The 54,048-nt window shown below is 69.2% G+C and carries 53 protein-coding genes (2 of these 53 only partly in view); 22 read left to right on the forward strand and 31 right to left on the reverse strand.

Annotated features, from left to right (window positions below; translation table 11 throughout):
• On the forward strand, window positions 1-323 hold the 3' portion of the coding sequence (locus AC07PF_RS06970; protein ID WP_494611312.1) for a nucleoside/nucleotide kinase family protein. It extends 319 nt beyond the left edge of the window; only the last 323 of its 642 coding nucleotides appear in the window; the start codon falls outside the window, past its left edge; the stop codon is at window positions 321-323.
• A gap of 127 nt (window positions 324-450) precedes the next feature.
• Here AC07PF_RS06970 and AC07PF_RS06975 read toward each other — a convergent pair whose 3' ends face one another.
• Entirely contained in the window at window positions 451-1,371 is a 921-nt protein-coding gene (locus AC07PF_RS06975; protein ID WP_494611313.1) for a LysR substrate-binding domain-containing protein, read from the reverse strand.
• A 140-nt stretch (window positions 1,372-1,511) separates the two neighbouring features.
• Here AC07PF_RS06975 and AC07PF_RS06980 point away from each other — a divergent pair, with 140 nt between their 5' ends.
• Both AC07PF_RS06980 and AC07PF_RS06985 read left to right on the forward strand, forming a co-directional pair.
• A complete protein-coding gene (locus tag AC07PF_RS06980) occupies window positions 1,512-1,919 on the forward strand; it encodes a tautomerase family protein (protein WP_007856728.1) in 408 nt (135 codons plus the stop codon).
• A 15-nt stretch (window positions 1,920-1,934) separates the two neighbouring features.
• Window positions 1,935-2,372: a hypothetical protein gene (locus AC07PF_RS06985; RefSeq protein ID WP_494603402.1), complete on the forward strand. Its 438-nt coding sequence runs from the start codon at window positions 1,935-1,937 to the stop codon at window positions 2,370-2,372.
• Window positions 2,373-2,403: 31 nt separating this feature from the next.
• On the opposite strand, the gene AC07PF_RS06990 is transcribed toward AC07PF_RS06985, so the two are convergent.
• A complete protein-coding gene (locus AC07PF_RS06990) occupies window positions 2,404-2,997 on the reverse strand; it encodes a DUF4124 domain-containing protein (protein WP_494603400.1) in 594 nt (197 codons plus the stop codon).
• A gap of 107 nt (window positions 2,998-3,104) precedes the next feature.
• Window positions 3,105-3,944, reverse strand: a complete 840-nt coding sequence (locus tag AC07PF_RS06995) for an AraC family transcriptional regulator (RefSeq protein WP_494611314.1) — start codon at window positions 3,942-3,944, stop codon at window positions 3,105-3,107.
• A gap of 100 nt (window positions 3,945-4,044) precedes the next feature.
• Between AC07PF_RS06995 and AC07PF_RS07000 the strand changes: the two genes are divergently transcribed.
• Entirely contained in the window at window positions 4,045-5,295 is a 1,251-nt protein-coding gene (locus AC07PF_RS07000) for an MFS transporter (protein WP_494611315.1), read from the forward strand.
• 34 nt (window positions 5,296-5,329) lie between these two features.
• On the opposite strand, the gene AC07PF_RS07005 is transcribed toward AC07PF_RS07000, so the two are convergent.
• The 5 genes from AC07PF_RS07005 to AC07PF_RS07025 form a co-directional block, all read right to left on the reverse strand.
• On the reverse strand, window positions 5,330-6,208 hold the full coding sequence (locus AC07PF_RS07005) for a sugar phosphate isomerase/epimerase family protein (protein WP_494611316.1): 879 nt from the start codon (window positions 6,206-6,208) through the stop codon (window positions 5,330-5,332).
• 5 nt (window positions 6,209-6,213) lie between these two features.
• A complete protein-coding gene (locus AC07PF_RS07010) occupies window positions 6,214-7,425 on the reverse strand; it encodes a dihydrodipicolinate synthase family protein (RefSeq protein ID WP_494611317.1) in 1,212 nt (403 codons plus the stop codon).
• Between the two features lie 31 nt (window positions 7,426-7,456).
• On the reverse strand, window positions 7,457-8,620 hold the full coding sequence (locus AC07PF_RS07015; RefSeq protein WP_494611318.1) for a Gfo/Idh/MocA family protein: 1,164 nt from the start codon (window positions 8,618-8,620) through the stop codon (window positions 7,457-7,459).
• A gap of 104 nt (window positions 8,621-8,724) precedes the next feature.
• The gene (locus AC07PF_RS07020; protein WP_145694214.1) at window positions 8,725-9,717 is read right to left on the reverse strand and encodes a tripartite tricarboxylate transporter substrate binding protein; all 993 of its coding nucleotides are present in this window, start codon (window positions 9,715-9,717) and stop codon (window positions 8,725-8,727) included.
• A gap of 320 nt (window positions 9,718-10,037) precedes the next feature.
• Window positions 10,038-10,685 (reverse strand): TetR/AcrR family transcriptional regulator, encoded by a 648-nt coding sequence (locus AC07PF_RS07025; RefSeq protein WP_494603386.1) that lies wholly within the window; start codon window positions 10,683-10,685, stop codon window positions 10,038-10,040.
• 327 nt (window positions 10,686-11,012) lie between these two features.
• Here AC07PF_RS07025 and AC07PF_RS07030 point away from each other — a divergent pair, with 327 nt between their 5' ends.
• The gene (locus AC07PF_RS07030; protein ID WP_494611406.1) at window positions 11,013-12,386 is read left to right on the forward strand and encodes a hypothetical protein; all 1,374 of its coding nucleotides are present in this window, start codon (window positions 11,013-11,015) and stop codon (window positions 12,384-12,386) included.
• 243 nt (window positions 12,387-12,629) lie between these two features.
• On the opposite strand, the gene AC07PF_RS07035 is transcribed toward AC07PF_RS07030, so the two are convergent.
• From AC07PF_RS07035 to AC07PF_RS07060, 6 genes are all read right to left on the reverse strand, one after another.
• On the reverse strand, window positions 12,630-14,864 hold the full coding sequence (locus AC07PF_RS07035; protein WP_494611319.1) for an NADP-dependent isocitrate dehydrogenase: 2,235 nt from the start codon (window positions 14,862-14,864) through the stop codon (window positions 12,630-12,632).
• Between the two features lie 295 nt (window positions 14,865-15,159).
• The gene (locus tag AC07PF_RS07040) at window positions 15,160-15,711 is read right to left on the reverse strand and encodes a tetratricopeptide repeat protein (protein ID WP_494603382.1); all 552 of its coding nucleotides are present in this window, start codon (window positions 15,709-15,711) and stop codon (window positions 15,160-15,162) included.
• Window positions 15,712-15,741: 30 nt separating this feature from the next.
• The gene (pdeM, locus tag AC07PF_RS07045; RefSeq protein ID WP_494611320.1) at window positions 15,742-16,449 is read right to left on the reverse strand and encodes a ligase-associated DNA damage response endonuclease PdeM; all 708 of its coding nucleotides are present in this window, start codon (window positions 16,447-16,449) and stop codon (window positions 15,742-15,744) included.
• A gap of 17 nt (window positions 16,450-16,466) precedes the next feature.
• Window positions 16,467-19,181 (reverse strand): ligase-associated DNA damage response DEXH box helicase, encoded by a 2,715-nt coding sequence (locus AC07PF_RS07050; protein ID WP_494611321.1) that lies wholly within the window; start codon window positions 19,179-19,181, stop codon window positions 16,467-16,469.
• Complete coding sequence (locus AC07PF_RS07055; protein ID WP_494611322.1) at window positions 19,178-20,887, reverse strand: ATP-dependent DNA ligase; 1,710 nt, start codon at window positions 20,885-20,887, stop codon at window positions 19,178-19,180. The genes AC07PF_RS07050 and AC07PF_RS07055 overlap by 4 nt, the downstream gene beginning before the upstream one ends.
• On the reverse strand, window positions 20,884-21,945 hold the full coding sequence (locus AC07PF_RS07060) for a ligase-associated DNA damage response exonuclease (protein WP_494611323.1): 1,062 nt from the start codon (window positions 21,943-21,945) through the stop codon (window positions 20,884-20,886). The genes AC07PF_RS07055 and AC07PF_RS07060 overlap by 4 nt, the downstream gene beginning before the upstream one ends.
• Before the next feature lie 164 nt (window positions 21,946-22,109).
• Between AC07PF_RS07060 and AC07PF_RS07065 the strand changes: the two genes are divergently transcribed.
• Together AC07PF_RS07065 and AC07PF_RS07070 are read left to right on the forward strand one after the other, a co-directional pair.
• Window positions 22,110-22,619 carry a BON domain-containing protein gene (locus AC07PF_RS07065; RefSeq protein WP_494611324.1) on the forward strand — a complete coding sequence of 170 codons (510 nt, stop codon included), beginning with the start codon at window positions 22,110-22,112 and terminating at the stop codon, window positions 22,617-22,619.
• A 158-nt stretch (window positions 22,620-22,777) separates the two neighbouring features.
• A complete protein-coding gene (locus tag AC07PF_RS07070; protein WP_007853976.1) occupies window positions 22,778-24,364 on the forward strand; it encodes an ABC transporter substrate-binding protein in 1,587 nt (528 codons plus the stop codon).
• A gap of 94 nt (window positions 24,365-24,458) precedes the next feature.
• Here the strand turns inward: AC07PF_RS07070 and AC07PF_RS07075 are convergent, their stop codons facing one another.
• The 7 genes from AC07PF_RS07075 to AC07PF_RS07105 form a co-directional block, all read right to left on the reverse strand.
• The gene (locus AC07PF_RS07075; protein ID WP_494611325.1) at window positions 24,459-25,922 is read right to left on the reverse strand and encodes a M81 family metallopeptidase; all 1,464 of its coding nucleotides are present in this window, start codon (window positions 25,920-25,922) and stop codon (window positions 24,459-24,461) included.
• Window positions 25,919-27,178 (reverse strand): Zn-dependent hydrolase, encoded by a 1,260-nt coding sequence (locus AC07PF_RS07080; RefSeq protein WP_494611326.1) that lies wholly within the window; start codon window positions 27,176-27,178, stop codon window positions 25,919-25,921. Before AC07PF_RS07080 ends, AC07PF_RS07075 begins: the two co-directional genes overlap by 4 nt.
• Window positions 27,179-27,203: 25 nt before the next feature.
• On the reverse strand, window positions 27,204-27,908 hold the full coding sequence (locus tag AC07PF_RS07085) for an ABC transporter ATP-binding protein (RefSeq protein WP_007853979.1): 705 nt from the start codon (window positions 27,906-27,908) through the stop codon (window positions 27,204-27,206).
• A complete protein-coding gene (locus AC07PF_RS07090; protein WP_494611327.1) occupies window positions 27,905-28,690 on the reverse strand; it encodes an ABC transporter ATP-binding protein in 786 nt (261 codons plus the stop codon). Before AC07PF_RS07090 ends, AC07PF_RS07085 begins: the two co-directional genes overlap by 4 nt.
• On the reverse strand, window positions 28,687-29,685 hold the full coding sequence (locus tag AC07PF_RS07095; RefSeq protein WP_494611407.1) for a branched-chain amino acid ABC transporter permease: 999 nt from the start codon (window positions 29,683-29,685) through the stop codon (window positions 28,687-28,689). Before AC07PF_RS07095 ends, AC07PF_RS07090 begins: the two co-directional genes overlap by 4 nt.
• A gap of 11 nt (window positions 29,686-29,696) precedes the next feature.
• The gene (locus tag AC07PF_RS07100) at window positions 29,697-30,557 is read right to left on the reverse strand and encodes a branched-chain amino acid ABC transporter permease (protein ID WP_494611328.1); all 861 of its coding nucleotides are present in this window, start codon (window positions 30,555-30,557) and stop codon (window positions 29,697-29,699) included.
• 90 nt (window positions 30,558-30,647) lie between these two features.
• Entirely contained in the window at window positions 30,648-31,853 is a 1,206-nt protein-coding gene (locus tag AC07PF_RS07105; protein ID WP_494603365.1) for an ABC transporter substrate-binding protein, read from the reverse strand.
• A gap of 249 nt (window positions 31,854-32,102) precedes the next feature.
• On the opposite strand from AC07PF_RS07105, the gene AC07PF_RS07110 reads away from it, so the two are divergent.
• The gene (locus AC07PF_RS07110; RefSeq protein ID WP_494611329.1) at window positions 32,103-32,948 is read left to right on the forward strand and encodes a FadR/GntR family transcriptional regulator; all 846 of its coding nucleotides are present in this window, start codon (window positions 32,103-32,105) and stop codon (window positions 32,946-32,948) included.
• Window positions 32,949-32,952: 4 nt separating this feature from the next.
• Here the strand turns inward: AC07PF_RS07110 and AC07PF_RS07115 are convergent, their stop codons facing one another.
• On the reverse strand, window positions 32,953-33,276 hold the full coding sequence (locus AC07PF_RS07115; protein ID WP_494611331.1) for a YnfA family protein: 324 nt from the start codon (window positions 33,274-33,276) through the stop codon (window positions 32,953-32,955).
• A 121-nt stretch (window positions 33,277-33,397) separates the two neighbouring features.
• Between AC07PF_RS07115 and AC07PF_RS07120 the strand changes: the two genes are divergently transcribed.
• Together AC07PF_RS07120 and AC07PF_RS07125 are read left to right on the forward strand one after the other, a co-directional pair.
• A complete protein-coding gene (locus AC07PF_RS07120) occupies window positions 33,398-33,742 on the forward strand; it encodes an NIPSNAP family protein (RefSeq protein ID WP_494611332.1) in 345 nt (114 codons plus the stop codon).
• Entirely contained in the window at window positions 33,739-34,083 is a 345-nt protein-coding gene (locus AC07PF_RS07125) for an antibiotic biosynthesis monooxygenase family protein (protein ID WP_494611333.1), read from the forward strand. The genes AC07PF_RS07120 and AC07PF_RS07125 overlap by 4 nt, the downstream gene beginning before the upstream one ends.
• Before the next feature lie 168 nt (window positions 34,084-34,251).
• Here AC07PF_RS07125 and AC07PF_RS07130 read toward each other — a convergent pair whose 3' ends face one another.
• From AC07PF_RS07130 to AC07PF_RS07140, 3 genes are all read right to left on the reverse strand, one after another.
• Entirely contained in the window at window positions 34,252-34,992 is a 741-nt protein-coding gene (locus tag AC07PF_RS07130) for a metallophosphoesterase family protein (RefSeq protein ID WP_494611334.1), read from the reverse strand.
• A 26-nt stretch (window positions 34,993-35,018) separates the two neighbouring features.
• Window positions 35,019-35,768 carry a hypothetical protein gene (locus tag AC07PF_RS07135; protein WP_494611335.1) on the reverse strand — a complete coding sequence of 250 codons (750 nt, stop codon included), beginning with the start codon at window positions 35,766-35,768 and terminating at the stop codon, window positions 35,019-35,021.
• Between the two features lie 135 nt (window positions 35,769-35,903).
• Window positions 35,904-37,328: an FAD-binding oxidoreductase gene (locus AC07PF_RS07140; RefSeq protein WP_007856636.1), complete on the reverse strand. Its 1,425-nt coding sequence runs from the start codon at window positions 37,326-37,328 to the stop codon at window positions 35,904-35,906.
• A 197-nt stretch (window positions 37,329-37,525) separates the two neighbouring features.
• Between AC07PF_RS07140 and AC07PF_RS07145 the strand changes: the two genes are divergently transcribed.
• The 5 genes from AC07PF_RS07145 (at window position 37,526) to AC07PF_RS07165 (ending at window position 41,329) form a co-directional block, all read left to right on the forward strand.
• Window positions 37,526-38,326 carry a GntR family transcriptional regulator gene (locus AC07PF_RS07145; protein WP_007856635.1) on the forward strand — a complete coding sequence of 267 codons (801 nt, stop codon included), beginning with the start codon at window positions 37,526-37,528 and terminating at the stop codon, window positions 38,324-38,326.
• Window positions 38,323-39,135, forward strand: coding sequence for a transporter substrate-binding domain-containing protein (locus AC07PF_RS07150; RefSeq protein WP_494611336.1), 813 nt, complete (start codon window positions 38,323-38,325; stop codon window positions 39,133-39,135). The genes AC07PF_RS07145 and AC07PF_RS07150 overlap by 4 nt, the downstream gene beginning before the upstream one ends.
• 84 nt (window positions 39,136-39,219) lie before the next feature.
• Window positions 39,220-39,894, forward strand: a complete 675-nt coding sequence (locus AC07PF_RS07155) for an amino acid ABC transporter permease (protein ID WP_007856630.1) — start codon at window positions 39,220-39,222, stop codon at window positions 39,892-39,894.
• A gap of 6 nt (window positions 39,895-39,900) precedes the next feature.
• Window positions 39,901-40,554 carry an amino acid ABC transporter permease gene (locus AC07PF_RS07160; RefSeq protein ID WP_145694238.1) on the forward strand — a complete coding sequence of 218 codons (654 nt, stop codon included), beginning with the start codon at window positions 39,901-39,903 and terminating at the stop codon, window positions 40,552-40,554.
• On the forward strand, window positions 40,538-41,329 hold the full coding sequence (locus AC07PF_RS07165) for an amino acid ABC transporter ATP-binding protein (protein WP_494611337.1): 792 nt from the start codon (window positions 40,538-40,540) through the stop codon (window positions 41,327-41,329). The genes AC07PF_RS07160 and AC07PF_RS07165 overlap by 17 nt, the downstream gene beginning before the upstream one ends.
• Window positions 41,330-41,395: 66 nt before the next feature.
• Here the strand turns inward: AC07PF_RS07165 and AC07PF_RS07170 are convergent, their stop codons facing one another.
• On the reverse strand, window positions 41,396-41,857 hold the full coding sequence (locus tag AC07PF_RS07170) for a hypothetical protein (protein WP_007856627.1): 462 nt from the start codon (window positions 41,855-41,857) through the stop codon (window positions 41,396-41,398).
• Window positions 41,858-42,128: 271 nt separating this feature from the next.
• Here AC07PF_RS07170 and AC07PF_RS07175 point away from each other — a divergent pair, with 271 nt between their 5' ends.
• Complete coding sequence (locus tag AC07PF_RS07175; protein WP_007856625.1) at window positions 42,129-42,575, forward strand: hypothetical protein; 447 nt, start codon at window positions 42,129-42,131, stop codon at window positions 42,573-42,575.
• 345 nt (window positions 42,576-42,920) lie between these two features.
• The gene (locus tag AC07PF_RS07180; RefSeq protein ID WP_494603344.1) at window positions 42,921-43,493 is read left to right on the forward strand and encodes a cob(I)yrinic acid a,c-diamide adenosyltransferase; all 573 of its coding nucleotides are present in this window, start codon (window positions 42,921-42,923) and stop codon (window positions 43,491-43,493) included.
• Between the two features lie 8 nt (window positions 43,494-43,501).
• On the opposite strand, the gene AC07PF_RS07185 is transcribed toward AC07PF_RS07180, so the two are convergent.
• The 4 genes from AC07PF_RS07185 to AC07PF_RS07200 form a co-directional block, all read right to left on the reverse strand.
• The gene (locus AC07PF_RS07185; RefSeq protein ID WP_145694241.1) at window positions 43,502-44,311 is read right to left on the reverse strand and encodes a GntR family transcriptional regulator; all 810 of its coding nucleotides are present in this window, start codon (window positions 44,309-44,311) and stop codon (window positions 43,502-43,504) included.
• A 73-nt stretch (window positions 44,312-44,384) separates the two neighbouring features.
• Window positions 44,385-45,608, reverse strand: a complete 1,224-nt coding sequence (locus tag AC07PF_RS07190; RefSeq protein ID WP_494611338.1) for an amidase — start codon at window positions 45,606-45,608, stop codon at window positions 44,385-44,387.
• A 10-nt stretch (window positions 45,609-45,618) separates the two neighbouring features.
• Window positions 45,619-46,533 carry a polysaccharide deacetylase family protein gene (locus tag AC07PF_RS07195; protein WP_494611339.1) on the reverse strand — a complete coding sequence of 305 codons (915 nt, stop codon included), beginning with the start codon at window positions 46,531-46,533 and terminating at the stop codon, window positions 45,619-45,621.
• Window positions 46,530-46,979 (reverse strand): nuclear transport factor 2 family protein, encoded by a 450-nt coding sequence (locus AC07PF_RS07200; protein WP_494611340.1) that lies wholly within the window; start codon window positions 46,977-46,979, stop codon window positions 46,530-46,532. The genes AC07PF_RS07195 and AC07PF_RS07200 overlap by 4 nt, the downstream gene beginning before the upstream one ends.
• A gap of 266 nt (window positions 46,980-47,245) precedes the next feature.
• On the opposite strand from AC07PF_RS07200, the gene AC07PF_RS07205 reads away from it, so the two are divergent.
• The 5 genes from AC07PF_RS07205 (at window position 47,246) to AC07PF_RS07225 (ending at window position 53,964) form a co-directional block, all read left to right on the forward strand.
• Window positions 47,246-48,430, forward strand: coding sequence for an ABC transporter substrate-binding protein (locus AC07PF_RS07205; RefSeq protein WP_007856619.1), 1,185 nt, complete (start codon window positions 47,246-47,248; stop codon window positions 48,428-48,430).
• Between the two features lie 78 nt (window positions 48,431-48,508).
• A complete protein-coding gene (locus tag AC07PF_RS07210) occupies window positions 48,509-49,387 on the forward strand; it encodes a branched-chain amino acid ABC transporter permease (protein ID WP_494611341.1) in 879 nt (292 codons plus the stop codon).
• A gap of 23 nt (window positions 49,388-49,410) precedes the next feature.
• Window positions 49,411-51,951, forward strand: coding sequence for a branched-chain amino acid ABC transporter ATP-binding protein/permease (locus AC07PF_RS07215; protein ID WP_494611342.1), 2,541 nt, complete (start codon window positions 49,411-49,413; stop codon window positions 51,949-51,951).
• A gap of 1 nt (window position 51,952) precedes the next feature.
• The gene (gene hpxZ / locus AC07PF_RS07220; RefSeq protein ID WP_494611343.1) at window positions 51,953-52,345 is read left to right on the forward strand and encodes an oxalurate catabolism protein HpxZ; all 393 of its coding nucleotides are present in this window, start codon (window positions 51,953-51,955) and stop codon (window positions 52,343-52,345) included.
• A gap of 29 nt (window positions 52,346-52,374) precedes the next feature.
• The gene (locus AC07PF_RS07225; protein ID WP_494611344.1) at window positions 52,375-53,964 is read left to right on the forward strand and encodes a gamma-glutamyltransferase family protein; all 1,590 of its coding nucleotides are present in this window, start codon (window positions 52,375-52,377) and stop codon (window positions 53,962-53,964) included.
• Between the two features lie 3 nt (window positions 53,965-53,967).
• Here AC07PF_RS07225 and AC07PF_RS07230 read toward each other — a convergent pair whose 3' ends face one another.
• Window positions 53,968-54,048: the end of a LysR family transcriptional regulator gene (locus tag AC07PF_RS07230; RefSeq protein ID WP_494611345.1), read on the reverse strand. Its footprint extends 822 nt past the window's final position; 81 of the gene's 903 nt are visible here — the last part of the coding sequence; its start codon lies off the right edge, out of view — the gene reads right to left on this strand; it ends in the stop codon at window positions 53,968-53,970.

Consider the following 54,048-nt stretch of genomic DNA (forward strand, 5'->3'; position numbering starts at 1 on the left):
CACCGGAGTTCCGGCGCGAGATCGAAGAGCCGGTAGCAGGCGCCATCGCCGTGGAGCCCCAGACCCGGCTCGTCATCACCGAAGGCAACTACCTGCTGCTCGACAGCGGCCATTGGGCGGGCGTGCCCGGGCTGCTGGACGAGGTCTGGTACGTCGATGTAGACGACGGCCTGCGTACCAGCCGCCTGACCCGGCGCCACGAAGAGTACGGCCGCAGCCGCGAGGATGCGCTGGCGTGGGTCAGCCGTACCGATGAGCCCAACGCGCGCCTGATCGAGACCACCAGGCCCCGCGCCCACAGGCTGTTCCGCTGGGATGACTGATACGGATTCGCCTTCAACCGTCTAACGTCGTTGGTTCGCCTTGCCGTGCTACAGCACTGTCTGCGGCTTCCCGCCTAGTTATACGGTCGAATGCAAATCCGTATGACGCCTGGACCCGGCGTCGCCCTCAAGCCTGCATGGTGAGGGGCGGGGCCATCGCGCGCGCCTGTGCCACCAGCCAGGCGCAGAACACATCGAGGCGCGGGTGCGCCGCCCCCGTGCGCCGCAGCGCCAGGTAGTCGTAGCCCGACGCGGCGAAGCCCAGCGGCGCCAGCAGCCGGCCGGCCTGCACGTCGTCCATCACCAGGTGCCAGGGGGCCACGGCGATGCCCAGGCCGCGCACCGCGGCCTCCAGCGTGAAGTAATAGTGCTCGTACACCGGGCCCGTGGCGGTGGCCGCGGCGGGCAGGCCTGTGCCTGCCGATGCGGCCCACATGGCCCAGGCATTGCGCCGCGTGCGCGTGTGCAGCAGGGGCTGGCCGGCCAGGTCGGCAGGCGTGCGCAGCATGCTGGCGCTGCGTGCGGCCAGCGCGGGGGCCAGCACCGGCCCCAGGCGCTCGGCGAACAGGGGCAGGGTGGTGGCGCCATCGCGGGGTGTGCCAGCGTCCTCGGCGGTGATCAGCAGGTCGCAGCCTTCGCGCGCGGCGTCGGTGCCCGTGTCGGTGGTGCGCAGCCGCACCTCGATGCCCGGGTGCTGCGCATGGAAGTCGAACAGCCGCGGGATCAGCCACTTGATCGTGAAGGTGCTGAAGCAGGCCACGTCCAGGGGGCCGTGGTGGGCATCGCCCAGAGCGCGCACCGTGTCCTCGATCTGCTGGAAGGCCGTGGTCAGCACCGGCTGCAGCGTGCGCGCCGCCGCCGTCAGGGTGGGGCGTGCCTTGCTGCCGTCGAACAGCGGCAGGCCCAGGTGGTCTTCGAGCTGGCGCACCTGGCGGCTGATGGCGCCGGGCGATACCGAGAGCTCGTCGGCCGCAGCCGTCATGCGGCCCAGGCGGGCAGCGGCTTCGAAGGCGCGCAGGGCAGCGAGCGGGGGCAGGCGGTGTTTCATGGCTATGTGATCAAAATGCACATAGGTCCGGAGCTTAAATCGCTTTTCCGCGAAGGCATCGGCCGCAAAAATTGGGGCTCTTCCGGCGCGGGACGCCATCGCGCGCCGGGTTCATCTTTGATTGTCAGGAACATACCAGCATGCCCTTCATCCACACCCATGTGCCCGAAGCCACCCCTGCCGCAACGCGCGAAGCCGTCGTGCAGGCCATCCACCAGGCCTTGGTCGAGGGCATTGGCATGCCCGAGGACGAGCTGTTCAACATGGTCACCGGCTATGCGCCAGGGCAGTTCGCCTTCAGCCGCAGCTTCAACGGCGTGGCGCGGTCGGACGCCGTGGTCGTCGTCGAGATCACCCTGCGCCGCGGGCGCAGCGATGCGATGAAGCGCGCGCTGTATGCTGCGATCGCGCACAAGCTGCAGGCCATGGCGCACGTGGCCCCGGCCGACGTGTTCATCTTCATGCACGAGAACGACTATTCGGACTGGTCCGTGGGCCACGGGCGCTTTGCCATGGCGCTGGTGCAGCAGGTGGGCGCGCCGGGGTGAACACAAAGGGATTTTTTGAACAAGACAAACTACCGCTGGCTGGTCGTCGCTTCCGTGGTGCTTCCCGTACTGGCCGAGGTTGCCGAGCGGTTCCTGCTGCCTGAACTGGTGCCGCGGGGCCTGAGAGATGCTTTCCAGAGCTACCTGGAGGAAGACCAGGAGCCGGCCATCACGCTGGCGCTGGTGTCGGGGATGGTGACGGCCGTGGTCGCCACGCTGGCCAGCATCTATGGCCTGCTGCGGTTTCGCCCCTGGGCGCCCGGCTTCGCGCTGTGGTCGGGCCTGGCGATGTGTGTCCTGCTGGTGTTCGGTGGGCCCACGGTGCTGTCGGGCCTGGCGAATGGATTCTTGGCGCTGGGGAGTGCCCTATGGGGCGCGGTGATCGCCGTGCCGTACTGTGCGCCGGACATCCGGGCGGCCTTCTGGCCCGGGGGACAGGCTGCCCAGCGATAGACAGGCCGTGGCGCTGGCCAGTGCGCCGAACTTACTTCTTGCTCAGCTCCCGGAGCTCTTTCTCCAGGGCGTCCACGTTGGCCTGCAGCTCGCGCGAACGCAGTTCGCAGGCCGCGGCTGCGGCCTGCATTTCGGACGCGATGGCCTGCTCGGACGTCGCCACGGCGGTGCCGGTGCGGGCCTGGGTGCGGCGGGCGGCCCGGTCGCGCTGATCGGCCGCGCAGCGCTGCTGGTGGGCCTGCAGCGCGCCGCGCGCTTCGCGGACCAGGCGCTGCTCCAGGTCGGTCTTGCGGCGCCAGGTCTCGCCAAAGGCGCCTTCCTTGCGGGCGGCTGGTGGCGTGGCGGCAGCCGGTGCGGCAGGGGTGGATGCGGCACCCGCTGCGGGCGCCGCGGCCGATGCACCCGAGGCCGGTGTGGCGGCAGCTGGCGCGGCCGCGGCAGGCGCCGCGGTACCGATGCCGCTGCTCGACAGCCGCACCTCGACCTTCTCGCCCTTGCCGCTGCCCGCGCAAGGCGCGTCCTGGAAGGACACCTTGCCGTCCGCACCCGTGCACTTGTTGATGGCCCACGCCGGGGCGGCCAGGGCCAGGCAGGCGGCCGTGCCAAGGAACCACTGTCGAATCATGCTTTCCCTCTCCCCTGAAACCTTGTGTTGCGGCTTCCCAGTATCGCTGCATCGCGCGGGCAGGAAACCCCCTGTCGTCCAGGCGGTTGCCGAAAGCGCACTGGCGGTCACGCGGAAGGCGGCCCATAGGCATCGTTCCTGCCGATGAACCAGCTCGGCGGCTGGCCCATGGCCGCCTTGAACATGGCCGAGAACGCGCTTTCGCTCGCGTAGCCGCTGGCGGTGGCCACCTGGCCTACCGATTCACCGCGTGCCAGGCGGGGCAGGGCATGGGCCAGCACCGCCTGCCTGCGCCATTGCGCAAAGCCCATGCCGAACTGTGCGTGGAACAGCCGGGCCAGGGTGCGTTCGCTGGCGCCGCTGTCGGTGGCCCAGTCCTGCAGCGTGGCATGGCGGCCGGGCGCGTCCAGCACGGCCTGGCACAGGGCGCGCAGGCGCTTGTCGCTGTCCGTACCGGGCAGCGGCACGCCCAGGGCCAGGCGTTCGGCCTGGCCGATCTCGTCGAGCACCAGCGCGGTCAGGGCGGCTTCGCGCGCGGGGCCGGGTGGCGTGCCGCCGACGGGGTCCAGCGCGGACACCAGCTCGCGCAGCAGTGGCGTCACGGCCATCACGCGGCAGACGGCGCCGTCTGCGGGCACCACGCCGGGGTCGATGTAGAGCGTGCGAAAGGCCGCCGCCTCCAGCACGGCGATGGCATGCAGCGCGCCGGGCGCGATCCACACCGCGCGCGAGGGCGGCACGATGTAGGCCGTGGGCGTGACCGGGGCCACCACGCTGACCTGGATCACGCCGCTGGCGCAGTAGGCCAGCTGCCCCCAGGCATGGCGGTGCGGCTCGAAGTGCGTGTCGGCCGGCATGTTGCGCGCGCGCACCCGCACCGGGTGTGCGGGGTTGGGGGCAAAGGGGTCCATGTCCCCGAGCGGGGCGACCTGGCTGGTGCGTGCCATGGGATGGGGGTGCCGTGTGGGTACGCTGTTGGCGCAAATTCGCCGAAGACTGTCTTTCCGTCGCATTCCAGAAATCCAGGCGCAATACTACGATGCCGCCATGACCTCTGCAAACCCCGCCGCCAGCCCCGCCGCTGCCGTGCCCCTGCGCGCCGACGCCGGGGTGATCGGCCTCGTGGGCATCGCCCACCTCATCAGCCACTACAGCCAGCTGCTGCTGGCGCCGCTGTTCCCGTGGCTCAAGGAAGCCTTCCAGGTCGGCTACACCGAGCTGGGCTTCCTCATGACCATCTTCTTCGTGGTCTCGTGCGCCGTGCAGGCGGGCTCGGGCTTCGTGGTCGACCGCTTCGGGCCGCGCCCCATCCTGTTCGGCGGCCTGGCGCTGCTGGGCCTGGCGGCGTTCGGCTTTGCGGCCAGCACCAGCTACGGCATGCTGGCGGCGTTCTCGGTGCTTGCGGGCATCGGCAACGGCGTGTTCCACCCCGTGGACTACACGCTGCTGAACCGGCGCGTGAGCGCGCCGCGCCTGGGCCATGCCTACAGCGTGCACGGCATCACCGGCAGCCTGGGCTGGGCGCTGGCGCCGGCCATGCTGGTGCCGCTGGCGATCGCGTTCTCGTGGCGCGTGGCGCTGGTGTGTGCCGGTGTGCTGGCGTTTGCGGTGCTGCTGCTGCTGCTGTTCAACCGCCGGGTGCTGGAACTGCCGCCCGTACCTGCTGCGGCCACGGCTAAGGGCAGTGCGGCCGGGCAGCAGGGCAACTTTGCCTTTTTGCGCATCCCGGCCGTGTGGATGTGCTTCGCGTTCTTCTTCTTCTATGCCGTGTCGCTCAACGTGGTGCAGGCCTTCGCCCCAGAGGCCGCGCGCCAGTTGCACGCCGTGCCCGTGGCGCTGGCGGCCATGTGCCTCACGGTCTACATGGTGGCCAGTGCGGGCGGCATGGTGCTGGGTGGCTTTCTTGCGGCCGACCCGAGCCGCTGCGAGCGCATCGTGGGCGTGGGCTTCGGCCTGGCGGCGTGCGTGGCGGTGGCCTTGGCCCTGGCGCACCCGCCCGGCGCCCTGGTGCCCGTGATGTTCGGCGTGATGGGCTTTTGCGCCGGCATCGCCGGCCCCTCGCGCGACCTGCTGGTCAAGCGCTCCACGCCCGAGGGCTCCACGGGCCGCGTCTACGGCATCGTCTACTCGGGCCTGGACATCGGCCAGGCGCTGTCGCCGCTGCTGTTCGGCGTACTGCTCGACCAGGGCCGCTTCACGGCCGTGCTGCTCGGCCTGGCCGTGGTGCAGGGCGTGCTCATCGCCAGTGCCTTCAATGTGCGCCGCGTGCGGCGCACGGTGGCGCCAGTCCCCGCCTGATTGACGCAGAACGTGCCGGGCAGCGCCCGGCACATCAGACCACGGCGCAATGCCGTGCGATGCAGGTATCGAGCGTCTCCTCGCCGGTGCGCTGCCACCAGTCCAGCGCCGAGAAGATCTCCACCTCGGCATAGCCGCCAAAGCCCGCGGCCTCGACCCACTGGCGGATCTTCTTCAGTTCGATCACGCCGTCGCCCATCATGCCGCGGTCGCTGAGCAGGTCGCGTGTGGGCAGGCGCCAGTCGCACACATGGTAGGCCAGCAGGCGCTCCTTGCCGGCACGGGCGATCTGTTGTTCCAGCTTGGGGTCCCACCACACGTGGTACACATCCAGCGCTACGCCGAGCGCACCGGTCTTGCGCGCATCGAGCGCGTCGCAGATGTCCAGCGCCTGCTCCAGCGTGTTGATGCAGGCGCGGTCGGCCGCCTGCATGGGGTGCAGCGGCTCGATGGCCAGCGGCATGCCCACCTGGCGCGCGTACTCCAGCGACGCGGCGATGCCGTCGAAGACTTCGCCGCGCGCGCGGGCAAGGTCGGTGTAGTGCGGCGTGCCCTCCAGCGCGCCGGGCAGGGCGCCCACCACCAGCACCAGGCAGGTGGCGTCGAGCGTCTTGGCCTCGTCGATGGCGCGGCGGTTGTCGTCGAGCGCGGCGCGCAGCCCGGCCGCATCGGCCGCCGGGAAAAAGCCGCCGCGGCAGTAGCCCGACAGTGCGATGCCGTGGGCGCGCAGCTGGCGCGCGGTGGCCGCAAGGCCGGCTGCGGCCACCTGGTCGCGCCAGGGGCTGATGGCGCGGATGCCGCGCTCGGCGCACTGGTCGATGATGCGCGCCAAGGGAACCTCGGCCCCCTGCTGCTTGCGCACGGTGGCGGTGTTGATCGACAGCCAGCGGTGGTCTTGCGAGAAATCACGCATGGCGGTCAGGCGCTCACGCCGTGCAAGGCCAGCAGGTGGCCCATGCGCTGCACGGCCAGTTCGGGCTGCTCCAGCAGGTCGGCCTGGTCGGCCAGACGGAACAGTTCGGCGAAGTGCACCAGCGAGCGCGTGCTCTGCTGCCCGCCCACCATGGTGAAGTGGCGTTGGTGCCCGTTGAGCCAGGCCATGAAGACCACGCCCGTCTTGTAAAAGCGCGTGGGCGTTGAAAAGATGTGGCGCGACAGCGGCACCGTGGGCCCCAGGATGGCGTGGAAGTGCGCCGTATCGCCCGTGGCCAGGGCCGCCAGTGCGGCACTCGCGGCCGGTGCAATGGCGTCGAAGATGCCCAGCAGCGCATCGCTCTGGCCCTGGCGCGGCGTGCCGCCGGCGCCGTCGCCCGCGATGAGCTCGGCGTAATTGAAGTCGTCGCCCGTGTACATGCGCACGCCCTGGCCGTCGGTGCCGCCCGTGGCGGGCAGGCGCCGGCGCATGGCGACCTCCTTGTCCTTGTCGAGCAGCGAGATCTTGATGCCGTCGACCTTGTCCGGGTGCGCGGCGATCACGGCCAGGGCCGTGTCCATGGCCGCATCCACGTCGCGCGAACCCCAGTAGCCCGCGAGCGCCGGGTCGAACATGTCGCCCAGCCAGTGCAGCACCACGGGCTGGCGCGCCTGCGAGAGGATGCGGTCGTACACGCGCTCGTAGTCGGCAGGGCTCTTGGCCACGCGGGCCAGCGCACGGCTGGCCATCACGATGAGCTTGCCGCCGAGCTTCTCGATGGCCTCCATCTGCTCTTCATAGCCGCGGATGACGTCGTCGACCGACTTCACCTCGTCCAGCACCAGGTGGTCCGTGCCGCAGCCCGAGGCCACGAGCGCGCCCGGGCCGAAGTCGCGCGCCGCGTCGAGCGAGCGGCGGATCAGCTCCAGCGAGGTCGGCCAGTCCAGCCCCATGCCGCGCTGCGCGGTGTCCATGGCTTCGGCCACACCCAGGCCCAGCGACCACAGGCGCTGGCGGTAGGCGATGGTCGCATCCCAGTCGACCGCGCACTGCAGCCACGGGTCGATGGCCGCCAGCGGGTCGGCCACCACGTGGGCGGCTGAGTAGGCGATGCGGTTGAACACTGCACCCTGCTGCGGCACCACCGGCGGGCGGCCTTGCAGGGTGTAGGGGCTGGTGCGGCCATCGGCCGTGGGCAGGGAGAGGCGAAGGGCCATGGTGAACTCGGGAAAAGTGGTGAGAAATGGATCAGGCTTTGAGGGGCGCTACGTCCACCCAGCGGCGTTCCTTCCAGCTTTCCAGGGCGGCTTCCACCAGCTGCACGCCCTTGGCGCCTTCGGGCAGGGTCCATTGGTACGGGGCGTCTTCCACCACGTGGCGGATGAAGTGCTCCCACTGGATCTTGAAGCCGTTGTCGTAGACCTGCGAATCGGGGATCTCCTGCCACTGGTCGAAGAAGTTCATGCTTTGCTTCTCATCGGGGTTCCACACCGGGCGCGGCGTGGCCACGCGGCTTTGCGCGCGGCAGCTCGACAGGCCGGCCACGGCCGAGCCGTCGGTGCCGTCCACGTGGAAGGTGACCAGGTCGTCGCGGCGCACGCGCGTGGCCCAGCTCATGTTGAGCTGCGCGATCACCGGCTCGCCGTTGTGGCCGGTGAGTTCGCAGGTGGCATAGGCGGCATCGTCGGCCGTGGCCTTGTACGGTTGGCCGGCCTCGTCCCAGCGCTGGGGGATGTGGGTGGCGCCGATGCACGAGACCGATTTGACCTCGCCGAACAGGTTGTCCAGCACGTAGCGCCAGTGGCACATCATGTCCAGAATCATGCCGCCGCCGTCTTCGCTGCGGTAGTTCCAGCTCGGGCGCTGGATGGGCTGCAGGTCGCCCTCGAAGACCCAGTAGCCGAACTCCAGGCGCACGCTCAGCATGCGGCCGAAGAAGCCCGCGCGGCGCAGCATGTCGAGCTTGCGCAGGCCGGGCAGGAACAGTTTGTCCTGCACCGCGCCGTGCTTGAGGCCCGAGCCCGAGGCCAGGCGCGCGATCTCCACCGCCTCGTTGAGGTTGGTGGCGATGGGCTTTTCGCAGTACACATGCTTGCCCGCGCGGATCGCCTTGGCGAGCAGGGTGGGGCGCATCTGTGTGGTGCCGGCGTCGAAGAACACCGTGTCCTCGGGGTTGGCCAGGGCGGCGTCGAGGTCCGTGCCCCAGCGCGCGATGCCATGGGCCTTGGCCAGCGCCTCCATCTTCTCGGCGTTGCGGCCGATCAGGATGGGGTCGGGCATCACGCGGTTGCCGTTCCCAAGCACCACGCCGCCCTGCGCGCGGATGGCGCAGATGGAGCGGATCAGATGCTGGTTCATGCCCATGCGGCCGGTGACGCCGTGCATGATGAGTCCGAGTCGTTGGGTGGCCATGGTGTCGGTCCGTTTCAGTTCTAAAGTTGCAAAAAGGATGGGGCAAAGGCGCGGCCTGGCCACCCCATCGCAGGGGCGGGCGTTGCGGTGCTGCGCGCAGGGAATTACTGGGTGGGCTGGAGACCGGCCGCCTTGACGAGTGCGGCGTTGTTCTTGATCTCGTCCTTGATGTAGGCGTCGAACTGCTCGGGCTTGAGCGTCCAGGCGTCGGCACCGAGCTTGAGGAAGCGCTCCTTCACCTCGGGCGTGGCCAGGGCCTTGACCACCTCGTCGTGCAGGCGGTTGACGATGTCGCGCGGCGTCTTGGCCGGCACCATCATCCCGATCCAGAAGTTGAACTCCGAGCCCGGCACGCCGGCCTCGGCCGTGGTGGGCACGTCGGGCAGGGCGGCCGCGCGCTTGGGCGAGCCCACGGCCAGCGCCAGCAACTGGCCGTCCTTGATCTGGCCGATGACGGGCGCGATGGGCGAGAAGTAGTAGTCCACGCGGCCCGACAGCACCTCGGTCACGGCCTCGGCCGAGCCCTTGAAAGGGATGTTGGTCGCATCGATCTTCGCGGCCAGCTTGAACTTCTCGGCGTTCAGGTGCGTGGCGCTGCCCTGGCCGGCCGAGGCGAAGTTCACCGTGCCGGGCTTGGCCTTGGCCGAAGCCACCAGGTCCTGCAGCGTCTTGATGCCCTTGGCGGGCGAGATCACCAGCGCATTGGGCAGCGAGGAGATCGGCGTCACGCCCGCGAAGTCGCCCGTGGTGTCGAAAGGCAGCTTGGCGAAGGTCAGCGGGCTCACCGTGTGCGAGGAGGAATGGATCATCACCGTGTAGCCGTCGGGCGCGGCCGTGGCCACCGCCTGCTGGCCGATGGTGCCGCTGGCGCCGCCGCGGTTGTCCACCACCAGCGACTGGCCCATGCTCTGGCCCATCTTGTCGGCGATGGCGCGCGCAATGATGTCGGTGGTGCTGCCCGCGGCGAAGGGCACGATCACGCGGATGGGCTTGGTGGGGTAGCCGCCCTGCGCGAGGGCACTGAACGACAGCGACGTGAGCGTGGCTGCCGCCAGGGCGGTGGCGGCAGCGCGGCGGGTGGTGCGGATGAAAGGCATGGATTTGTCTCCGTTGGCAGGCTTGGACTTGCTCTTTAATTCACTGATTGGTGAATAGAGCAGATTTTTAGGCATTGCTGCGCCTGCGTCAACGCGGTTCCGCAGGCCGGAATTAGGGGTTTACCCGGAAGGGTGGGCAGCGAGCGCTTCTGCATCGCCGCAGGCTGGTGCAACTGGCGCGGTCCAGACCAGCGCCCCCGTGCAAGGGCCGCCAAGCCGCGCAGGCGGCGCTTCGCTTGCGTGCACTGGGGGCCTCTCCCCCCCGGCTCGCGCAGCGAGTCGAGAGAGGGGTGAAGGCGCGAAGCGCCTCTGGGGGTGTCTTACTTCAGCACATAGCCCAGGATCACATCGCACATGTGGGTCAGCCGCTCGTTGCGGGCCTTGGGGGTCATCAGGTCGCGCCCGAAGATGGCCGACAGGGTGTGGTTGTTCGACAGGTAGAAGTACGACAGCCCGGCGATCGAGACATACAGCTGCAGCGGGTCCACCCCGCCGCGAAAGCTGCCCTCGCGCCGGCCGCGCTCCAGCACCTCGCCCAACATGGCGATCAGCGGCGAGTTCATCTCGCGCGCGCGCTGCGACTCCTGCAGGTGGCGCGCCCTGTGCAGGTTGGCGCTGTTGAGCAGGGTCAGGAACTGAGGGTTCTCCAGGTAATACACCCAGGTGAACTCCACCAGCCGGCGGATCGCGGTGGCGGGCTCCAGCTCCACCAGGTTGAGCTTGCGCTCCTCCTCTCGGATGTGCCGGTAGGCCTGCTCGAGCACGGCCTGGAAGAGCTTTTCCTTGTCCTCGAAGTAGTAGTAGATCAGCCGCTTGTTCAGGCCGGCGCGCTCGGCGATGCGGTCCATGCGGGCACCGCCCAGGCCGTGCTCGGCGAATTCGCCGCGCGCCGCGACCAGGATCTCGCCCTGGGAACGGTCGGCGTCCCGCTGGCGCTCCTTCGAAGTGGTCTCGGTGTCTTTGCTCATGCCTGAATAATTCACTAAATGGTTAACAAAATCCAGTCCTGCAGCGACCAGGGGCAGGTTTTGTGGCGGCGGTGCACGGTGCGGCGAAGGCTTCCCGCGGGAACGGGGGACTATAGCGAGCGCGCGGCCAAGCCCTGGCTGGCGCAGTCCCATATGCGCAGCGTATGGAGCTGCCCTGTGCGGGCTATTTGACGGGGGCCAAGGGGCTTTCTACGATGCGCGATGGCCCCCTTGCCCGCCCCTGCCTCCCCCGAGAGCCGCACAACACACGCCGGAGACGAATCGCCCATGCACCCCCTTCGCACCCTTTGTAGCCTTCGCGCGCCCATGGCGCTGCGCCTGTCCCTGCTGGGCCTGGCGGCCGGCCTGCTGGCGGCCTGCGCGCCGATGAAGACACCGCCGGCCGCCGGCGTGGGCACTGCCGTGCCGGCCAGCAAGGAGGCAGCGCCCGTCGCCACGGCCTGCCCCAAGGACATCGAGGCCATTGCGCGCTGCCTGTCGGGCCAGGACTCGGCCGGGGCCTACTACCTCATCGCCATGCCCAACGCCTGGAACCAGGTGCTGGTGATGCATTCGCACGGCGGCCCCACGCTGGGCGCCCCCAAGGCCGAGCGCGCGGTGGAGGACCTGGAGCGCTGGTCCATCATGGTCCGTGCCGGCTATGCCTGGGCCGGCAGCACCTTCCGCCAGGGCGGGGTGGCCGTGCGCGCCGCGGCCGAGGACACCGAGCGCCTGCGCCGCATCTTCGTGGCCCAGGTGGCCCAGCCGCGCCGCACCATCCTGCACGGCCAGTCCTGGGGGGCCGGCGTGGCCGCCATGGGCGCCGACATGTTTGGCCACGGCGCGGTCAGCCCCCGGCCCTACGATGCCGTGCTGCTCACCAGCGGCCTGCTGGCCGGCGGCAGCCGCTCGTACGACTTCCGCACCGACCTGCGCGTGGTCTACCAGCACCTGTGCCACAACCACCCGCTGCCCGGCGAGGCGCAGTACCCGCTGAACATCGGCCTGCCGGCCAGTGCGAAGCTGACCGGTGCCGAGCTCACGGCCAGGGTCAACGACTGCCTGGGCCTGGACAAGCCCGCTGCCCAGCGCACGCCCGAGCAGCAGCGCAAGGTCAAGACGATTGTCGACGTGCTCCGCATCCCGGCCAGCTCCATCCAGAGCCACCTGAACTGGGGCACCTTCCACTACCGCGACGTGGTGCACCTGCGCACGGGCGATGCCAGCCCCTTCGGCAACACCGGCGCGCGCTACACCGGCTCGCCCGACGATGCAGCGCTCAATGCCGCCGTGCTGCGCTACCAGGCCGATCCACAGGCCCTGGCGCGCTTTGCCCAGGACACCGACCCCACGGGCCGCATCGACGTGCCGGTGCTCACCACCAAGGGGGTGGACGACCCGACCGCCTTCGTCGAGCTCGATGCCTTCTTCAAGGGCACGGTGGAGCGCGCAGGCAGCGGCGCGCGCCTGGTGCAGACCTTCACCCAGCACAACACCCACAGCTACCTGAGCGACCCGACCTACCCCACGCTGATGACGGCGCTGCTGCGCTGGGTGGACGAGGGCGTGAAGCCCACGCCCGAGGGCATTGCCCAGCAGTGCCCGGCCAACGAAGCGAGGTTCGGCAAAGGCTGTGCCTTCCTGCCGGCCTATGTGCCCAAGCCCCTGAACAGCCGCGTGGTGGACCGCGACAGACCGTAAGACCTTTTTAACGCCGCAATGAAAAAGGCCCCGCATTGCGGGGCCTTTGCTTTAGGACAATTGAACAGGTATCAGTTGTCCACGGTGCTGCTCGCCACCCACGACGGACCGAACTGGCGCGGCCCAAGCCAGCGCCCCCGTGCAAGGGCCGCCCCGCCGCACTGGGGGCGTCCCCCTCCCAGATTGCGAAGCAATATGAGAGAGGGGGAAGGCGCGAAGCGACTCAGGGGGTGCTTCACTTCATCAGGCCGCAGCAGCGAGCGCCTTGTTCAGCGTTTCGCTGGGGCGCATGACCTTGTCGAGCTTGGCCACGTCGGGCTGGTAGTAGCCGCCGATGTCGGCGGGCTGGCCCTGCACGGCAGCCAGTTCGGCCACGATGGCCTCTTCCTTGGCCGTCAGTTCCTGGGCCAGCGAGGCGAAGCGCGTGGCCAGTTCCTTGTCGTCCGTCTGCGCGGCCAGTTCCTGGGCCCAGTACAGGGCCAGGTAGAACTGGCTGCCGCGGTTGTCCAGCTGGCCGGTCTTGGGCGAGGGGTTCTTGTTGTTGTCCAAGAGCTTGCCCGTGGCGGCGTCCAGCGTCTTGGCCAGGATCTTGGCCTTGGCGTTGCCGGTCTTGATGCCCAGGTCCTCGAACGACACGGCCAGCGCCAGGAACTCGCCCAGCGAATCCCAGCGCAGGTGGTTCTCTTCCACCAGCTGCTGCACGTGCTTGGGGGCGGAGCCGCCGGCACCCGTTTCATACATGCCGCCACCGGCCATCAGCGGCACGATGGACAGCATCTTGGCCGAGGTGCCCAGTTCCATGATGGGGAACAGGTCGGTCAGGTAGTCGCGCAGGATGTTGCCGGTGGCGCTGATGGTGTCCAGGCCGCGGATCACGCGCTCCAGGGTGTAGCGCATGGCACGCACCTGGCTCATGATCTGGATGTCCAGGCCGGTGGTGTTGTGCTCGTGCAGGTACATCTTGACCTTGGTGATCAGCTGCGCCTCGTGCGGGCGGTACGAGTCGAGCCAGAACACCACGGGCATGCCGGAGTTGCGGGCGCGGTTGACGGCCAGTTTCACCCAGTCGCGGATCGCGGCATCCTTGACCTGGCACATGCGCCAGATGTCGCCGGCTTCCACGTCCTGGGACAGCAGCACTTCGCCGGTCACCAGGTCGGTGATGTTGGCCACGCCGTCTTCGGCGATCTCGAACGTCTTGTCGTGCGAGCCGTATTCTTCGGCCTGCTGCGCCATCAGGCCCACGTTGGGCACCGTGCCCATGGTCTTGGGGTCGAACGCGCCGTGCCATTTGCAGAAGTTGATGATCTCCTGGTAGATGCGGGCGAAGGTCGACTCGGGCATCACGGCCTTCACGTCCTTCAGGCGGCCGTTGGCGTCCCACATCTTGCCGCTGTTGCGGATCATCGCGGGCATGGACGCGTCCACGATGATGTCGTTGGGCGAGTGGAAGTTGGTAATGCCCTTGGCCGAGTCGACCATGGCCAGCTCGGGGCGGTTCTCGTGGCAGGCGTGCAGGTCGCGCTTGATCTCGTCGCGCTGGCTTTGAGGCAGCGTCTCGATCTTGGCGTACAGGTCGACCATGCCGTTGTTCACGTTCACGCCCAGCTCGTCGAACGTCTTGGCGTGCTTGGCGAACGCGTCCTTGTAGAAGATGCGCACGCAGTGGCCGAACACGATGGGGTGGGACACCTTCATCATCGTGGCCTTCACGTGCAGCGAGAACATCACGCCGGTCTTGCGAGCGTCTTCGATTTCCTTCTCGTAGAACTCCAGCAGCGCCTTCTTGCTCATGAACATGCTGTCGATCACCTCGCGGTCGAGCAGCGCGACCTTGGGCTTCAAGACAATGGTCTTGCCGCTCTTGGTGATCAGCTCCATCTTCACTTCGCGGGCGCGGTCCAGCGTCATGGACTTTTCGCCATGGTAGAAGTCGCCGTGGTGCATGTGCGAGACGTGGCTGCGCGATGCCTGGCTCCATTCACCCATCGAATGGGGGTTCTTGCGCGCGTAGTTCTTCACGGCGGCGGGCGCGCGGCGGTCGGAGTTGCCTTCGCGCAGCACGGGGTTCACAGCAGAGCCGATGCACTTGCCGTAGCGTGCCTTGATCTCTTTTTCCTTGTCGTCCTTGGGCTGGTCCGGGTAGTCGGGCAGTGCGTAGCCCTTGCCCTGCAGCTCGGCGATGGCCGCCTTGAGCTGCGACACCGAGGCGCTGATGTTGGGCAGCTTGATGATGTTGGCGTCGGGCTGCAGCGTCTTCTTGCCCAGCTCGGCCAGGGTGTTGGGAGCGCGTTGCTCTTCCTTCAGGAACTCGGGGAACTCGCCCAGCACGCGGGCGGCCACGGAGATGTCGGACTCCGCCACGTTGATGCCGGCCGGTGCGGCAAAGGCACGGATGATAGGCAGGAAGGAAGCCGTGGCCAGGCGAGGTGCCTCGTCGGTCAGGGTGTAGATGATGGTCGGTTGCTGGGTCGTCATGGCTTGTCTCACGAAACGAGTGTGTAAATGCCCTTTGCCGGGGTATGGCAGGGGCCAAACGCGAATGCTCTCGCATTCTCGTCTTTTGGCGCTTTATCGGGCCCCGGTTTTTGCAATCGAATTCCACAATGCAAAATTTACCGACGGGTAGGCGAAAATTTTTAATGCGTTGCCTATAGCGGAAGTGGTTTCGCACCGAAATCGGGCGGCGCCAAACCCGAAAAGCCTCATTGCCGCAAGGGCCAACGGGCAAGGGAATCCAGTGCATGCCGCGGCCGTGACCGCCTGCCTGACCTCAGGGTCGCCGGTAGCTCAAACTCTGCAGGACGCCCTGTGCGCGCAGCAGGGATTGCGCCTCTTCGCGCCCCGCTGGGGTGATGAAACGGGAGCGGATCGCTCGCCTCAGGCAATCCCGGGCGCGGGCCTCGCAGATCGGCGTTCCTTGGCCCTGCAGGTGGCACTTCGCCAACTTGACCCAGGCATCGCCGTCGCCATCGAGCGCAGCCTTGCGGAACCAATGGAACGCGCCGCGGTGGAAATGCCGTTCCTGGAACAGGATGGCCAGATTGTTGGCGCCTACGAAATCCCCTGCGTGGCGGGCCTTGCGATACCAGATCCGTGCCAGATACTTACTGGAACGAGTGCCCAGGCCTTCGTCGTAGAAATATCCCACATCCAGCATGGCGCCCCTGGCCCCCTGGTGTGCACAAGCCAGAAAGAGTTGAAAGGCTCGCGGCAGGTCATTTGCGTCCCAGGCCTCATGGGCTCGGCTTTCCATTTCATCCAGCTCGGTCATCCAGCGCCTTTCATCGACCCCATGATGCGGCCAGTGGGTCGGGGCATCCATGGTAGCGGTCTGATCTACGCACGCTGATGCTCAACTGGAAGATCGAACCTCCACCACCCGATCCCCCACCACCGCAAACCGCCGTGCCTGTGGCGCAATCGACTGGCTCGATGTCCCCGTGAACGCACCAAACGCCGGCAACACCAGCAACCCTGGCGTGGAGGCGAAGCAGGGCAGGCGCGCGGCGTCGCGCGCCAGGCCGTAGAGGGTCACTGTGGGGTGCAGATGGCCTGCGAGCACGGTGCTCCCTTCCACCCCCAGCGGGTGGTGGCAGGCCAGCACCTCCGCCCCTTCCTCCGGCGGCCAGGGTTCGTCGGCCAGGGCGATGTTGAGTGCCGCCGGCGGATCGCCCGCATGCATGTCGTGGTTGCCGCGCACCAGGGTCATGCGGATGCCGGCGTGGCGCTCACGCCAAGGCAGCAGCTGGGCCCATAGGGAGCCATCGGCGCCGCTGCGCGCGTGCAAAAAGTCGCCCAGGAAGACCAGGTGCTGTGCGCCCGTCACGGCCAGCACCGCGTCGAGCCGGGCCAGGTTGTCGGCCGTGGTGCCGTGCGGCACGGGCTGGCCGGCGCGGCGGAAGGTGGCGGCCTTGCCGAAGTGCACGTCGGCCACGAAAGCCATGCGCGCGGCGGGCCAGACCACCGCGCGCTGGGGCAGCAGCCACAGCACCGTGCCGCCAGGCAGGGTGATGGCATGGGCGCCTGGGGGCGTGGAGGTCGGGGCGGCGTCGTTCAGCAAGGGCGGGGTGGCTGGGCTCAGAATCCGTGGCGTCTGCGGGGCCGGCGGGGTGTTTCCTGGGCGTCGCCGCGGCGCGCGCGCCGGGGCGATGCGGTGGCCCCGTCGGGCATGTCCCAGGCCATGTCGGCCGGGTCCACCGGATTATCGGCTTCGTGGGTGCCCGTGGTGTCGTCGGCCGCCTGCTCCAGCGCCTGCACCATGCGCGCCAGCCGGTCGGCCAGGGTCTCGGTGCTCAGGCGCTCGCGAAAGCGCTCCACCATCAAGGGCAGGGCAAAGGGAGTGGGGCGCGTGAGCGCATGGATGGACAGGGTCTGTGCCTGCATGCCGCGCAAGGTGCGTGCCAGGCGCTCCATGTCCAGCTCGTTGGCCAGCAGCTCGGCGCGGGCCTGGGCCAGCAGCAGGTTGTCGGGGTCGTACTGGGCGAACACGTCGTAGTACAGCGAGGACGAGGCCTGCAGCTGGCGGCTGCTGCGCTGCTCGCCTGGGTGGCTCTGGAAGATGAGGCCGGCGATGCGCGCGATCTCGCGAAAGCGCCGGCGCGCCATCTCGGTGGCGTTGAGGCTGGCCAGCACCTCCTCTTCGAGCCCGCTGCCGAGGGTGGTGGGCGTGCCCTCGCCCAGGATGCGCGGCAGCAGCGTGGCCCAGGCGATGGGCTTGGCCGAGAGCAGCTCCAGCCCGTAGTCGTTGACCGCGATGGAGAAGGTGTTGGCCACCTGCTGCGACGCGCGCCAGGCCAGCAGCCCGGCCAGGCCCAGGTGCACCAGGCGGCCCGCCAGCGGGTACAGGTACAGGTGCCAGCCCTCGCGCGTGTGCAGGGTCTCGGCCACCAGGCGGCTGGGGGTGGGCAGGGCCGACCAGGCGTGCTGCAGCGCCAGCAGGGGCTGGGCGGACTGCATCTCGGGCGATGCGTACACGCCGCGCTCGGCCTGCTCCAGCATCTCCAGCATGGCGTCTGCCAGGGTGTTCGACAGCGGCATGCGCCCGCCGTTCCAGCGCGGCAACGCGGCGCTGCCCTTGGGGGCAATGCGCACGTAGGCCGTCATCTGCTGGGTGCGCACCAGCTCCAGCAGGCGGCCCGCGAACATGAACACATCGCCCTTGCGCAGGCGCGCGATGAAGCTCTCTTCCACCGAACCCAGGCGCCCGCCGCTCACGAACTGCACCTGCATGCTGGCATCGCTCACGATGGTGCCGATGTTGCTGCGGTGGCGGCGCGCCAGCCGTGCATCGGGCACGCGCCACACCCCTTCCTCGTCGGGCACGGCGCGCTGGAAATCGGGGTAGCTGGCCAGCGAGGCCCCGCCCTGGCGCACGAACTGCAGGGCCCACTGCCAGTCGTTGTCGGCCAACGCGGCATAGGCCGGCGCGCGGCGCACCTCGGCCAGCAGCTCCGCGGGCACGAAGCCGCCGCCCAGTGCGATGGTTACCAGGTGCTGCACCAGCACGTCCAGCGGCGCGTGCGGCGTGTGCCGCTCTTCGATGCGGCCCAGCGCCAGCGCATGGCGCGCGGCGGCCGCCTCCACCAGCTCCAGGCTGTGCGTGGGCACCAGGGTGATGCTGGACGTGCGCCCGGGCGCGTGGCCTGAGCGGCCCGCGCGCTGCACCAGCCGCCCCACGCCCTTGGCCGAGCCGATCTGCAGCACCTGCTCCACGGGCAGAAAGTCCACGCCCAGGTCCAGGCTCGAGGTGCAGACCACGGCCTTGAGCTGGCCGGCCTTGAGCCCGGCCTCCACCCAGGCGCGCACCTCCTGGCCCAGCGAGCCGTGGTGCAGCGCCAGCGTGCCGGCCCAGTCGGGCCGGGCCTCCAGCAGCGCCTGGTACCAGCGCTCGGCCTGCGAGCGCGTGTTGGTGAAGACCAGGGTGGACGCACAGGCCTCGATGGATTGCACCACCTGCGGCAGCAGCGCCAGGCCCATGTGGCCGGCCCAGGCAAAGCGGTCCACCTTGGGCGGCAGCATCACGTCCACCTGCAGCGCCTTGTCGATGCGGCCCTGCACCAGCACGGCGGGCGGTGCTGTGGGTGCGCCCGTCACCGGGCGGGACAACAGCGTATCCAGCGCCTCCTGCAGGTTGCCCAGCGTGGCCGACATGCCCCACACCTGCAGGGCCGGGTTCCAGCCCGACAGGCGCGCCAGCGCCAGCTGCGCCTGCACGCCGCGCTTATTGCCCACCAGCTCGTGCCATTCGTCCACCACCACCAGGCGCACGTGGCGCAGGCGCTCGTGCGCATCGGCGCGTGCCAGCAGCAGCGACACGCTTTCGGGCGTGGTCACCAGCAGCGTGGGCAGGCGCCGGTCCTGTGCGGCGCGCTCGCCGCTGGCGGTGTCGCCGGTGCGCAGGCCGCTGGTCCAGTCCGGCGCCAGATCGGGCAGGGGCGCGACCAGCGCACGCAGCGTATCGGCCGCCAGGGCGCGCATGGGGGTGATCCACAACACCGTGAGCGGCGGCGCTGCCGCGCGGCGTGTGCGCACGGCCGTGCGCGCACTGGCCTGTGCAGTCGGTGCCACGGGCTCGCCTGCCAGCGCCAGGTGCTGCAGCGCGCCCAGCCACACGGCATAGGTCTTGCCCGCGCCGGTGGTGGCATGCAACAGGCCCGAGCGCCCCTCGCCCAGGGCGCGCCACACCTCCTGCTGGAAGCCGAAGGGCTGCCAGCCGCGCGTGGCCATCCAGCCAGCAGCCGCGCTCGCGGCCACCGTGGGCAGCGGCTTGCGCGGGCGGCGCGCCGTGCTCATGCGGCGGCGTCCTGCCCCGGCAACAGGGCCACCAGGGTCTGCAGGGTATCGGCCTCGGCCACGGTCTTGTCCTGGCGCCAGCGCAGCATGCGCGGAAAGCGCACGGCGATGCCGCTCTTGTGGCGCGGGCTCCTGCCGATGCCCTCGAAGCCGAGTTCGAAGACCATGGTCGCATCCACGCTGCGCACGGGCCCGAAGCTCTCGCGCGTGGTCTTGCGGATGATGGCGTCCACCTGCCCGATCTCCACGTCCGTCAGGCCCGAGTAGGCCTTGGCGAACGGCACCAGCTGGCGCTCGGGGTCGCCCTGCGGCCCGTTCCATACCGCAAAGGTGTAGTCGCTGTACAGGCTGGCGCGGCGGCCATGGCCGCGCTGGGCGTAGATCAGCACCGCGTCCACGCTCATGGGGTCGATCTTCCACTTCCACCACACGCCCACGTCCTTGGTGCGGCCCACGCCGTAGTGCGCCTGGCGGTGCTTGAGCATGAAGCCCTCGGTGCCCATGCCGCGCGCAGCTTCGCGCTGGCGCGCCAGGTCCGGCCAGTCGGCGCCCTGCAGCAGCGTGCTCAGGCGCAGGCCCGGTTGCGCGGCGGGAGCGATCGCCGCCGGGTCGGGCTGCAGCGTGGCCTCCAGCAGAGCGCGGCGTGCCTCTTGGGGCTGCTGGCGCAGGTCCTGCCCCGCATGTTCGAGCAGGTCGTAGGCCACCAGCACCACGGGCAGTTCGCGCAGCAACTTGGGGCCCAGGGTCTTGCGGCCCAGGCGCTTTTGCAGGTCGGCAAAGGGGCGGGGCTGGGGCTCGTCGGGCAGCCACACCAGGATCTCGCCGTCCACGACCGTGCCATCGGGCAGGGCCGCCATCGCGGCCTCGGCCAACTCGGGAAAGCGGTCGGTCACCAGCTCCTCGCCGCGCGACCAGACCCACACCGCGCCCGCACGCCGCACGATCTGCGCGCGGATGCCGTCCCACTTCCACTCCACCAGCCAGTCGCCCGGCGTGCCCAGCAGCGCAGGCATTTCGGCCACGGGCTGGCTGAACGGGTGCGCCAGGAAGAAGGGGTAGGGCTGGCCCGCCATGCCGGCATCGCCGGTTCCGGGCTCGCTGCCATTGGCAGCATCGTCCACCGGTGCGACCAGGGCGGCGTAGTCGTCCGCCTGGGGCTGCCGGCCGATCTGCGTGTAGCCCATGAGCCGGTGCGCGATGCGCTTGGGGTCCAGCGCGCTCACCGTGGCCAGCGCTTGGGTGACCTGCAGGCGCGACACACCCACGCGGAAGTTGCCGGTGATGAGCTTGAAGTACACGAAACGCTGCTCCGGCGCCAGCAGGTCCCACTGCATGCGCAGGCGGGCATCGGCCTCTTCGGGTTGCAGGGCGCGCAGGGGCAGCAGCTGGGCCATCCACTCGGCCAGTGGCAGGTCCACAGGCTGCACCGGGGGCGGCAACAGCAGGGCCAGCGTTTCGGCCAGGTCGCCCACGGCCTGGTAGCTTTCTTCGAACAGCCATTCGGGCAGTCCGGCCGCCTCCTGCGCCAGGGCTTTCAGGCGCTTGGTGGGCACCATCTGGCGCGGTTTGCCTCCGGCCAAAAAGTAGGTGGCCCAGGCCGCATCGGCCGGAGGCGCCACGCGCAGGTAGGCCACCAGTGCCGCCAGCTTGGCCGACTGCCCGGTGGTGGCATCGAGCGCCTGGAACAGCGTGGCAAAGGCCTTCATGCCGCAGCCTCGGGCGCCGGTGCATCAGGCTGCGCTGGCGGCGCTGCCCCGGCATCGTCCTCGTTGTCGTCGGCGCCGTACTCGGTCACGAACACCTGGGCGTCCAGGCCCTGCTCGCACAGCCAGCGCACCATCACGTCGGTGCTGCCATGGGTCACGATGATGCGCTCGGCACCCGTGGCACCAATGGCCTTCTGCAGGCTGGGCCAGTCCGCGTGGTCGCTCATCACGAAGCCCCTGTCCACGCCACGGCGCCGGCGCGCACCGCGCACCAGCATCCAGCCGCTGGCAAAGGCATCGGAATGCTCGCCAAAGCGCTTGAGCCAGGGCGTGCCCGCCGCCGAGGGCGGTGCCAGCACCAGCGCGCGGCGCAGCTCGGCCTTGGTGACGCCCGGGTCCGTCACGCGCAGGGTGGGCGGCAGCGCCACACCCGCCGCGCGGTACACGGCATTGAGCGGGTCCACTGCGCCATGCACGACGATGGGGCCGATGCCCGCATCCACCCCATGCAGCAGGCGCTGCGCCTTGCCGAAGGCGTAGGCATACAGCACGCTGGCCTTGCCCGCCGCCGCATTCGCGGCCCACCAGGCATTGATGTCGGCGAACAGCGCGGGCTGCGAGGGCCAGCGGTAGATGGGCAGGCCGAAGGTCGATTCGGTGATGAAGGTATGGCAGCGCACCGGCTCGAAGGGCGGGCAGGTGCCGTCGTCCTCGAGCTTGTAGTCGCCCGAGGCCACCCACACCTGGCCACCATGCTCCACCCGCACCTGGGCCGATCCCAGCACATGCCCGGCCGGGTGCAGCGACAGGCGCACGCCGTGGTGGTCGATGGTGTCGCCATAGGCCAGCGTCTGCAGGTCGATGTCCGCGCCCAGCCGGTTGCGCAAGGTGCCCTCGCTGTCGGTGTGCGCCAGGTAGTGCGCCGAGCCCATGCGCGCATGGTCCGAGTGCGCGTGCGTGATCACGGCCCGCTCCACAGGCCGCCAGGGGTCGATGTAGAAATTGCCGGCCGGGCAGTACAGGCCTTCGGGGCGGTGGACGATGAGGTCGCTGGGCATGGGCGCGGTGGGTGGGCTGTCCATCCTAAGCGCTGGGTGCGGCCGGTTGGCAGTGCACGCCGCAAATCGCAGCCATGTCCTACACGCTGCCTGGTGGGTGGCGACGCGCTTGGTGGGGCGACAAGTCCTCACTAAGATGGTTATAGAAATCCGACGAGGTGCCCATGCCCCTTTTGCCGACCCCGATGAAGGCCTGCGCCCTGGCGCTCGCAGGCCTCCTGGCGTCCACCGTGCCCGCCCATGCGCAGGAGGCCCGCACCAACGCCTTCAACGACCCTTTCCTCCAGGTCACCGCCGCCATCCCCGGCTGCCCCGTGCCCGAGGGCCCTCTGTACACCGAAGCCGAGGTGCGCGAGCTGGCCCATGTGCGTTCGCAGCATGGCGGCAGCTGCCACCGCGTGGGGCGCTGCCGGTTGCCCAACTCCTACCTGTACGACGCCGAGATCATCCCGCGCGTGCAGCGCTACGTCCGCGAGGAGGGGCGCTTCGGCGATACCAGCGTGTGGGTGCTGGGCGAGCGGCGCCTGGTCACGCTGATGGGCTGCGTGCAGTCGGCCGAGCAGGCGCGGGCGCTGGAAAAGGCCGTGGAGCTGGTGGACGACGTGATGGGCGTCATCAACCTGCTGCAGGTGGGAACCGAGCGGCGCGCGGCGCGGTACCCCCTTGCCAAGTAGGTACTGGTAGATACCGCAGTTGGGGCATTTGCGCAATCCGCCATGACGCGCAATTGCGCGGCGGAACCACACTGCCTGGACGGGGGCTTTTGCGCGCGCCCGTCCTGCTGCATATTGCCGATTCCTCCGAACACTCCTGTCTTGCAAAGGAACCCCCCATGCACTTCAAGCACTCCCTGCTCGCGGCCGCCACCCTGGCCCTGGCAGCCATCGCCCCCACCGTGTCGGCAAAACCGTTCAAGTGGGCCGGGTCCACCGACATCCAGACCATGGACATCCACTCGCAGAACAGCGCCCTGGGCAACGGCATCCATGCGGCGGTGTACGAGTCGCTGGTGATGTTCAACAGCCGCACGCTCAAGGTCGAGCCGCTGCTGGCCACCTCGTGGCAGCAGGTCAGCCCCACGCAGCTGCGCGTGAAGCTGCGCCAGGGCGTGAAGTTCAGCGACGGCTCGGCCATGACCGCGGACGACGTGGTGTTCTCGCTGCAGCGCGCCATGAGCAAGAGCTCCACCTACGCCATCTACACCCAGGGCATGGACCGCATCGCCAAGGTGGATGGCGAGACCATCGACATCTTCCTGAAAAACCCCAACCCGGTGCTGCTCAACCAGTTGACCGAGTTGCGCGTGATGAGCAAGGCCTGGTCCGAGAAGAACAACGCCGTCGAGCCCAAGGACATCAAGTCCAAGGACGAGACCTTCTCGCACCGCAATGCCATGGGCACCGGGCCCTTCGTGCTCAAGGAGTGGGTGCCCGACCAGAAGCTGGTGTTCGCCGCCAACCCGCAGTGGTGGAACGCCGGCAAGACCGAGGGCAACGTGACCGAGATCGTCTACACGCCCATCAAGTCCGAGGCCACGCGCATCGCGGCCCTGCTCTCGGGCGAGGTCGACATGGTGCGCGAAGCCAATCTGCAGGACCTGGAGCGGCTCAAGGCCAACCCCAACATCAAGGTCATGGAGATGGTCGAGAACCGCACCGTCTACCTGGCCCTGGACCAGTTCCGCGACGAGCTGCAGGGCAGCAGCGTGAAGGGCAAGAACCCGCTCAAGGACCTGCGCGTGCGCAAGGCCCTGTACCAGGCCATCGACGTGGCTACTCTGCAGCGCGTGACCATGCGCGGCATGTCCAAGCCCACGGGCGCCATGGTCTCGCCCCTGGTCAACGGCTGGACCGAGGCGGTGGACAAGCGCCTGCCCTACGACGTCAATGCCGCCCGGGCGTTGCTGGCCGAGGCGGGTTACAAGGACGGTTTCGAGGTCGACTTTGCCTGCAGCAACAACTCCATCATCCAGGACGAGAACCTGTGCCAGGCCATCACCTCGATGTGGGCGCGCGTGGGCGTCAAGGCCAAGCTGCGCACCCTGCCGTCGGTGACCTACTACCCCATGGCCCAACGGCACGAGGCCAGCATCGCGCTGCTCAGCTGGGGCGTGCCGACCTTCGATGCGCTGTACACCCTGCAGTCGCTCACGCGCACCAAGACCACGGGCGGCGACGGCAACTACAACCTGGGCCGCTACAGCAACGAGCGCATGGACTACGTCGTGGACCGCGTGAAGACCGAGATCGACCAGCCCGTGCGCAACCGCCTGCTGACCGAAGGCCTGCAGCTGCAGAACGACACGGTGGCCAATATCCCCCTGCACAACCAGATGCTGGCCTGGGCGATGAAGAAGAACGTCGAACTCGTCCAGCGCCCCGACAACCGTATCGACTGGCGCCTGATAAAGGTGAATTAACCCACGGAGGCGTTTCGCGCCTTGGTGTGCCCGCCAGAGTCGATCACTCTTCGTGCCGTCCAAGCCTGCGCAGGCAGGCTTGGAGCCGCGGCACTCAGTCCAGCGGGAACACCGGCCGGCGCACGTTCTTGAATGGGAACAGTGCGTAGTTGGAGCTGGTCACGCCCGTGGGGCTGTCGCATTCGACCAGCGCGTGCGACAGCGGCACGAACACCGGGCGGCAGTACATGCGCGACTTGAGCAGCACGAAGCGGTGCGCCGTGGGGTCCACGCCCACGCACGAGAACACGCCCAGGTCCCAGGGCTCGTGGGTCTTCTCGGTCACCACGATTTGTGCGCTGCCGGTGTCGAACAGCACGGTGCGCCCCATCGCGCAGCGCTGCCCGGTGTAGATGGGCCCGGTCACGGTGTACTCGCCGTCGCTGATGGCGCGCACCGTGCCGGTCAGCGCCACGGGCTCCTTGGACACGTTGAGCTGGGTGAGCGGCACCTTGTTGCCCAGGCGCACGGTGCACTGCGCGCCCACGCCGGCCGCCACGAGCTCGGCCACAGCCTCGGGGTCGCACAGCGGGCCCACGGCGATGTCCGACAGGCCCTCGGTGACGGCGGCCTGCAGCACGTCCATGGAATCGCAGGTGCCGCCGGACATGCAGTTGTCGCTGTGGTCCAGCAGCAGCACCGGGCGCTCGGCGCCTTGCGCCAGGGTCTGCGCGCGCTGCAGCGACTGCGCCAGGGGCTCGCTGTCGTAGACGAACTCGGCGCGCTCCTGCCAGATGGTGGCCGCGATGCGGTCGGCCACGGCCTGGGCTGCTTCGGGCGCATCGGCAAGGCCGGTGACCACCACGCTCATGAACGGCGCCTCGATGTCGGCCAGCGAGAACCCCGCGAACACCGAGACGGCGGGCACGCCATCGGCCTCGGCAGCGCGGGCGGCGTCCACCGCACGCAACATGGCGCCCTCCAGCGTGGTGCTGCGCAGGGTGTGGCCCATCATGGGCAACTGGTGCCAGCGCACGCCGTAGCGCGCCTGGCCCTGCAGCATGGCCAGCAGCAGGCGCCCGGCATGCTCGCCCGTCTCGTACATGTCGATGTGCGGGTAGGTCTTGAAGCCCACCATGACGTCGGCGTTGGCGACCATCTTCGGTGTGATGTTGCCGTGCAGGTCCAGCGCCACGCCGATAGGCACGCCGGGCGCAGCGGCGCGCACGCGCGCGAGCAGGTCGCCCTCGCCATCGGGGCTGTTCTCGGCCACCATGGCGCCGTGCAGGTCGAGCAGGATGGCGTCGCAGCCGGGGGCGGCCTCCACGATGCGGCGGGTCAGCTCGTCGTAGGCGGCGGCATGCACCGGGCCGCTGGGGTTGGAGGTGGCCGACACCGGCGTGACCAGCATGGCGCCCAGGCCCTGGGCCAGGTCGATGAAGGCCGCCATGGCCGTGCGCATGCCCAGGTTGTCGCGCAAGGCGTCCTCGCCGTAGGTAGGCGCGAACGCCGCAAGCGGCGTAGGCACGGGCGAGAAGGTGTTGGTCTCGTGGTTCAGGCGGGCGATGAGGATCTTCATGCGGCGACCACCTGGGCGCTGCGCAGCATGGCCTGCAGCAATACGTTGCAGCCGGCCTCCAGGTGCTCGGGCTCGGCGTCCTCGATCTCGTTGTGGCTGATGCCGTCGGCGCACGGCACGAAGACCATGGCGGTGGGCGCCAGGCGCGCCAGGTACACGGCATCGTGCCCGGCACCGCTGACCACGTCCATCGCGGTATAGCCCAGGGCCTGGGCATCGGCGCGCACGCCTTCGACCAGCGCGGGCGCAAACGGCTGTGGCGGGAAGTACACCACCTGCTCCACCGCGATGGGCGTGCGGCCGGCCGTGCCGATGCGCTCGCAGGCGGCGCGCAACGCGGTATCCATCTGCAGCAGCACGGCATCGTCGGCGGCGCGCAGGTCCACCGTCATGCGCACGCTGCCGGGGATCACGTTGCGCGAACTCGGGAACACGTCCAGCACGCCCACGGTGCCGCGGGCGTGCGGCGCATGGGCCAGGGCGATGCGGTTGACCTCGGCCACCAGGCCGCTGGCGGCCAGCAGCGCATCGCGGCGCAATTCCATGGGCGTGGGGCCGGCATGGGCCTCCATGCCTTGCACGCTCACGTCGTACCAGCGCTGGCCCAGGGCACCCTGCACCACGCCGATCACGCAGCCGTTGGCCTCCAGCACCGGGCCCTGCTCGATGTGCGCCTCGAAATACGCGCCCACGGGCGGCGTGGGGCCTGCGGTGCCCGCATAGCCGATGGCGGCCAGTGCCTCGGCCACGCTGGTGCCCTGCGCATCGCGCTGGGCCAGCGCATGCTCCAGCGTGAAGGCGCCGGCGAACACGCCCGAGCCCATCATCACCGGCACGAAGCGCGAGCCTTCCTCATTGGTCCACACCGCCACCTCGATCGGGGCTTCGGTCACGATGCCCAGGTCGTTCAGCGTGCGCACCACCTCGATGCCGGCCAGCACGCCATAGTTGCCGTCGAACTTGCCGCCCGTGGGCTGGGTGTCGATGTGGCTGCCGGTCATCACCGGGGGCAGGGCATCGTTGCGCCCGGCGCGGCGCGCGAAGATGTTGCCGATGGCGTCGGTGCGCACGCTGCAGCCGGCCTCGCGCGCCCAGCGCACGAACAGGTCGCGGCCTTCGCCGTCGAGCGCGGTGAGGGCCAGGCGGCACACGCCGCCCTTGGGCGTGGCGCCGATCCGGGCCAGGTCCATCAGCGATTGCCACAGGCGCGCGCCGTTCACGCGCGCTTGCAGGGCAGGGGAGGGGGTCGTCGTCATGTCCACAGTCGGATTCCTGAAAAATCTATGCCAGGCCCACGCCCAGATAGCGGTCCTTGATGGCGTCGTCGGCGAGGAAGGCGGCGTTGTCCGCCTCGTGCACGATGGCGCCCTGTTCGATCACGTAGTGCCGGTCGGCCAGCTGGGTGCAGACCTCCAGGTTCTGCTCCACCAGCAGGATGGCCACGCCCGCGGCCTTGATGGTCTTGAGCTGCGCCACGATTTCTTCCACGATCACCGGCGCCAGGCCCTCCACGGGCTCGTCCAGCATCAACAGGCGCGGCGCATTCATCAGCGCGCGGCCGATGGCCAGCATCTGCTGCTCGCCGCCCGACAGCTGGCCGCCGCCGTTGCCGCGCCGCTCCTTGAGGCGCGGAAAGATGCGGTAGATGTCCGGCAGCTGCCAGGGAGAGCGCTTGCGCTGGCCCAGCAGCAGGTTCTCCTCCACCGTGAGCAGCTTGAAGATGCCGCGATGCTCGGGCACCAGGCACACGCCACGCTGGGCGATGGCATGCGTGGCCAGGCCTTGCACCTCGTCGCCCGCAAAGCGCACACGGCCCTGGGTGGGCGGCACCACGCCGCAGATGCTCTTGAGCGTGGTGGTCTTGCCCGCGCCGTTGCGCCCGAGCAGGGTGACCAGCTCGCCGTCGCCCACGCGCAGGTCCACGCCCTGCAGCACATGGCTCTTGCCGTAGTGGGCATGCAGCCCCTGGATGTCGAGGATCGTCATGCCGCCTTGCCCCCCGTGATCATGTTGCCCAGGTAGGCGCTGCGCACCCGGTCGTCGCTGCGGATGGCATGGGGGTGCCCTTCGGCCAGCACGCGGCCCTGCTGCATCACCGTCACGGTGTCGGAGATGTCCATCACGATGTTCATGTTGTGCTCGATGAGTACCACGGTGTGCTCGTCCTTGAGTCCCTGGATCAGCCGCTTCATGTCGTCGAGGTCGTCGATGCCCATGCCCGAGGTGGGCTCGTCCAGAAAGATCGCCTTGGGCCGCGCGGCCAGCGCCATGCCCACCTCCAGCCGGCGCTGCTGGCCGTGCGAGAGGTTGCCCACCGGGGTGTCGGCATGGCGTTCCAGCCCCAGGCGCGCCAGCACGCTGGCCACCACCTCGGCCTGCGAGCGCGCGCCCTGCGGCGCATGCCAGCAGTTGAGCGCATGGCGCGGCGCCGTGCCCTGGGCGGCCAGGCGCAGGTTCTCGCGCACGGGCAGGGTGAGGAACAGGCTCGTCACCTGGAAGGAGCGCGCCATGCCGCGCTGCACCCGTTGGTGGTCGGGCTCGTGCGTCACGTCGTGTCCGTCGAACACGATGCGCCCGCCATTCACGGCCTTGGTGCCCGTGAGCATGTGGAACAGCGTGGTCTTGCCCGCGCCGTTGGGGCCGATGACCGAATGGACCGTGTTGGCGCGCACCTTGAGGTCCACGCCCGCCAGCGCGGCGAACTTGTCGTAGCGCTTTTCCACGCCCACGGCTTCGAGCAGGATGGGGGAGGGGGTGGCGGTGCTCATGCGTGGCCTCCTTGCGTGGCGGATGCATCGGCCTTGCCGCTGCGGCCCTTGCCGCGCAGCAGGTTCCAGGCCGACTCGCCCAGTCCCCACAGGCCGCGCTGCAGCCCCAAGCTGACCACCATGAGCACCACGCCCAGGATCAGCAGCCAGCGCGGCCACAGGGTGGACAGCCAGTCGCCCACCAGCAGGTAGAAGGCCGAGCCGAGCAGCGAGGCCAGCAGGTTGCCCGTGCCGCCGATGACGGTCATGACGAGGATCATTTCGCTGGTGTGGTACTCGGCGCTCGCGAGCGGGGCGATGCCCGTCATCATGGCGTGCAGCGCACCGGCCAGGCCGGTCACCGCGCCCGAGATCACGAAGGCCTGCAGCTTGAGCAGCTGGAGGTTGTAGCCGATGGCGCCCGCGCGCTCTTCGTTGTCGCGCACCGCCAGCAGCGTGCGCCCGAAGACCGAGGCCGACACCTTCTGCAGCAGCCAGAAGGCCACCAGGAACACCGTGGCCACGAAGCCGTAGTACTGCCAGGGCGAGGCCAGCGGCCACAGCGTGAAGCCGCCCACGGCCAGCGAGGGGCGCGGGATGTCCATCAGCCCGTTGTCGCCGCCCGTGATGCCAGGCATGGAGTAGGCGAGAAAGTAGAACATCTGCGCGAAGGCCAGGGTCAGCATCACGAAGTAGGTGCCGCGCTGGCGGATGGCCACCCAGCCCACGATGGCCGCGCCCAGCGCGCCCATCACCACGGCGAGCGCCAGGGCCAGCGGCATGGGCAGGGGCCAGCGCGTGAGCGTGAGGGCGATGGTGTAGCTGCCCAGGCCGAAGAAGATGCCCTGCCCGAAGGACAGCAGCCCGGTGTGGCCCAGCAGCAGGTTGCAGCCCATGGCGGCCAGGCCATAGATCAGCACCTCGCTGGCCAGCGAGCCCGATTGCATGGTCAGCGGCATCACCAGTACCACGGCCAGCGCCAGCAGCAGGTGGAAATTCTTGCGCAAGATTGTCATCATGGTGGTGTTCATCCTTTGCGGCCCAGCAGGCCATGCGGGCGCAACAGCAGCACGGCGGCCATGGCGATGTAGATCATGAGCCGCGCCCCTTCGGGCCACACGGTGCTCATCACGCTCTGCACGATGCCGATCAGCAGACCGCCGATCAGCGCCCCGGCAAAGCTGCCCATGCCACCGACCACCACCACGATGAAGGCCACGCCCAGCGCCTCGATGCCCATGAAGGGCTCGGCCCCGCGCATGGGGGCGGCCAGCACGCCGGCAATCGCGGCCGTGGCCGCACCCAGCGCGAACACCAGGCTGAAGATGCGGAACACGTTGATGCCGAGCAGCGAAACCATCTCGGTCGATTCGCTGCCCGCGCGCACCGCGCTGCCCAGGCGCGTGCCTTCGAGCACGTACCACAGGCCCACGGCCAGCATGGCGGTGAAGCCGATCACGAACAGCCGGTACTTGGGGTAGACGATGCCGCCCCACATGACCACGCCCTGCAGCAGGTCGGGCACCGGCACGCTGTCACCAAGCGGCCCCCATTGCAGGATCACCAGCTCCTGGATGGCCAGGGCCAGGCCGACGGTGACGAGGATGTGGAACTCGTGCGGCTTGGCGTACACGTGGCGCAGCACCAGCTTCTCAGTGAGCCAGCCCAGGGCGCCTACGACCAGGGGCACCACGGCCAGGGCCAGCCAGAAGCTCAGGCCCCAGCGCGTCATCTGGAAGCAGAAGTAGGCGCCCAGCAGGTAGAACGCCCCGTGCGCGAAGTTCACGAAGCGCAGCAGGCCGAACACGATGGACAGGCCGACCGCCAGCAGGAAGTACAGCATGCCGATGCCGATCCCGTTGATGGCCTGTAGCAGGTAGATGTTCATGGGCAAGGGACGAAGGAGGGGACACACGGCCCGTGGTTGGGCCGTGGAAGGAAATGGGACCGGGGCGCGGCCCGTCGGGCCGCGCGGCGCTCAGGCGATCTTGCAGCCGGTCTGCTCGAGGGGCAGGAACGACTTGCCCGAACTGACCACGTCCACGTAGTCGTCCTTGTTGGCCATCTTCGCTTTGGCCTTGCCCTTGAGCAGGTAGTAGTTCTTGAGCACCTGGTGATCGCCCTTGCGGATCTCTTCGTCGCCCGTGAGGCCCTGGTACTTCATGCCTTCCATGGCGGCGATCACGGCCTTGGGCTCCACCGTGCCGGCCTTGATGATGCCGTCGATCATGAGCTTGGTGCAGATGTACGAGCCCGCCAGGCTGTAGTTGGGGTTGGACTTGAACTTGTCGTTGCTGCGCTTGACCAGGTCGAGGTTCAGCGGCGCGTTGGCCGTGTGCCAGTACTGCGCACCGAAGTAGATGCCCTCGCACAGGTCGGCGCCCAGCGACTCGAACTGCTCCAGCCCCGAGGCCCAGGCCACCAGGATGGTCATGTTCTTGTGCATGCCGAAGCTCACGGCCTGGCGCAGCGCGTCGGACGACTGCGAGCCGAAGTTGAGCAGCAGCAGCACGTCGGGCTTGGCGGCCATGGCATTGGTCAGGTAGCCGCTGAACTCCTTTTCGGTCAGCGAGTGGTAGCTGTTGCCCACGTGCTCCAGGTTCTTTTCCTTGAAGATGTTCTTGGCCGCCGACAGCAGGCCGTCGCCGAACACGTACTGCGGCGTGATGGTGTACCAGCGCTTGGCCTTGGGCAGGGCCTCGGCCAGGGGACGCACCGTCTGCTCGATGGCGCCGAAGGTGGGCACCGACCAGCGGAAGGTGGCGGCATTGCAGTCCTTGCCCGTGATCTCGTCGGCGCCGGCGGTGGTGATGAAGATGCCGCCGGCCTTCTCGGCCTCCTTGCCCATGGCCAGTGATTCGGACGACAGGATGCCGCCCGCGAAGAAGCGCGTGCCCTGCTGCTGCGAGGACTCCTGCACCTTGCGCACGGCCGTTGCGGGCTTGCCCTCGGTGTCCAGCACCGTGTAGGCCAGGGGGCGCTTGAGGGCCGTGCCGTACTGCTCGATGGCCAGCTTCATGCCCAGGTCGGCGAACTTGCCGTTGGCCGCGAACGCTCCCGACATGGGCACCGGGCAGCCGAACTGGATAGCACCGCTGGACTGTGCCCAGGCGCTCTGGGCCAGGCCCAGCGATGCGGGCAGTGCGCCCAGGGCGGAGAGTTGCAAGAGTTGACGACGGTGCATGGGGCGAGCTCCTTGGGAGGGGTTGGGGCCGGTCGGCCGATGGCGGTATGGCAGTTGCAAAGCACACTGCGTGCCACCGCTACAGAGCGTCGTTTGCGCTCATTTCTGCTATTTATAGTGATAAATAGGATAAACACCGTGCGTAAAAACCCTGCATTCCGCCCGCTGCCCCCTTGCGGTGCATACACTGCACCATCGATGGCACTGCCGGAGACTGCCGGCAGGTGCTGAGCAACGACAATCCCGACCATGGCAACTACAACGTCCACCAACAAGCCGCTCAAGGCCCTCAAGCGCTCCGACCTGGTGGCGCAGGAGGTCAAGCGCCTGATCACCGAGAAAAACCTGAGCCCGGGCGACCGCCTGCCGCGCGAGAGCGAGCTGCAGGCGCAGTTCGAAGTCAGCAAGGGCACGATCCGCGAGGCCCTGAAATCGCTGGAGGTGCAGGGCCTGGTGACCATCTCCACCGGCCCTTCGGGCGGGGGCACCATCGCCGAGGTGCCGCTGGACCGCACCCTGCAGTTCATGCAGAACTACCTGTTCTTCCAGGAAGTGACCATCGACAACATCTATGCCGTGCGCCAGTTCCTGGAGCCGGAGCTGGCCGCCTGCGCCGTGCCCCACCTGACGGAGGCCGACTTCGAGGCGCTGGAGCATTCCATCGCCTGCTGCGACCCGGCGTCGAGCAGCGAGGACATGCTCAGCCAGCGTCGCGAGGACGTGAACTTCCACGACATCCTGGCGGCGGCCTGCCCGAATCCGTTCCTGCGCTTCAACTGCGAGCTGATCAACGAGATGCTGCGCCAGCTCATCGTCTACGGCAACCGCACGCCCAAGGCCGAGCACCGGCGCTTCGGCGAGGTCAACGCCGACTTCCACCGCGAGATCGTGCAGGCCGCGCGCGCGCGCGACGTGGAAAAGGTGCGCGCCCTGATGGTCCGCCACATGCAGGATGCGGCCAGCAGCGTCAAGCGCATGAAGGGCCGCCTGCAGGGCCGGCTGATCCTGGACGCCGAGACCCTGCGCAGCCCGCGCTCGGCCCATGTGCGGCCGAAGGCCGCGGCCAAGGTGGCCAAGCCGAAGACCGCGGAATAGGGGATCAGCGCGCTGGCTGGAACATGATGATGGCCATGCCAGCCAACGCCACGGCCACACCGGCAATGTCCCAGGCCGTGGGCCGGATCTGGTCCACCGCCCAGAGCCAGGCCAGCGCCACGCCGATATAGACGCCGCCGTAGGCGGCATACACGCGGCCTGCGGCCGCCGTGTCGTGCAGGGTCAGCAGCCAGGCGAACAGGGCCAGGCTGGCGGCGGCCGGCAGCAGCAGCCACACGGGCTTGCCCTGCTTGAGCCACAGGTAGGGCAGGTAGCAGCCCACGATCTCGGCCAGCGCGGTGGCGATGAACAGCAGCAGGGTCTTCATGCGGAGGGCAGGGGCGGCAGGGCGATCTTCTTCTTCATGATGCTTCGATGGTGGGCGAAGCATCCGGGGCGGTCAAGCGCCTATCGTGAAGCCTGTTTCCACCACAGGATTTGCCTCCATCATGATCACCTGTTTCATCCGCTACGAGATCGACCCCTTCCAGCGCGACACCTTTGCCGAGTATGCGCGGCGCTGGGGCCAGATCATCCCCCGCTGCGGCGGTCACCTGCTGGGCTACTTCCTGCCGCACGAGGGCAGCAACTACGAGGCCTGGGGCCTGATCGGCTTCGACTCGCTGGCCGCCTACGAGGCCTACCGCGCGCGCCTGCGCAGCGATGCCGAGGGCCGTGCCAACTTCGCCTTCGCGCAGGAAAAGCGCTTCATCCTGCGCGAGGAGCGCACGTTCACGCAGGGCGTGCAGGGCACGCTGGGCCTGCCGGCCCATGCGCAGGAGGCCACGCCATGATGGCCGTGATCTTCGAGGTGACGCCCGCGCCCGGCCAGCGCGGCGCCTACCTGGATGCGGCAGCGGCCTTGAAGCCCCTGCTCGCGCAGATCGACGGCTTTGTCTCCATCGAGCGCTTCGAAAGCCTGGCCACGCCGGGCAAGCTGCTGTCCCTGTCCTTCTGGCGCGACGAGGAGGCCGTGGCCCGCTGGCGCCAGCTGGAGGCGCACCGCAGCACCCAGGCGGCCGGGCGCGACCATGTGTTTGCCGACTACCGGCTGCGCGTGGCGGCCGTGGTGCGCGACTATGGGATGAACGACCGGGCGCAGGCGCCTGATGACTCACGTGCCGTCCACGGGTGATGCGCCCTCGCTACAGAAGTCCAGCAAGAATCTATTGCGTTTGAAACTGGCGCGGCCAGGGCCAGTGCCCCCGTGCAAGGGCCGCCCCGCCGCACTGGGGGCGTCCCCCTCCCAGATTGCGAAGCAATATGAGAGAGGGGGAAGGCGCGAAGCGCCTCAGGGGGTGCTTCATTCCGGCATGGTTCCCGTGCGCAGCGCGTGCGCCCACCCGGGTCGGCCGTTCCGATCGGCCAGCACGGCCATGGATTCATGGTCGTAGGGCACCAGGTGGTGCTCCACCGCCCAGCCCCGCTCAGTCCACTCCGCGATGGCGTAGCGTGCGTCAGGCGTGCCGTTCTCCACCTTGTGGGCCACGGGGTGGTCATCGTCGTAGGCCTGCAGGCCCACGCTGCCAGGGTTGAGCAGCAGCACACCGGCACCCAGGCGCACCTGGCGCGGCACATGCGTGTGGCCGCTGGCGATCAGCGGGGCGTACTGGCCCGCCAGGCGCTCGTCGATCTCGGTCGGGGTGGCGGCGCGCACCGTGGAGCCGTCCAGCGTTTCGAGCAGATACTCGTGGTCGCTGCGCGGCGAGCCATGGCACAGCAGCACGTTCTCGTCCAGGCGCAGGGTGTGGGTGAGGCTGCGCATCCAGGCGAACTCGGCTTCGGTGAGCTGGCTGTGCGCGTACTGGTCCGATGCGCCGCCGTGGCCCGGGCGCAATTGCAGCACCTGGCGCTCGTGGTTGCCGGCCAGCGACAGCCAGTCCGAGGCCATCAGCCACTGCGCCGTCTCGCGCGGCAGCAGGGGGCCCGACAGGTTGTCGCCCAGGTTCACCACGCGGTCGGCACCGCGGCGGGCTATGTCCGCCGCCACGGCTTCGAGGGCCGCGAGGTTGCCGTGGATGTCGGAGACGAAGGCGATGCGCATGGGTAGGGTGTGGTGGTCTCGTGGGGTCAGCACGGCGAGACGCTGCCGCCTGCGCTGCTGAGCAGGTTCGCGGTCACCTGCGCGCGGTTGAACAGCAGGTCGCACAGCCATGCATAGACCAGGGCAATATAGCCCAGCAGCGCCCAGCCCACATAGTCGCCAAAGACGATGGTGTGCAGCCAGTTCTGGCCGAACAGGTAGAGCCCGCTGGCAGCAGCCGTGGCTAGCAGCAAGGTGGCCGCCGCAGGCAGCAGCTGCAGCCGGGCTGCGGGGCGCCTGAGAGCGGCCACGCCCAGCAGGGCGAAGGCCAGGGCATTGGCGCCGCTGAAGATGCGCAGCTCGCGCAGCAGCTTGCCGGCCGTCTCCAGGTACTGCGTGCGGATCAGGTCCGAGAGCTGCGCCTGCATATGCTGCAGGGTGCCGAGCTTGAGCGCCATGCGCTCGGTGGTGCGCCGGCGGCATTCGCATTCAGGGACGCCCATCTCGGCAGCGATGGCGGCAATGCGTGCGGGCAGGTCGTCGGTGAGTGCCCTGCGCACGGCGGCGATCTCGCGTTCGTGCTCCTGCAGCAGAACACGGGCCTTGCCATCGAGGAAGCGCGTGTCCAGCGCCGCGACCTTCTCGCCGGTCCTCTGCTCGATCTGCGCCCGGATCATCGTGCTGGCGGTCTGTTCCACCCAGGCCGGCTGGGCGATGGATACCGCCAGCAGGCCGCCAAAGAACAGGCTGCCTGCGAGGGCGATGAGCAGGACCAGGGGACGGACGAGGGCGTGCATGGCAGGCGGATGGACAGGCCGGAAATCGGCCACGATACGCCAGACCGGGCGCAGTGCACCGCACCGCCCTGCGGGAAAGTGTGACTTATGCCCGCAAACCAGGCTGCGCTCGGGGCAACGGCCTCGCGGCCGCCTTCACAGCGCGAAGATCTTGCCCGGGTTCAGGATGTTCTTCGGGTCCAGCGCGCGCTTGATGGCGCGCATCATGTCCACCGCGCCGGCGCCCGTCTCGTCGAGCAAAAAGCCCATCTTGTGCAGGCCCACGCCATGCTCGCCGGTGCAGGTGCCGCCCAGCGCCAGGGCGCGCGCCACGAGCTTGTGGTTCAGGTCCTCGGCGGTCACGCGCTCTTCGGGGATGTTCGGGTCCAGCAGGTAGCCGAAGTGGAAGTTGCCGTCGCCCACGTGGCCCACGAGGAAGTAGGGGATGCCGCTGGCGTCGGCCTCGGCCACCGAGTCGAGCAGGCAGTCCGCCAGGCGGCTGATGGGCACGCAGGTGTCGGTGCTGATGGCGCGGCAACCCGGGCGGCTCTGCACGGCGGCGAAGTAGGCGTTGTGCCGCGCGGTCCACAGGCGCGTGCGTTCCTCGGGCGTGCTGGCCCATTCGAAGGCATTGCCGCCGAACTCGCTGGCGATCTCCTGCACGGTCTCGGCCTGCTCCTTCACGCTCGAGGGCGAGCCGTGGAACTCCATCAGCAGCATCGGCTCTTCGCGCAGGCCGAGCTTGCTGTGCGCGTTGACCATGCGCACGGTGTTGTGGTCGATCAGCTCGACGCGCGCGATCGGCACGCCGAGCTGGATGGTCTGGATGGTGGTGCGCACGGCCGCCTCGATGCTCGGGAACGAGCAGATCGCGGCCGACACGGCTTCGGGCAGGGGGTACAGCCGCACCGTGATCTGGGTCATGACGCCCAGGGTGCCCTCGCTGCCCACCATCAGGCGCGTGAGGTCGTAGCCGGCGCTGCTCTTCTTGGCGCGCGTGCCGGTGCGGATGACCTCGCCGCTGGCGGTCACCACCTCCAGCGCCAGCACGTTCTCGCGCATGGTGCCGTAGCGCACGGCGTTGGTGCCGCTGGCGCGCGTGGCGCACATGCCGCCGATGCTGGCGTCGGCACCGGGGTCGATGGGGAAGAACAGGCCCGTGTCCTTGATCGCGTCGTTGAGCGCCTTGCGCGTGATGCCGGGCTGCACCGTCACGGTGAGGTCCTCGGCATCGATGCTGAGCACCTGGTTCATGCGGCTGACGTCGATGCTGATGCCGCCCTGCACGGCCAGCAGGTGGCCTTCGAGCGAGGAGCCCGCGCCGTAGGGGATCACCGGCACCTCGTATTGACCGGCCAGCTTCACGGCATCGGCCACGTCCTGCGTGCTTTCGGCAAACACCACGGCCGAGGGCGGCGGCGCCTGCAGCGAGCCCTCGTCGCGCCCATGCTGTTCGCGCACGGCCTGGGCCAGGGAGCACCGGGCACCGAAACGGGCCTGCAGCGCATCGATCAGCGCTTGGGGCACCTCGCGCAGGTGGATTTCGGGCAGCAGGTGCGAGGCGGCGGTGGGGGCGTTCATGGCGTGTCTCCGGGCGGAATCTGGTGTGGGATTCATTTTAGGGCGGTGTGCCCAAACGCGGGGCGGGCCAAGCAGAACCCGACTGCCGTGTGCGCCGCCGTAGTGCGGCGAGCGCTGCCTGCGCATCCCATTGGTGCGCCAAGCTGGTGCATTGTGCTTGTATACCAGTTGGCACGAAAGCTGCAAAGGTGGTGTCAATGACTTCCGCCACCGACATCAGCAACCGCATCATCGAAGCCGTGATGGCCCAGAAGCTGGCCCCGGGCTCGCGCCTGGGCGAGCAGCAGCTGGCCATGCTGTTCGACTGCAGCCGCACCATCGTGCGCGAGGCGCTCACGCGGCTGTCCACGCGCGGCATCGTTACCGTGAGCGCGCGTCGCGGCTGGTACGTGATCGAACCCTCCGAGGACGAGGCACGCGAGGCCTTCGAGGCCCGGCGCGTGATCGAACTCGGCCTGCTGCACCAGCTCAAGTCGGTGGACAAGGCGGCCGTGCGCCAGCTCAAGAACCACCTGCAGCGCGAGAAGGCGGCCCTGGCCGGCAGCGACGTGGGGGCGCGCAGCTTCCTGCTGGGCGACTTCCACGTCTGCCTGGCCGAGTGCCTGGGCAACAGCCTGCTGGCCGACACGCTGCGCGACTTCACGGCGCGCACCACGCTGATCGCCATGCTCTACCAGTCCTCGCACGACGCAGCCCAGTCCTGCGCCGACCACGTGCGCATCGTCGAGGCGCTGGAGGCCGGCGACATCGCCCGCGCCGAGGCCCTCATGTCCGAACACATCGGCACCGTGCAGGACGCGCTGCGCCTGCAGGCAGCCCACGACCCGCTGGCCGAGCTGCGCGACGCGCTGGCGCCGGTGCGCAAGAGCGCTGCCGCGCCCGAGGCGGCAGCCCCTGCTACCCCTGCCAAGGGCCGCGCCCCGCGCAAGGCGGCCGCCAAAAAATCCGTTCCCCCACCGTCCGACGACGCATCTACCTACCTAGGAGCCCTGCTATGACCCCCCGTGCCACCACCCGCCGTTCCACCCTGGGCCTGCTGGCCGCCGCCGGCCTGTCGGCCGCAGCGCTGCTGTCCCCTGCCGCGCATGCGCAGAACGCGCTGGACAACATCCTCAAGGCCAAGGAAATCAAGATCGCCATCCCCACCGACTACCCGCCCTATGGCTTTGTCGGCACCGACCTCAAGCCCCAGGGCCTGGACGTGGAGATGGCCGGCTACATCGCCACCAAGCTGGGCGTGAAGGTCGAGCTGATCCCCGTGACCAGTGCCAACCGCATCCCCTACCTGCAGACGCAGAAGGCCGACCTGGTGATCTCCACCCTGGGCAAGAACCCCGACCGCGAGAAGGTGATCGACTTCACCGCGGCCTACGCGCCCTTCTTCCAGGCCGTGTTCGCGAGCAAGAGCCTGTCGATCAAGAGCTTTGCCGACCTGGCCGGCAAGTCGGTGGCCGTGACGCGCGGCGCCATGGAAGACCAGGAGCTGGCCAAGGTCGCGCCCCCCGGCGTGGACGTCAAGCGCTTCGAGGACCATGCGGGCAGCATCTCGGCCTTCGTCTCGGGCCAGACGCAGGCCATTGCCACCAGCGCATCGACGGCCGGCACCATCATGGTCAAGAACCCCAACCTGGCCACCGAGTACAAGCTGCTGCTCAAGGACAGCCCCAACTTCATCGGCGTGGCCAAGGGCGAGGACAAGCTGCGCCTGCGCGTGAACGAGATCATTGCCGAGGCGAAGAAGTCCGGCGACATCGACAAGATGTCGAGCAAGTGGCTGGGCCGCCCTGCAGGCGATCTGCCGCAATAAGCCCCACGCTGCCTGAGGCCCGCGCGCACTCCACCCACCTTGCACAGGCCCGCCGCGTGACGAGCGCTGCGGGGCAACCGCACCATGCTGATCCAACTGGATTTCTCTGCCGTGTTCTCGCAGTGGCCCCTGCTGCTGCGCGGCGTGGCCTGGACGATAGGGCTCACCCTCGTGGGCACGGTGCTGGGGCTGGTGCTGGGCACGGCCTGTGCCTGGGCCCGGGCGCGCAACCTGGGCCCGCGCCCGGCGGCGCTGCGCTGGGCCGTGGCCGCGTATGTGGAACTGGTGCGCAACACGCCGTTCATCGTGCAGCTGTTCTTCATCTTTTTCGGGCTGCCGGCGCTGGGGCTCAAGCTCTCGCCCGAGCTCGCTTCGGTGCTGGCCATGGTGATCAACCTGGGCGCCTACTCGTCCGAGATCATCCGCGCCGGCATCGAGGCCACGCCGCGCGGCCAGGTGGAGGCCGCTGCCAGCCTGGCCCTCACGCCCGGCCAGACCTTTCGCCGCGTGGTGCTGCCGCCTGCGCTGCAGAAGGTGTGGCCCTCGATGGTGGGCCAGATCATCATCGTCATGCTCGGTTCGGCGGTGTGCGGCCAGATCTCCACGCCCGAGCTGAGCTATGCGGCCAACCTGATCTCGAGCAACACCTTCCGCGCGTTCGAGGCCTTCATCGTGGCCACCATCGTGTACCTGGCGCTGTCCATGCTCACCCGGCGCCTGCTGGTCTGGGTGGGCGCGCGTTTCCTCGTAGGAAGGTAATTCGACATGGTTGAGTTCAGCATCTGGGACATCCTGCGCAACCTGCTCGGTGCCGCGCGCTGGACGGTGAGCCTGTCGCTCATCGCCTTCATCGGCGGCGGCTTGGTGGGCCTGGCGCTGCTGGTGCTGCGCCTGTCCAAACTGCGCGGCGCGCAGCGCGCCATCAGTGCCTATGTGCAGGTCTTCCAGGGCACGCCGCTGCTCATGCAGCTGTTCCTGGCCTACTTCGGCATCGCCCTGTTCGGCATCAAGACCTCGCCGTGGACGGCGGCTGCCTTCGCGCTCACGCTCTACACCAGCGCCTACCTCACCGAGATCTGGCGCGGCTGTGTGGAGTCCATCCCCAAGGGGCAGTGGGAGGCCGCGCAAAGCCTGGCGCTCAACTTCCGCGAGCAGCTGCGCCACGTGGTGCTGCCGCAGGCGCTGCGCATCGCCGTGCCGCCCACAGTGGGCTTTCTGGTGCAGGTCATCAAGGGCACGGCGCTGGCCTCGGTGATCGGCTTCGTGGAGCTGACCAAGGCCGGCAGCATGATCTCCAACGCCACCTACAAGCCCTTCCTGGTCTACGCCTGCGTGGCCCTTCTGTACTTTGCCCTGTGCTTCCCGGTGAGCCTGGTGGCGCAATCCCTCGAAAGGAAACTCCATGGCAACCGGCACTGAAACGATCGATGCTGTCGCGGCCACCGCACCCGTGCCGGGCCGCCCTATCGTCGACATCACGGCGCTGCGCAAGTCCTACGGCACGAACGAGGTACTCAAGGGCATCGACCTCAAGGTGCAGCGCGGCGAGGTGATCGCCATCATCGGCAAGAGCGGCTCGGGCAAGAGCACGCTGCTGCGCTGCGTGAACGGCCTGGAGGTGTTCCAGGAGGGCGCGCTCAGCGTCAACGGCCAGAAGCTCCTGCACGAAAGCCCTGCCGCCATGCGCACGCTGCGCCAGCAGGTGGGCATGATCTTCCAGAACTTCAACCTGTTCCCGCACCTCTCCGTGGGCCGCAACATCATGCTGGCACCCACGCTGGTCAAGGCGCGCGACGCCAAGGCCGCGGCCGAGCAGGCGCGCCAGCTGCTCGAACGCGTGGGCCTGGCCGAGAAGTTCGACGCCATGCCCGACCAGCTCTCGGGCGGCCAGCAGCAGCGCGTGGCCATCGCGCGCGCGCTGGCCATGGAGCCGCAGGTGCTGCTGTGCGACGAGATCACCTCGGCGCTGGACCCCGAGCTCGTGGGCGAGGTGCTGCGCGTGGTGGAGTCGCTCGCGCTCGAAGGCATGACGCTGATGATGGTCACGCACGAGATGGCGTTCGCGCGCAAGGTCAGTGACCGCGTGGTCTTCATGCACCAGGGCCGCGTGCACGAGACCGGTACACCTGCCGAACTCTTCGGCAGCCCGAAGACGCCCGAACTGCAGCAGTTCCTTTCGTCGCTGCACGACTGAAGGCACGGGCAGGGCGCAAAAAAGCACGCCGCAGCGTGCCTTGGGGTGGATGAAGGGAGGGCCCGGTCAGGACTTGGTGGCCAGCGCGAACTCTTCGAGCGACAGGAACTTGTCCTTGTTGCGGTCCAGCGCCTCGAATTTCTCGCTGATGGCGGGCAGCATCACGGCCTCCTGCGGGCTCAACTGGCCATCGCGGTTGGCATCGGCGCGCGCAAAGGCGACGCCGGCCTGCGAGTTCTGCACCTGCTGGGTGGTGCCGGCCGTACCGCCGAGCTGTGGCGCCAGGGCGGGCGATGGGGTGGTGGCGCTGTGGGGGATGGGCGGGGTCACTCCCAGGCTGGGTGCTGCAGGCCGCGTGGCGTTGGCCGGGGCGGTCAGCGGCGGGTTGTTGGTGGCGCTCTGCGCATGGGCGGAGGGCGCGGCTGTGATGGCACCGATGGACAGCACGGCGAACAGCAGGGCGCTGCTGGCATCGAAGGGGTGGGCGGCCTTGAGCGGTTTGGTGTTCAGGGTCGTTGGGGTCTTCATGGGTGGTGTGCTCCGAAGTTGACAGGCTGCCATTGCACCGCAGATGGCATCGGGCATCCAGTCATTTTGCCTGCTGTTGCGCGCGCCTACATTTGCCTGCCCGGTGTAACTCTTGGTGTAGGACGCCTGGCCGATTGCGCCCAAGCAGGCCCGAGCCAGGGCGCCCGGAGTCCCACGCCAGTCCCTGCGCAAGTCCTACAGCCCCGCCCACGGCGGGCCTGAACAATGGACCCAGAGCAATCAACGCTCTTCTTTTGACAAGGACTCTCCCATGACTACCAAGCACACCCTCATCGCTTCCCTGGCTGTTCTCGCCTGCAGTGCTGCATTGGCACAGGCCCCCGCTGGCGTGGGCAAGACCCCCGCCGAAGTGAGCCCGTCCGCATCGGGTGGCGCAGCCGCCACCTCCGCACAGAACAAGGTCGACAACAAGAAGGCCAATTCGTCGGTCGCCGTGGCTAACCCCGCAGCCGGCATGGGCAAGGGCGCTCCGGCCCCTGAAATCGATGCTACCGCTGCTGGCGGCAAGGCCGCTGCCAACGCTGAAAAGAAGACCAACGCCCGCCTGATGGACGCCAACGGCGACGGCATGGTGTCGCGCGCCGAATGGGACCGCTACCATGCCGACGCCTGGGCCGGCATGCAGTCCAGCGCCAAGAACGGCCTGGTCTCCACCGCCGAGATTGACGCCGCCAACCGCCGCGCCACGGTCCAGTGATCGCCGCCATGGCGACCGATGAATCCGGTGTGGCTGGCATCCGCCCTGGGGCGGGTGCCACCCACCGGCCCCGCCCCGCGGGTGGCGCAATGCCCGCACCCCATTTCGCGATGCAGTGAAGTGACACCTGCCTTTCAGGGGCACGGTGGCGCTCACTGCATTTGCGTTTTCAATGGCGCTTTCACGCCTGTTCCCCAGCCCCCCGTGTGCGCCCCGTGTGCGGCGATGGATGACAATACCGCCCATGCCTGCCGAGGAGGGTGCCGTGCACCTGCGTCGGCATCCCCCCCATTCACCGACCAGCGTTGCCGAACTCCCTGCAGGCGCTGCGCACAGGAGACTTCCATGGGCAATCGACTCAGCGCCATCACCACCCGCACGGGCGACGCCGGTACCACCGGCCTGGGCAACGACCAGCGCGTGTCCAAGAACAGCACGCGCGTGCATGCCATGGGCGACGTGGACGAGCTCAACTCCCACATCGGCCTGCTGCTGTGCGAGCCCCTGCCCGACGACGTGCGCAGCCTGCTGGTGCAGGTCCAGCACCAGCTGTTCAACCTGGGCGGCGAGCTGTCGATCCCGGGCTACGAACTGCTCAAGCCCGAGGCCGTGCTGCAGCTCGACGAGGCGCTGGCGCACTACAATGCATCGCTGCCCAGGCTGGCGGAGTTCATCCTGCCGGCCGGCACGCGCGCCGCTTCGCAGGCCCATGTGTGCCGTACCGTGGCCCGGCGCGCCGAGCGCGTGGTCGTGGGCCTGGGCAGTGAAGAGACCCTGAACGACGCGCCGCGCCAGTACCTGAACCGCCTGTCGGACCTGATGTTCGTGCTGGCCCGCGTGCTCAACCGCATGGATGGCGGGGACGACGTGTACTGGCAGAGCGAGCGCCTGGCTCGCTCACAGGCCACCGAGGGCTGAGAAAAGAGCTAGGCCATCCCGAGCATGCGCGCCAGGTTGTTGTCGCTGCGCTCCTGCTGCAGCGTGATGCTGTGCTCCAGCGCCAGCAGGTGGGCTTCCATCTCGCGCGCAGCGCCGTCGGCGTCGCCCTGGGCGATGAGGTCGACCACGCGCGCATGCTCTTCGTGTTCGCACGAGGCCTTGCCGGGCGGCTCGTACAGCGCCACGATCAGCGAGCAGCGCGACACCAGCTCCATCAGGTAGCGCTGCAGCACCGGGTTGCGTGACAGCTCGGCCAGCCGCAGGTGGAAGGCGCTGGCCAGCCGTGCCCAGGCGGGCTGGGTGAAGCGGTGCATGGCGTGGTGCTCTTCCTCCAGCTGCTGGCGCAGCGAGGCGATGTCCTCGGGGGTGGCATGCCGCGTGGCCAGGCGCACGATGGAGCCTTCGAGCGCGCGGCGCGCCTCGAACACCTGGCGCGTCTCCTCGGGCGTGGGCTCGGCCACGATGGCGCCGCGGTTCGGGCGCAACTCCACGATGTGGTCGTGCGCCAGCGCCTGCAGCACCTTGCGCACGGTGGCGCGGCGCACGTCGAACAGCTCGCACAGCGAGGCCTCGGGCAGTTTGGTGCCGGGCGTGAGGCGCTGGGTCATCACGCTCTCGTACACGGTGTTGTAGATGCGTGTCTCCACGTCGTCGCCCGTGCGCAGTCCCGGCAGGCCGGGAAGCTCGCTTTCCTGCAGCGGCGTGGCCGCCTTGAGCGGCACGACCGCAGGAGCGGTGATCGAGGGGGTGGCCCGCGGCGGCCTGGCGCCAGCGCGGGGAGTTGTCTTGGTGGCCATGGTGTTCGCCCGGATCGGCTGCTGTCTGTCGTCGCGCGGTCCGGCGGATGTTGTTGCCCCCATTGTCGCGCCTTCAGCGTGCGCCGTCCTGCAGCGCCTGCCAGACCTCTATGGCCAGACGCACCAGGGCCAGGTCGCTGCCGGCCGGGCCGATCAGCGACACCCCTGCCGGGAGGCCGCCGGCCGTGGCCAGCGGCAGGCTCACCTGCGGCAGCCCGGCCAGCCCGGCAATGCAGCAGATGCGCAGGGTGCGTGCGCGGATAGCGTCGATCTCGGCGCCTGCGGCGCTGCGCAGCGGCGCCACGCTGGCCGCCGAGGGCAGGACCAGCGCCGTGCCGCTGCCGACGAGTGCGCGCACCTGGGCGCGCGCCGCCAGGCCTGCGGCACGCGCCGCGCCGGCGGCTTCGGCCGTGACCTCTGACGCGGCCTGCCAGCGTCCCGCAATGGCCTCCTCGAAGCCGGGGGCGTTGGCGCTGATCCATGCGCCGTGGGCCTGCCAGGCCTCGTGGGCACCCCAGGCCACATAGTGGCGGCGCCAGTCCTCCAGCGAGCTGCCCTGGGCTGCCGTGGCCGTACCCACCCCTTGGGGCAGGAGCGTGGCGAGCACTTCGCCCACCCGGGGCAGCAGCGCAGCCACCTCGGCATCGGCCTCGGCGGCCGCATCCTGCAGCTGCAATGCGCGCACGGCCGCAAAGGGGGTGGCCGGCAGCAGGGCCTGGGCCACGCGCTCGAAGGTGGCGGCATCGTGCGCGAACCAGGTCGCGGTGTCGAAACTGTCGTGCAGCGGCACCAGGCCGGCGCGCGATACCAGGCCGTGCGTGGTGCGCAGGCCCCACACGCCGCAGTAGCTGGCCGGCACGCGGGTGGAGCCACCGGTATCGGTGCCCAGCGCAAAGTCCACCAGCCGCGCGGCCACGGCCGCGACCGAGCCGCTCGACGAGCCGCCCGGGATGCGCTTGGGCGCGGCGCTGTTGAGCGGCATGCCGTAGTGCAGGTTGTGGCCATGGATGCTGTAGGCCAGCTCATCGGTGACGAGCTTGCCGCACAGCGTGGCGCCGGCGTCGAGCAGCTGCTGCACCAGCGCGCTGTGGCGCGCGGGCACCGGGTGGCTGGCCAGCCAGGCGGGGTTGCCCGCGCCCGTGGGTTGGCCCGCCACGTCGAACACGTCCTTGGCGGCAAAGCGCAGGCCGGCCAGGGGGCCGTGGGGTGCCCCTTCGATCACGAAGTGGCCGTGCGGCACCCAGGCATTGGCGGTGTCGGTGAAGGGCAGGCCGGGGGAAGCGATGGGGCTGTGCATGGGGTGGGGCTCAGGCAGAGGGGAACAGGGCATCCACGTGCTCGCAGAGGGCGCCGGGCGTGGTGAACCAGATGGCACCGGCGTCGCGTGCGCGGGCCACATGCTCCAGCGCGCGGCGCAGGTGGCGCAGCCGGTAGGGCTGGCCCACCAGGTAGGGGTGCAGGGCGATGCCCATGACCAGCGGCTGGGCTGCCGACTGCTGCAGCATCTCGTCGAAGTTGTCGACGATCATCTGCGCGAAATCCTTGCCGTCGAGCTGGCGCGCAATGATCATCGGGATGTCGTTGAGCTCCTGCGGGTAGGGAATCGACCACAGCCGCTGGCCGCTGCGCGTGCGCATCGGCACGGGCTGGTCGTCGTGCGCCCAGTTCAGGGTGTAGCGGTAGCCGGCCTCGGCCAGCAGGTCGGGCGTGGTGGGGCTCTCCGAGATCCAGGGCGAGAGCCAGCCCGCAGGCGCGCCGCCGCTGGCCTGTGCGATGCGCTCGCGGCAGGCGGCCAGCAGCGCGGCTTCCTCGGCCTCGGCGAAATCGCCCTGGCGCTCGGAGTTGGTGTGGCCGTGGCCGATCAGCTCGTCGCCGCGCGCTGCGCAGGCGGCCAGCAGTTCGGGGCAGTGGTCGTACAGCGCGGTGTTCACAATGCAGCCGGCTGGCAGGGCCAGCTGGTCGAACAGCTCCAGGCAGCGCCAGGCGCCCACGCGGTTGCCGTACTCGCGCCAGCTGTAGTTGAGCACGTCGGGCTCGGGCGAGGCCGGGCCGATGCGCGCACCCAGCCCGCCGCCAAAGGCGAAATGCTCCAGGTTGAAGCCCAGGTAGACCGCCAGGCGCGCGCCGTTCGGCCAGGTGTAGTCGGGGCGGCGGGTGATGGGCGTGTAGCCGAAGCGCCCATGGGTGGGCAGCGGTCCGTCGCCATAGATGCTGGTGATCATGCGCCGGCCTCTGGTGTGGACCAGGGCGCGGCCAGGCCGGCGCGCACCAGCAGCCATTCGGCGCTGTCGTTCCACACGTCCATGCGCGCGATCAGGCCGCGCTGCAGCACGTAGCGGTCCACATAGCGGTTGCCCTCGAACGGCGTGCCATCGGGCCAGGCGCCGTAGAGCGTGCCGGTGTTGTAGACCACGGCCTCTTCGTGGGTGGCACCGGCCACGACGTCGGTGCTCTCGAACTTCTTTTTCACCCAGGCATAGCGCGTGGCGTTGAAGGCGCTGCACTCGGCCGGCTGGCGCATGGGGCGCCCGCCCGTGAAGCGGATGGCCAGGCCGGGTGCGACGAAGCGGCTGGCTGCCACGGGGTCGGGAATCATCACCAGGCGCAGGAACTCTTCGACGATGGCGCCGGCGTCCTGGGAGGGCGGTGTGGATGGTTGCTGCTGCATGTTGGTGCTCCTGGTTGCACCACCGGGGTGCGAAATGCGACGGCGGTGCTTCGGAATGGGGCAGAACACGGTGAACGCCCCTTGGTTCTTGTTGTCAGCAAAGCATGTGCCAGATTGTCGACAATTACGTATAAATGTAGTCGCCAATAAACATAAGCATTTGTTGACACTGGCACGGTGCTTGCTGGTGAAGCCTCCCGAGGCGGACCGAATCCCGCCCACCGATCCGTTCATCCCCGTCCACCCGCCACTGCAGGAGAACCGCCATGCCTTTCACCACCCGCCGCCGCTTTGCCGCCGCCACGCTCGCCACCGCGGCCTGGGCTGTCCTGGGCACTGCCCATGCCGCCGATCCGATCAAGGTCGGCCTGGTCACCGCGCTCTCGGGCCAGTCGGCGCTGGCGGGGGACGCCATCACGCGCGGCCTGACCATCGCCATCGAGGAGATCAACGCCAAGGGCGGCCTGCTCGGCGGCCGCAAGCTCGAACTGGTGCGCCGCGACGACGAGGCCAACCCCGCCAAGGGTGTGACCGCAGCGCGCGAGCTGATCTACAAGGAGAAGGTGGCCGTGCTCTTCGGCGGGCTGGACACGCCGGTCTCCATCGCCATCGTGCAGCTGGCCAACCAGGAGAAGGTGCCCTTCATGGGCCCCTGGGCCGCAGGCACGCCGGTGACCAAGAACGGCGCCAAGCCCAACTTCGCGTTCCGCGTCTCGGCCGTGGACGAGATCGTCGATCGCGGCATGCTGGCCTATGCGCAAAAGACCTTCAATGCCAAGAACCCCGGCATGATCCTGGTGAACAACCCCTGGGGCGAGTCCAACGAGAAGGGCCTGACCGCAGCGCTGACGGCCAAGGGCATGAAGGCCGCCGGCATCGAGAAGTTCGGCGACAGCGACGTGGACGTGGTGCCCCAGCTCACACGCCTGAAGGCCGCCGGCGCCGACGCGCTGTTCCTGGTGGGCAACGTGGGCCCCTCGGCCCAGGTGGTCAAGTCGCTGGACCGCATGGGCTGGCAGGTGCCCATCGTTTCGCACTGGGGCCCTGCGGGCGGCCGCTTCACCGAACTGGCCGGCCCCAACGCCAAGAACGTGCACTTCGTGCAGACCTACAGCTTCTTCGGCAAGCAAGGCCCGGTGGGCGAGAAGGTGGTGGCGGCACTCAAGGCCAAATACCCCGAGATCAAGGGCCCCGACAACATCACCCCCGCCGTGGGCGTGGCCAATGCCTACGACGCCATGCAGCTCGCGGCGCTGGCCATCACCCAGGCCGGCAGCACCGATGGCGACGCCGTGCGCCAGGGCTTCTACAAGATCGGCAAGTACGAGGGCCTGATCAAGGGCTATGACAAGCCCTTCAGCGAAGCCAACCACGACGCGCTGAGCGAGAACGACTACGTCTGGGCGCAGTTCATCGGCAACCGCATCCTGCCGGTCGGCCTCGAAAAATAAGCCCTGCACGCCTCGCGGTCCCGCGCCCCCATCGGCGCGGAACTTTTCCTGCTTTTCCCCATTTCTTCGATCACCACGATGCTCTTTCTCTCCGCCCTCATCAGCGGCATCGGCCTGGGCAGCATGTACGGGCTCATGGCCCTGGGCTTTCACGTCACCTTCGTGGTCTCCGGCACCGTGAACTTCGCCCAGGGCAGTTCCATGATGCTGGGCGCCGTGCTCACCTACGGCTTTGCCATGGTGCTGGGCTGGCCCATGGCGCTGGCCGTGCTGCTGGCGCTGCTGCTGTGCGCGCTCTATGGCCTGGCCGTGGAGTTCTTCGCCGTGCGCCCGTTCGCGCGCCGCAACTCGGACGCCTGGCTGATGGCCACGGTGGCGCTGGGCATCGTGGTCGACAACCTGGCCATGTTCACCTTCGGCAAGGAGCCGCGCAGCCTGCCCTCGCCCCTGGCCCAGGCGCCGATGACGCTGGGCGACATCGGCCTGGGCGTGTACCCGCTGCAGCTGCTCATCCCGGCCATCGGCCTGGTGCTGGCCGCCGTGCTGCACTTCGTGGCGCGGCGTACGCGCTGGGGCACGGCCATGCTGGCCGTGGTGCAGAACCGCGATGCCGCGCGGCTCATGGGCGTTCCCATCGGGCGCGTGGTGTCGGCGGCGTTCGCGCTGTCGGCCGTGTTCGCGGGCGTGGCCGGCGTGCTCATCGCGCCGCTCGTGAACGTGCAGTCCGACATGGGCACGCTGTTCGGCCTCAAGGCCTTTGCGGTCGCCATCCTGGGCGGCATCGGCAGTGCCTGGGGCGTCATGGCCGCGGGCCTGCTCTTCGGCGTGGCCGAGGCGCTGATCACCTCCACGCTGGGCTCGGGTTACACGCAGATCCTCACTTTCTCGCTCGTCATCGTGGCGCTGGCCGTGCGCCCCAACGGGCTGTTCGGGCGTGCCCTGGTGCGCAAGGTATGACGAAGAAGAACACGCCTCTTTCCATGCAGACTGCATCCCTTCACCCTCCTTCGTCCGCACGCGGGCTGGCCATGCCGGCGCTGCTGGGCCTCACCGCGCTGGGCGTGGCCGTGGGCCTGGCGCTGGCCACCCAGGTCAACGGCTACTACGTCTTCGTGCTGGCCAATGTGGCGCTGCTGGCGCTGGTGGGCATCGGCCTGAACGTGCTGCTCGGCCTGTCGGGCCAGGTGTCCTTCGGGCACGTGGGCTTCTACGCCATCGGCGCCTATGCGGTGGCCATCCTCACCACCAAGGCGGGCTGGAGCTTCTGGGCCGCCTGGCCGGTCGCGGCCGTGCTGGCCGGCGCCATGGGTGCGCTGCTCGCGTTGCCGGCGCTGCGCGTCAAGGGCCCCTACCTGGCCATGGTGACCATTGCCTTCGGCCTGATCGTGGAGCACAGCGCGGTGGAGATGCGCGACCTCACGGGCGGGCAGAACGGCATCATGGGGATCGCCGCACCGGCAATGGGCATGGCCGCGCTGCGCGGCGAACGGGCCATCGCGGTGCTGGCCATCGTGGCCGTGGCGGTGGCGCTGCTGGCCTATGTGCGGCTGTCGCGGGGCGCCTGGGGCGCCGCGCTGCGTGCGGTGCGTGATTCCGAGACGGCGGCCGAGTCCATCGGCCTGAACCCGCTGGCCGTGAAGACCGTGGCGTTCGCCCTGTCTGCCCTGCTCGCGGGGCTGGCGGGCGGGCTGTATGCGCCGCTCTCGGGTTTCGTCACGCCGCACAGCTTTTCCTTCCTGCAGTCCATCCTGTTCGTGCTGGTGGTGATGATCGGCGGTGCGGGCAGCATCGCCGGGCCGCTGGTGGGCGCCGTCATCGTCGGCCTGCTGCCCGAGCTGCTGTCGAGCCTGGAGGAGTACCGCCTGCTGTTCTTTGGCGCACTGCTGCTGGTGGTGCTGTGGGTGGCGCCGCAGGGCCTGGTGGGGCTGCTGGCGCGGCTGCACCGCAGCGCACCCGCGCCCGTGGATGGCACGGCCGCGCATGGCGACGCGTTGCCGGCCCTGAAGCCGGCACAGGGCAGGGCGCTGGGCGCGCAGGGCCTGTCCATGGTCTTCGGCGGCGTGCGCGCGGTGAGCGAGCTGTCGTTTGCCGTGCGGCCCGGTGCCGTCACCAGCCTGATCGGGCCCAACGGCGCGGGCAAGAGCACGGTGCTCAACATGCTCAGCGGCTTCTACACCCCCACCAGCGGCGGCGCGCTGCTGGGCGCCGAGCCGCTGCAGGGCCGCGGTGCCTGGCGCATCGCGCGGGCCGGCGTGGCGCGCAGCTACCAGACCTCGCAGCTCTTCGGTTCGCTCAGCGTGCTCGACAACGTGGCCCTGGCGCTGGCACGCGGCACCCTGGGCCCGTTGCTGGGCGATGGCCGCGTGTGCTCGCCCGGCGCGCGGGACGAAGCGCGCGCCCTGCTGGCCTGGTGCGGCTACAAGGGTGCCGTGCAGGTGCCGGCGGCCGACCTGGCCCACGTCGACCGGCGCCTGGTGGAGATCGCCCGCGCCCTGGCCCTGCGGCCCGAGGTGCTGCTGCTTGACGAGCCGGCCGCCGGCCTGTCCACCGAGGACAAGGACCAGCTCTCCGCACTGCTGCGCCGCATTGCCGACCAGGGCGTGGGCGTGCTGCTGGTGGAGCACGACATGGCGCTGGTGATGGGCCTGTCGGACCATGTGGTGGTGATGGAGTCGGGCCGCCACCTGGCCGAAGGCACGCCGGCCGAGGTGCAGGCCCATCCCGCCGTGCGCAAGGCCTACCTGGGCGAGGGCGCAGGCGGCGCCGTGGCGGTGCATGCCGCCGTCGGCCGCCAGTTGCCGGGCGACGCGCCCGAGGTGCTGGGCGTGGGCCGGCTCACCACCGGCTACGGTGCCGAGCCCGTGCTGCACAACGTGGACCTGCGTGTGCGCCAGGGCGAGATGGTGGCCCTGCTGGGCGCCAACGGCGCCGGCAAGTCCACGCTGATGCGCACCCTGGCCGGCCTGCACCGTCCCGTGGAGGGGGGCATCCACCTGCAGGGGGGGGAGCTGGGCCCGCTGCGCGCCGAGCAGATCGTGGCGCGCGGCCTGGTGCTGGTGCCCGAGGGGCGCCAGGTCTTCCCCGAGCTCTCGGTGCTCGACAACATCCGGCTGGGCGCCTTCCTGCACCCCGAGGGCCGCGAGGCCCGGGTGGAAGAGATGCTGCAGCGCTTTCCGCGCCTGCGCGAACGCCTGTATCAGCGCGCCGGCCTGCTCTCGGGCGGCGAGCAGCAGATGCTGGCCATTGCCCGCGCCCTCATGAGCCGCCCGCGCGTGCTGCTGCTCGACGAGCCCTCGCTGGGCCTGGCGCCCAAGGTCATCGAGGAGCTGTTCGCCTCGCTGGCGCGCCTGCGCGACGAATCCATGACCCTGGTGCTGGTGGACCAGATGGCGGCGCTCGCGCTGTCGCTGGCCGACCGGGCCTATGTGCTCGAAGGCGGGCGCGTGGTGGCCCAGGGCACGGCGGCGGAGATCGCGGCCAACGATGCCCTCACACGGGCGTATCTCGGCGGTGGACACTGACATGAACGACAGCACGACAACCATCAACCTGCCCGATGTCCTCGCCGAGGTCACGGCTGCGTTTGCGCGCTACGAGCATGCACTGGTCCACAACGAAGTGGACGTGCTCGACGCGCTGTTCTGCCATGGCCAGCACACGGTGCGCTATGGCGCCACGGAATGCCTCTATGGCATCGATGCCATCCGCGCCTTTCGCAGCGGCCGTTCACCCGCGGGGCTGGCGCGCACGCTGCGCAATACCTGCATCACGGCCTACGGGCGCGACTTCGCCACCGCCAGCACCGAGTTCACGCGCGAGGGCAGTGCGCGCACCGGCCGCCAGCAGCAGACCTGGGTGCGCATGCCCGGCCAGGGCTGGTGCGTGGTGGCAGCGCATGTCTCGCTGATGGACTAGCATCTTTCCCCATAACCGGAGACTTCTCGATGTTGCACAGCCTGCAAAGCCGCGGTGGCATGGTCACCGCTCCCCACCACCTGGCTGCACAGGCCGGCGCTGCCGTGCTGCGCGAGGGCGGCAACGCGGTCGAGGCCATGGTCGCGACAGCCGCCGCCATCGCGGTGGTCTACCCGCACATGAACGGCCTGGGCGGCGATGGCTTCTGGCTCATCCACACGCCGGGCACGGCGGCGCCGGTCGCAGTGCGCGCCTGCGGCGGCGCGGCGCAGGCGGCGGATGCGGCCTTCTACCAGGCGCATGGAGACGCGGCCATCCCCACGCGCGGACCGCGCGCGGCGCTCACCGTGGCCGGTGCCATCGGCGGCTGGGCCGAGGCCCTGGAAGTGGCCCGCGCCTGGGGCGGCAAGCCGCTGCCGCTGGCGCGCCTGCTCGAAGACGCCATCCGCCATGCGCGCGAGGGCATGCCCATCACCACCTCCCAGGTCGAGCTGACGCGTGCCAAGTGGGCCGAGCTCGAACATGTGCCCGGCTTTGCCGCCGCCTTTGCACCCGAGGGCCAGCCGCACCGCGGCGACACCCTGCGCCAGCCGCGCATTGCGGCCACGCTGCAGCGCCTGGCCGAGGCCGGGCTGCACGACTTCTACCGCGGCGACCTGGCGCGCAGCATGGCGCGCGACCTGCAGGCCCTGGGCAGCCCGCTGGCGCTGGCCGACCTGGAGGGCTGGCACGCCGCGCAGGTGGCACCGCTGTCGGTGCAGCTGTCGGCCGGCAGTGTGTTCAACCAGCCGCCGCCCACGCAGGGCGTGTCCTCGCTGGCCATCCTGGGCATGTTCGACCGCCTGGGCGTGGGCCAGGCCGAGGGCTTCGACCATGTGCATGGCCTGGTGGAATCGACCAAGCGGGCCTTCGCCTGGCGCAACCGGCATGTGGGCGACCCCGCGTACATGCGCGCCGACCCGATGGCTTTTCTGCAGGCCAGCTCCCTTGATGCCGAGGCCGCGCGCATCGACAAGGCCCGCGCCGCGCCCTGGCCCGAGCCCACGGAGCCCGGAGACACGGTGTGGATGGGCGCCGCCGATGCCCACGGCAATGTCGTCAGCTACATCCAGAGCATCTACTGGGAGTTCGGCAGCGGCATCGTGCTGCCCGAGACCGGCCTGCACTGGCAGAACCGCGGCGCTTCGTTCACCCTGGGCGCCGGGCCCAACCAGCTGGAGCCCGGGCGCCTGCCGTTCCATACCCTGAACCCGGCGCTGGCGCACCTCAAGGATGGGCGCGTGCTGGCCTACGGCACCATGGGCGGCGAGGGCCAGCCGCAGACCCAGGCGGCGGTGTTCACGCGCCACGTGCTCTTCGGCCAGGACATGCAGGCCGCGGTGACCGCGCCGCGCTGGCTGCTGGGCCGCACCTGGGGCGACCAGTCCACCAACCTCAAGCTCGAATCGCGCGTGGACCCGGCCCTGGTGGATGCCTTGCGTGCCGCCGGCCACGATGTGCAGGTGGTGGGCGCCTTCGACGACATGATGGGCCATGCCGGGGCGGTGGCCTTCCATCCCGACGGGCGCATCGAGGGCGCGACCGACCCACGCGCCGACGGGATCTGCGCCGGGGTCTGATGCCTAGGCTGGCGGCTGCGCCACCCGGTGCGCCTCGCGCCGCAGCATGTCGCAGAAGTACCCGGCCGCGGGCGTCAGCGGCAT

It is taken from the genome of Acidovorax sp. GW821-FHT10A04, assembly GCF_059415825.1.

What these genes read in the sequence shown, in the direction of transcription:
- AC07PF_RS07210 (WP_494611341.1), top strand. Translation starts at nt 48,509, where the DNA reads ATGCTCTTTCTCTCCGCCCTCATCAGCGGCATCGGCCTGGGCAGCATG.
- AC07PF_RS07190 (WP_494611338.1), bottom strand. Translation starts at nt 45,608, where the DNA reads ATGCACAGCCCCATCGCTTCCCCCGGCCTGCCCTTCACCGACACCGCC.
- AC07PF_RS07020 (WP_145694214.1), bottom strand. Translation starts at nt 9,717, where the DNA reads ATGCCTTTCATCCGCACCACCCGCCGCGCTGCCGCCACCGCCCTGGCG.
- AC07PF_RS07100 (WP_494611328.1), bottom strand. Translation starts at nt 30,557, where the DNA reads ATGAACATCTACCTGCTACAGGCCATCAACGGGATCGGCATCGGCATG.
- AC07PF_RS07180 (WP_494603344.1), top strand. Translation starts at nt 42,921, where the DNA reads ATGGGCAATCGACTCAGCGCCATCACCACCCGCACGGGCGACGCCGGT.
- AC07PF_RS07130 (WP_494611334.1), bottom strand. Translation starts at nt 34,992, where the DNA reads ATGCGCATCGCCTTCGTCTCCGACATCCACGGCAACCTCGCGGCCCTC.
- AC07PF_RS07080 (WP_494611326.1), bottom strand. Translation starts at nt 27,178, where the DNA reads ATGACGACGACCCCCTCCCCTGCCCTGCAAGCGCGCGTGAACGGCGCG.
- AC07PF_RS07040 (WP_494603382.1), bottom strand. Translation starts at nt 15,711, where the DNA reads ATGGATGCCCCGACCCACTGGCCGCATCATGGGGTCGATGAAAGGCGC.
- AC07PF_RS07200 (WP_494611340.1), bottom strand. Translation starts at nt 46,979, where the DNA reads ATGCAGCAGCAACCATCCACACCGCCCTCCCAGGACGCCGGCGCCATC.
- AC07PF_RS07160 (WP_145694238.1), top strand. Translation starts at nt 39,901, where the DNA reads ATGGTTGAGTTCAGCATCTGGGACATCCTGCGCAACCTGCTCGGTGCC.
- AC07PF_RS07065 (WP_494611324.1), top strand. Translation starts at nt 22,110, where the DNA reads ATGCCCCTTTTGCCGACCCCGATGAAGGCCTGCGCCCTGGCGCTCGCA.
- AC07PF_RS07085 (WP_007853979.1), bottom strand. Translation starts at nt 27,908, where the DNA reads ATGACGATCCTCGACATCCAGGGGCTGCATGCCCACTACGGCAAGAGC.
- AC07PF_RS07095 (WP_494611407.1), bottom strand. Translation starts at nt 29,685, where the DNA reads ATGACAATCTTGCGCAAGAATTTCCACCTGCTGCTGGCGCTGGCCGTG.
- AC07PF_RS07030 (WP_494611406.1), top strand. Translation starts at nt 11,013, where the DNA reads ATGGCGCTGCGCCTGTCCCTGCTGGGCCTGGCGGCCGGCCTGCTGGCG.
- AC07PF_RS07150 (WP_494611336.1), top strand. Translation starts at nt 38,323, where the DNA reads ATGACCCCCCGTGCCACCACCCGCCGTTCCACCCTGGGCCTGCTGGCC.
- AC07PF_RS07075 (WP_494611325.1), bottom strand. Translation starts at nt 25,922, where the DNA reads ATGAAGATCCTCATCGCCCGCCTGAACCACGAGACCAACACCTTCTCG.
- AC07PF_RS06980 (WP_007856728.1), top strand. Translation starts at nt 1,512, where the DNA reads ATGCCCTTCATCCACACCCATGTGCCCGAAGCCACCCCTGCCGCAACG.
- AC07PF_RS07135 (WP_494611335.1), bottom strand. Translation starts at nt 35,768, where the DNA reads ATGCACGCCCTCGTCCGTCCCCTGGTCCTGCTCATCGCCCTCGCAGGC.
- AC07PF_RS07225 (WP_494611344.1), top strand. Translation starts at nt 52,375, where the DNA reads ATGTTGCACAGCCTGCAAAGCCGCGGTGGCATGGTCACCGCTCCCCAC.
- AC07PF_RS07060 (WP_494611323.1), bottom strand. Translation starts at nt 21,945, where the DNA reads ATGCCCAGCGACCTCATCGTCCACCGCCCCGAAGGCCTGTACTGCCCG.
- AC07PF_RS07165 (WP_494611337.1), top strand. Translation starts at nt 40,538, where the DNA reads ATGGCAACCGGCACTGAAACGATCGATGCTGTCGCGGCCACCGCACCC.
- AC07PF_RS07205 (WP_007856619.1), top strand. Translation starts at nt 47,246, where the DNA reads ATGCCTTTCACCACCCGCCGCCGCTTTGCCGCCGCCACGCTCGCCACC.
- AC07PF_RS07195 (WP_494611339.1), bottom strand. Translation starts at nt 46,533, where the DNA reads ATGATCACCAGCATCTATGGCGACGGACCGCTGCCCACCCATGGGCGC.
- hpxZ (WP_494611343.1), top strand. Translation starts at nt 51,953, where the DNA reads ATGAACGACAGCACGACAACCATCAACCTGCCCGATGTCCTCGCCGAG.
- AC07PF_RS07185 (WP_145694241.1), bottom strand. Translation starts at nt 44,311, where the DNA reads ATGGCCACCAAGACAACTCCCCGCGCTGGCGCCAGGCCGCCGCGGGCC.
- AC07PF_RS07140 (WP_007856636.1), bottom strand. Translation starts at nt 37,328, where the DNA reads ATGAACGCCCCCACCGCCGCCTCGCACCTGCTGCCCGAAATCCACCTG.
- AC07PF_RS07145 (WP_007856635.1), top strand. Translation starts at nt 37,526, where the DNA reads ATGACTTCCGCCACCGACATCAGCAACCGCATCATCGAAGCCGTGATG.
- AC07PF_RS07050 (WP_494611321.1), bottom strand. Translation starts at nt 19,181, where the DNA reads ATGAGCACGGCGCGCCGCCCGCGCAAGCCGCTGCCCACGGTGGCCGCG.
- AC07PF_RS06990 (WP_494603400.1), bottom strand. Translation starts at nt 2,997, where the DNA reads ATGATTCGACAGTGGTTCCTTGGCACGGCCGCCTGCCTGGCCCTGGCC.
- AC07PF_RS07000 (WP_494611315.1), top strand. Translation starts at nt 4,045, where the DNA reads ATGACCTCTGCAAACCCCGCCGCCAGCCCCGCCGCTGCCGTGCCCCTG.
- AC07PF_RS06995 (WP_494611314.1), bottom strand. Translation starts at nt 3,944, where the DNA reads ATGGCACGCACCAGCCAGGTCGCCCCGCTCGGGGACATGGACCCCTTT.
- AC07PF_RS07010 (WP_494611317.1), bottom strand. Translation starts at nt 7,425, where the DNA reads ATGGCCCTTCGCCTCTCCCTGCCCACGGCCGATGGCCGCACCAGCCCC.
- AC07PF_RS07170 (WP_007856627.1), bottom strand. Translation starts at nt 41,857, where the DNA reads ATGAAGACCCCAACGACCCTGAACACCAAACCGCTCAAGGCCGCCCAC.
- AC07PF_RS07110 (WP_494611329.1), top strand. Translation starts at nt 32,103, where the DNA reads ATGGCAACTACAACGTCCACCAACAAGCCGCTCAAGGCCCTCAAGCGC.
- AC07PF_RS07070 (WP_007853976.1), top strand. Translation starts at nt 22,778, where the DNA reads ATGCACTTCAAGCACTCCCTGCTCGCGGCCGCCACCCTGGCCCTGGCA.
- AC07PF_RS07015 (WP_494611318.1), bottom strand. Translation starts at nt 8,620, where the DNA reads ATGGCCACCCAACGACTCGGACTCATCATGCACGGCGTCACCGGCCGC.
- AC07PF_RS06975 (WP_494611313.1), bottom strand. Translation starts at nt 1,371, where the DNA reads ATGAAACACCGCCTGCCCCCGCTCGCTGCCCTGCGCGCCTTCGAAGCC.
- AC07PF_RS07115 (WP_494611331.1), bottom strand. Translation starts at nt 33,276, where the DNA reads ATGAAGACCCTGCTGCTGTTCATCGCCACCGCGCTGGCCGAGATCGTG.
- AC07PF_RS07125 (WP_494611333.1), top strand. Translation starts at nt 33,739, where the DNA reads ATGATGGCCGTGATCTTCGAGGTGACGCCCGCGCCCGGCCAGCGCGGC.
- AC07PF_RS07120 (WP_494611332.1), top strand. Translation starts at nt 33,398, where the DNA reads ATGATCACCTGTTTCATCCGCTACGAGATCGACCCCTTCCAGCGCGAC.
- AC07PF_RS07090 (WP_494611327.1), bottom strand. Translation starts at nt 28,690, where the DNA reads ATGAGCACCGCCACCCCCTCCCCCATCCTGCTCGAAGCCGTGGGCGTG.
- AC07PF_RS07155 (WP_007856630.1), top strand. Translation starts at nt 39,220, where the DNA reads ATGCTGATCCAACTGGATTTCTCTGCCGTGTTCTCGCAGTGGCCCCTG.
- AC07PF_RS07215 (WP_494611342.1), top strand. Translation starts at nt 49,411, where the DNA reads ATGCAGACTGCATCCCTTCACCCTCCTTCGTCCGCACGCGGGCTGGCC.
- AC07PF_RS07105 (WP_494603365.1), bottom strand. Translation starts at nt 31,853, where the DNA reads ATGCACCGTCGTCAACTCTTGCAACTCTCCGCCCTGGGCGCACTGCCC.
- AC07PF_RS07055 (WP_494611322.1), bottom strand. Translation starts at nt 20,887, where the DNA reads ATGAAGGCCTTTGCCACGCTGTTCCAGGCGCTCGATGCCACCACCGGG.
- AC07PF_RS07025 (WP_494603386.1), bottom strand. Translation starts at nt 10,685, where the DNA reads ATGAGCAAAGACACCGAGACCACTTCGAAGGAGCGCCAGCGGGACGCC.
- AC07PF_RS07175 (WP_007856625.1), top strand. Translation starts at nt 42,129, where the DNA reads ATGACTACCAAGCACACCCTCATCGCTTCCCTGGCTGTTCTCGCCTGC.
- AC07PF_RS07005 (WP_494611316.1), bottom strand. Translation starts at nt 6,208, where the DNA reads ATGCGTGATTTCTCGCAAGACCACCGCTGGCTGTCGATCAACACCGCC.
- AC07PF_RS07035 (WP_494611319.1), bottom strand. Translation starts at nt 14,864, where the DNA reads ATGACGACCCAGCAACCGACCATCATCTACACCCTGACCGACGAGGCA.